The organism is Achromobacter sp. MYb9, from assembly GCF_002975275.1.
Lineage (GTDB): Bacteria > Pseudomonadota > Gammaproteobacteria > Burkholderiales > Burkholderiaceae_B > Achromobacter.
This window is the reverse complement of the sequence record NZ_PCOQ01000007.1, coordinates 57,018-114,688: the sequence shown is the minus strand read 5'-3', so window position 1 is coordinate 114,688 and position 57,671 is coordinate 57,018. Positions and strand designations below refer to the sequence as shown.

The following is a 57,671-nucleotide window of genomic DNA, read 5'->3' as shown; positions in this document are numbered from 1 at the left end:
CCGGCCAGATGGCCGAAGAACAGCCCAAGGATGCCGACGTGGAACAGGATGTTCCCCAGCCGCAACTGGCCGCGGTGCAGCAGTTGCGAGCTATCTGTCTTCCAGGTGTATTGCTCGCGCTCGAAGCGCGCCAGGCTGCCCAGCAGGAAGACCGTCAGCGCAATATAGGGATAGATGCCAAAGAGAAACTGATTCAGGGAATTCATGATGCGTCGTCCTGAGCGTTAATGGGCGGCCGGCGCCCGGGGGTAGAAGCGCAGGGTCTGCGCGCCATCGCCCGAGAACGGCCGCAGCAGCGGTTCCACGCCGTCCTGGCTGACGCCGAAGGTCTCCATGGCGTCGTCCATGTCGCGCACGGGCGGCGCCGTCTGTTCGCGCGGGGTCACGGTGGACTGGGCGCGCAGCACCGCGAAGATCCCTGCGTAGGGGCTGTCGCCTTTGGCCAGCCGCGCGCCGATGGCGGCCAGCACGTGGATCGCCTCATCCAGCAGTTCCTGCGCCTCGTTCGGTTCGATCACGCCCAGGAACTCCAGGAACAACGGGACATGGTCGGGCAGCTCGGACACGATGGGTTCGAAGCCGTGGCCGCGGTACGTCTCCAGCAGGTCGACCATGGCCTGGCCGCGGTCGCGGCTTTCGCCGTGCACGTGTTCAAACAAGTGCAGCGAATGCGAGCGGTTGCGGTCGAACGTGGCCACATAGTTTTCCTGCACGGCGATCAGGCCGTTGGTGGCCAGGTAGGCGATCAACGGCTGCAGGGCTTCCTCGGCGTCGGGATCGGCGGCAAGCGCCGTTTCCACTTCGCCCAGGGCGTCCAGCAGGTCGGGCTCGGGATAGCTGAGCAAAGCGGAAAGCAAACGGTACAGGTTCATGAAGTTCTCCTTTCCTAGCGCGCCACGGCGGCTTTCTTGCGGGATTTCGGCATCTCGATGAAGATCTCGCTGCCTTCAGGCTTGCGTCCGAACAAGGTGCCTTCGGACACGCCGCCCGAGCAGCCATTGCCGAATGTGAACCCGCAACTGCCCTTCTCGTTGAAGCTGTCTTCCACCACTTCCTTATGGCTGCTAGGCACGACGAAACGGTCCTCGTAGTCGGCAATGGCCATGATCTTGTACATGTCCTGCACGGTGGCTTCGGTCAGGCCCACCTGCTCCAGCAAGGCGGTGTCGCGTTCGCCGTGCACGGTTTCCGAGCGCTTGTAGGCGCGCATGGCGAGCATGCGCTCCAGGGCTTGCAGCACCGGCGCTTCCTTGCCCGCCGTCAGCAGGTTGGCCAGGTAACGCACGGGAATGCGCAGGCTGGACACGTCCGGGATCATGGCGCTCTTGCCCACGGTGCGCTGAGGCATCTTGCCGGCCTCCGCCGCCGTCTGGATGGGCGACAACGGGGGGATGTACCAGACCATCGGCAACGTGCGGTATTCCGGGTGCAGCGGGAAGGCAACGCGCCATTGCACCGCCATCTTGTAGACGGGCGATTGGCGCGCGGCTTCCAGCCACGATTCGGGAATGCCCTGTTCGCGGGCAGCGGCGATCACTTCCGGTGAATGCGGGTCCAGGAACAGGTCCAGCTGCGATTCGTACAGGTCTTGCTCGTCGGCGGTGGCCGCCGCGCGCTCGATCTGGTCGGCGTCGTACAACATGACGCCCAGGTAGCGGATGCGGCCCACGCAGGTTTCCGAGCAGACGGTCGGCTGGCCGGCTTCGATGCGTGGGTAGCAGAAGGTGCACTTCTCCGCCTTGCCGCTGCTCCAGTTGTAGTAGATCTTCTTGTACGGGCAGCCCGAGATGCACATGCGCCACCCGCGGCATTTGTCCTGGTCCACCAGCACGATGCCGTCGTCTTCGCGCTTGTAGATCGAGCCGGACGGGCAACTGGCGACACAGGCCGGATTCAGGCAGTGTTCGCACAGGCGCGGCAAGTACATCATGAAGGTGTTCTCGAACGTCGAGTACATCTCTTTCTGCACGCCTTCGAAAAGCGCGTCCCGGCTGCGCGAACTGAACTCGCCGCCCAGATCGTCTTCCCAGTTCGGGCCCCATTGGATTTTCTCCATCTTCTTGCCCGTCAGTACCGAAATCGGGCGCGCGGTGGGCGGGGTCTGCAGCAAAGGGGCGTTCTGCAGATGCTCGTAGTCGAACGTGAAGGGTTCGTAGTAGTCGTCGATGGCCGGCAGGTTCGGGTTGGCGAACAGGTTGGCCAGAATGCGCAGCTTGCCGCCCTGGCGCGGCTCCAGCTTGCCGGCGGCGGTGCGCTTCCAGCCGCCCTTCCACTTGTCCTGGTTCTCCCATTCCTTGGGATAGCCGATGCCGGGCTTGGTCTCGACGTTGTTGAACCAGGCGTATTCGACGCCATCGCGGCTGGTCCACACGTTCTTGCAGGTCACCGAGCAAGTGTGGCAGCCGATGCACTTGTCCAGGTTCAGCACCATGCCGATTTGAGCGCGTATCCTCATGATTGCTTCTCTTTTTGTTGCGTTGCTTCCGTGGCAGGGGCTTCAACGAGCGGGCCATCCAGCCAGTCCACTTTCTTCATCTTGCGCAGCACCACGAATTCGTCGCGATTGGCGCCGACCGTGCCGTAATAGTTGAAACCGTAGGCCTGCTGCGCGTAGCCGCCGATCATGTGCGTGGGCTTGAGCACCGTGCGCGTGACCGAGTTATGGATGCCGCCGCGCTTGCCGCTGGTTTCGGCGCCGGGCACGTTCACGATCTTTTCCTGCGCGTGATACATCAGGCACATGCCCACCGGCACGCGCTGGCTTACCACCACCCGCGCGGTCAAGGTACCGTTGACGTTGAAGACTTCCACCCAATCGTTGTCGACCAGCCCGGCCTGCTTGGCTTCCGTTTCGGACACCCACACGTGGGGGCCGCCGCGGCTGAGCGTCAACATCCGGAGGTTGTCCGAGTACGTGCTGTGGATGCCCCACTTCTGGTGCGGCGTCAGCCAGTTCAGGACCAGTTCCTTTTCGCCGTTCGGGTAGCGGCCCAGCATGGGCGCGACCGTCTTGGTGTCGATGGCTGGCTTGTACACGCAGGAACCTTCACCAAAATCCAGCATCCAGCGATGGTCCTGGTAGAACTGCTGGCGGCCGGTCAGCGTGCGCCACGGAATCAGTTCGTGCACGTTGGTATAGCCGGCGTTGTAGCTGACCTCTTCGCTTTCCAGGCCCGACCACGTTGGCGCGGAAATGATCTTGCGGGGCTGTGCCTGGACATCGCGAAAGCGGATCTTGTCGTGCTCGCGGCCGGCGGCCAGATGCGTGTGTTCGCGTCCGGTGATCTTGCCCAGCGCTTCCCAGGCCTTGACCGACACGTGACCGTTGGTCTCGGGCGCGAAGGTCAGGATCATTTCGGCGGCGTCGATGGCGGTGTCCAGGCGCGGACGGCCCTGGCTGACGCCGGCCTCGGCCACGCTTTCATTGATGCCGGCCAACTCGCGCACTTCGTGCTCGGTGTTCCAGTTGATGCCCTTGCCGCCGTTGCCCAGCTTGTCCAGCAAGGGGCCGACGGACGTGAACTTGCGGTAGATGTCGTTGTAGTCGCGTTCGACCACGGTCATGGACGGCGCGGTCTTGCCCGGCACCAGGTCGCATTCGCCCAGTTTCCAGTCCTTGGGCTCGAAGGCCTGGCCCAGTTCCCCCGGCGTGTCGTGCATCAGCGGCGTCAGCACCAGGTCGCGGCGCTTGCCCAGGTAGGGCCCGCCGATCTCGCTGAACTTCTTGGCCAGCAGTTTGTAGATCTCCCAGTCGGTCTTGCTTTCCCACAGCGGTTGCACCGCTTCACTCAAGGGGTGGATGAACGGGTGCATGTCGGACGTGTTCAGATCGTCCTTTTCATACCAGGTGGCCGTCGGCAGCACGATGTCGCCATACAGGCAGGTGGTGCTCATGCGGAAGTCCAGCACGGTCAGCAGGTCCAGCTTGCCTTCGGCGGCATCGTCCTGGAACGTCACTTCCGTAGGCTTGATCGCGTCGCCCTCGTCGCCGAACACCGCGTTCTGCGTGCCCAGGAGGTACTTCAGGAAGTACTCGTGGCCCTTGCCGCTGGAACCCAGGATGTTGGAACGCCAGACGAACATGTTGCGCGGGAAGTTGGCCGGATCGTCCGGGTCTTCGCACGACATGCGCAGCGCCCCGGATTTCAGTTGCTCGACGGCATGCGCCACGGGGTCGACGCCGGCGGCTTCGGCCTGGGCCACCACGTCCAGCGGATTGGTACGCAGTTGCGGCGCCGACGGCAGCCAGCCCATGCGCTCGGCGCGGGCGTTCAGGTCGATCATGCTGAGGTCGCCATACTTGGCGCGGTCGGCGGTCGGCCCCAGGATTTCCTGCACATTCAGCTTTTCATGACGCCACTGGCTGGTGTGCGCATAGAAGAAGGACGTGCCGTTCATCTGGCGCGGCGGGCGCACCCAGTCCGACCCGAACGCCAGCGGCGCCCAACCGAACTGCGGACGTAGCTTTTCCTGGCCCACATAGTGGGCCCAGCCGCCCCCGCTCTTGCCGACGCAGCCGCACATCATCAGCATGTTGATGATGCCGCGGTAGATCATGTCCATGTGGTACCAGTGATTCAGGCCGGCGCCCACGATCACCATCGACTTGCCTTCGGTATCGTGCGCGTTCTGTGCGAATTCACGCGCCACCTGGATCACCTGCGCGCGCGGCACGCCGGTGTGCTTTTCCTGCCACGCGGGCGTATAGGGCACGTCGTCGTCGAAGGACGACGCGACATTGCCGCCGCCCAGGCCGCGGTCCAGCCCGTAGTTCGCCATTTGCAGGTCGTACACGGTGGCAACCAGCGCGTCCGTGCCGTCGGCCAGGCGGATGCGGCGGGCCGGCACGTTGCGCACCAGCAGTTCGTCGTGTTCGCTGCCAAAGTACGGGAAGCCCACGCCGACCACGTCGCTGCCGGCGCCGACCAAGCTCAAGGCCGGCTCGATCTCGCGCCCATTGCCGCCGTCCTTGGATTCCAGGTTCCAGCGTCCGACCTTTTCACCGCCGTTGACGGCGCCTTCGCCCCAGCGAAAGCCGATGCTGCCATTGGGCGCCACCAGGTCGCCGCTGCGCGCGTCCAGCACCAGCGTCTTCCAATCGGGGTTGTTCTGCTCGCCCAGCGCGCCATCCAGGTGCGAGGCACGCAGGAAATGGTCGGGCGCATAGAAGCCATCGCGCTCCTTCAGCAGGACCAGCATCGGCATGTCGGTATAGCGGCGCACGTAATCCTGGAAGTACGGCGACGGGTTCGCCGACAGGTGGAATTCCTTCAGGATCACGTGGCCCATGGCCATCGCCAGCGCCGCATCGGTGCCCTGCTTGGGCGCCAGCCAGATATCGCCGAACTTGACCATTTCGCCGAAGTCGCTGGATACGGCCACCGTCTTGGTGCCCTTGTAGCGAACCTCGGTGTAGAAGTGGGCGTCGGGCGTGCGGGTCTGGGGCACGTTCGAGCCCCACACCATCAGATAGGTCGAGTTGTACCAGTCGGCCGATTCCGGCACGTCGGTCTGTTCGCCCCAGACCTGCGGGCTGGCAGGCGGCAGGTCGCAGTACCAGTCGTAGAAGCTCAGACACGCGCCGCCCAGCAGGCTCAGGTAGCGCGCGCCGGCGGCGTAGCTGACCATGGACATGGCCGGGATGGGCGAAAAGCCGATCACGCGGTCCGGGCCGTATTTCTTGATGGTCAGCGCGTTGGCGGCGGCAATGATCTCGGTGGCCGTATCCCAATCGGCGCGCACAAAGCCGCCCAGGCCGCGAATGGCCTTGTAGCGCTTGGCGCGAACGGGGTCCTGGCTGATCCATTCCCAGGCGGCGATGGGGTCCATGGTCTTGCGCGCCTCGCGCCACATTTCCATCAGGCGGCCCCGGATCATCGGGTACTTCACCCGCTGCGCCGAATACACGTACCAGCTGTAAGAGGCGCCACGGGGACAGCCGCGAGGTTCGTGATTAGGCAGGTCGGGACGCGTGCGCGGATAGTCCGTCTGCTGGGTTTCCCAGGTGATCAGACCATTCTTGACGTAGACCTTCCACGAACACGACCCCGTGCAGTTCACGCCGTGAGTCGAACGCACGACCTTGTCGTGCTGCCAACGGGAGCGATAGGCGTTTTCCCACTTGCGGTCTTCGTTGACCGTTTCGCCGTGGCCGTTCGCGAAGGTGGACTTCACCCGCGACATGAACTTCAGCCGGTCCAGAAAATGACTCATTGTGTTTCTCCAAGAACGCCGGCCTGGCCGGCGCGTACTGCGATCAATGCCGTTGAAACCACTTTAGGCGCGGCTCCGTCCCCCGACTATTCGCCAGTGGCACAGGCCGGGCGCGGCAAAGTGACTAGTCACCCTGGCCGCGCGCGCGGCACGCGCTCAGCAAGGCACCGGCGCGTTGCGGCGCGCGTAGAACCACCAGGTGATCAGCATGCAAGTGGCGTAGAAACCGATGAAGCAATACAGCGCCGCCTGCACACCGCCCGTCATTTCCAGAGAAGTGCCGAAGCTGCGCGGGATGAAAAAGCCGCCGTAGGCGCCGATGGCCCCGGAAAAGCCCAGCACGGCGGCGGATTCCTTGGCCGCTTCGCTCATGGCCTGCTTCTGGCCCGCCGCGCCCTTGCCTTCTGCCGCCTGCGTGCGTTCGCGCAGGAAGATCACGGGGATCATGCGGAACGTGGATCCGTTGCCCAGGCCGGTCAGCGCGAACAGCACGATGAACATGGCCAGAAAGCCGTTGAAATCGCCGCCCTGCCCGCCCACGGGCAGGAACATCACCACGCCCAGCACCGCGGCGATCATGCCGGCGAAGGTGAACAGCGTGACGCGCGCGCCGCCCAGCTTGTCGGACACCCAGCCGCCCACGGGACGCGTCAGCGAACCCACCAGCGGGCCGAGAAACGCGTAGGTCATGGGATTGACCTGCGGGAACAGCGTCTTGGTCAGCATGGCGAAACCCGCCGAGAAGCCGATGAACGAACCGAAGGTGCCCACGTACAGCCAGCACATCAACCAGTTGTGCTTGCGTTTGAAAATCACGGCCTGGTCGGCGAAGGACGCGCGCGCGTCGGCGATGTCGTTCATGCCGAACCACGCGGCGATGGCCGCGATGGCGATGGGGATCACCCAGATGAAGCCGGCGTTCTGCAGCCACAGGTTCTGCTGCGCGCCGTTGACGGTGATTTCCTGCGGCGCGCCGCCAGCAACACCGAAGACGCCCACCGAGATCACCACCGGCACCACGAACTGCACCAGCGATACGCCCAGATTGCCGATGCCGGCGTTCAGCCCCGTGGCCAAGCCCTTTTTTTCCTTGGGAAAGAAGAAGCTGATGTTGGCCATGCTGGAACTGAAGTTGCCGCCGCCCAGGCCGCACAGCAGCGCCAGGATCAGCAGCGTGGGAAACGAGGTGGTCGGGTCGCGCAGCGCGAACCCCATGCCCAATGCCGGAATCAGCAACGAGGCCGTGGAGATGGCCGTCCATTTACGGCCGCCAAAAACAGGCACCAGGAAGGAATAGAAAATGCGCAGGGTGGCGCCAGACAGCGCGGGCAGCGCGGTCAGCCAGAACAGCTGGTTCTTGGACAGCATGAAGCCGGCGCGGTCCAGGTTGACCACCACCACGCTCCACAGCATCCAGATGCTGAACGCCAGCATCAGCGCCGGAATGGAGATCCAGAGGTTGCGGTTGGCGACGCGCGCGCCGGTCTGCTTCCAGAAGCCGGGATTATCCGGCTCCCAACGCGATAGGACTTGAGTGGACATGATGAAGGCTCTCTTTGGGTGGAAGGGGTCGAGCGCGGGCTCAAGCGGTTTGCTTGCGAACGGCCGCCGAGGCGCTGGCCGCGCTTTCCGGCCGGAAACTGAAGTGCATGAAGACCAGCGATACGCAGACCGTGCCGTACAGCAGCATGAAAGCGCTGGAACGCACGCCGGTCAGGTCCAGCAGCACGCCGAACAGGATGGGCAAGACGAAGCCGCCCAGGCCGCCCGCCAGGCCGACAATGCCGGACACGGCGCCGATGTTTTCGCCGAACTCATCCGAGATGAACTTGAAGACCGACGCCTTGCCGATCGCCATGGCGATGCCGACGATGAACAGCAGCACCGTGAACGAGACGGGTCCCAGCGCGATGCCGAAGCTACGCGGGCCATTGGCCGTCATGATGGTGAATTCGGTTTGCGGATAGCTCAGCAGGAAGAACGCTACCCAGCACACCCACATCACCCACCACGTGGTCTTGTAGGCGCCGTGGCGGTCCGAGATCCAGCCGCCCAACGCGCGCAGCACGCCGCCGGGCAACGAAAAGCAGGCGGCCAATAACGCGGCCAGCTTCATATCAAAGCCGTATTCGCCGATGTAGTACTTGGTCATCCACAGCGCCAGCGCGACATACCCGCCGAACACCACCGAGTAGTACTGGCAGTAGCGCCAGACGCGCGGGTCCTTCAGCATGGCGAACTGCGCGGACAGGGTCGCGCCGCGCGTGACGCGGTGGGCGGGGTCCGACGCGGAGAACATCCAGAACAGCACGGCGGTGACCAGCAACGCCACGGCATACACCTGGGGCACGATGACCCAGGCGCCGCCAGCGGCCGCGATCAGCGCCGGCGCCACGAACTTGGTGATGGCCGACCCGGAGTTGCCCGCGCCGAACACGCCCATCGCCAAGCCTTGCTTGCTGCGCGGGAACCAGCGCGCCACGTAAGGCGTGCCGACCGAGAACGAGCCGCCCGTCAGGCCGACGAACAAGGCCAGCACCAGGAACTGCCAGTACTCGGTTGCATAGGACAGCAGCCAGATCGGCACGACCGCCAGCAGCATCAGGATGAAGAACACCGGGCGGCCGCCATAGCGGTCGGTCCAGATGCCCAACGGCACCCGCACCAGCGACCCCGTCAGGACCGGCATGGCGGCCAACAGGCCGAACTGGGTTTCGGACAGGCCCAACTGGGCCTTGATGGGAATGCCCAGCACCGCGAAGATCATCCAGACCGCGAAACAGATGGTGAAGGCGAATGTGCTGGAAATCAGGACCCGCATCGGCCTGCCGGACGGGGAAGTTGCTGCTGTCATGGTTATTCTCGCTTGGCTCACTGATACAGGCCCTAGCCTAGGGACCGGCCGCCCTCGCCGCCATTCGCCGGCTGACCATCCGGCCCCTGCCAATGTGCCTAGTCACCGCTGGGTTCCCGGGCGGGTTTGCGTTGCGTCAAACAATCACGCTGGCGAGGGCGCGGCCTCGGCATTAATATGTATTTTCAATACACCTTAAACACCGCAGACCGCCATGCCTCCGCTGATGACCATCGACGAACCCGCTCCGGCCGCCCGGCCGCCCCGCCCCCAATGGCGCGCCTTCACCGAAATGGGGTTTCGCCCGCTGTACCTGGCGGGCTGCTTCTGGGCGCTGGCGTCCGTGTGGTTGTGGGTACACGCCCCGGCGCGCATCACCGGCGTCATGGGCGGCCTGTACTGGCATGCGCACGAGATGCTGTGGGGCTTTGTCGCCACCATCGGCGTGGGCTTTCTGCTGACGGCGGGCGCCAACTGGACGGGCAAGAACCCGTTGCGCGGCAATGCGTTGGCTGCACTGTGCCTACTGTGGATCGTGGCGCGCGCGGGCTACCTGATGCCGGGCCGGCCGGCGTTCCTGGTGGCCGCCGCCGCCGATCTGGGGTTCTTCCTGTGGGGCGCCGCCGCCTTGGGCCGCGCCGTCTGGGTCACGCGCAATCAGCGCAACGCGGGCGTGCCTTTCCTGCTGCTGGGGCTGGCGGCCGCCAACGCGATGTACCTGTGGGCCGTCGTGCAGGGCGACTATCTGGCCGTGATGCGTTATTTCAACGCGGGGCTGCTGTGCATGGCGGTACTGACGCTGCTGATCGCGCGCCGCGTCCTGCCGTTTTTCGCCAAGCGCGCAGTGGCCGGGCTGGACATTCCGCCGCACACGCGCAGCGGCCACTGGCAACTGGCCCTGGGCGTGGCCGCCATCGTCTGCCTCGTCGTCGGCGCGCCGCGCGCGGCCTCGTTGGCGCTGGCGGCAACGGGGCTGATCGCGCTGGCGCAATGGGTATCGTGGAAACCCTGGGCCGTGCGCCGCGTGCCGCTGCTATGGATTCTGTACGCAGGGTATCTGGGGGTGGGGATCGGCCTGCTGGTGGGCGCCGCGCACCTGGCCGGCTATGTCGTGCGCGCCGCCTGGCCCGCCCATGTGGTCGGCGTGGCCGGCTTTGCGGTGCTGATCCTGGGCATGGTCACCCGTACCGCCCTGGGCCATCTGGGCCGGCCGCTGCAAACCGACCGCAGCATGGTGACCAGCTACGCGCTGATGATCCTGGCGGCGCTGCTGCGCCTGGCCGCCCTGCTGCCCACCGCCGCTTCCGTCGGCTTCCTGCACGCGTCGACCACGGCTTGGGTGCTGGCCCTGGGGCTATACCTGTGGCGCTTCTTCCCGATGATGATCCGGCCACGCGCCGACGCCGCCAAGCCGGCGGCGCCCGTCATGCGCGTGGTGCCGGTGGCTCGGCGCACGTAGCACCCGCGGCGCGGGCGCCGGCAGTGCCGCGCGTCTGGCGCGCAGCCCACCCCGCCCGGCAACGGCCTCAGTCGCGGCCCGCCCGGCCTTCCCGGCGCTCGATGGCCTCGACTTCGCGCTTCATCGCCTTGAGCCAGGACTTGAGCGCCCCCTGGTCCGAAAACTGCATGACCTCGTGTTCGAGTTCGCTGATGTATTCCTTGATGTCGACGATATCGGCGTCCAGGTCCTCTATCACCGTTTCCGGATCGAACGAGGCGAAGGGATCCAGGTCGTAGCGCAGCTTGAAACCCGCTTCCGCATACGTGGACTGGTGCAGCACTTCGTCCAGCTGGGCCTGCAGGATGGCGTTGATCTGCGGCAGGCGCGCATCGTCGATGTCGCCGGCGGTGTCCACATCGGCCTGAAGGTCCGGATTCCGCGCGGCCTGGCTGGCGCGCTCGCGCTCGGCGTCTTGCAGCGCTTGCCATGCCACCGCGTTCGGCGTGGTGGTCCGGGTGGCCAGGCGCGCCAACGCCAGGAGTTCCTCGGCCTCGTCGTCTTCGTATTGGTCCTGGATGCGCAGCAGCAGTCGCGCCGGCGACCAGGCGGCCGGATCGGCGTCCGGATCCAGGCCTAGCGCATCGGCCAGCTCAACCTTGGCATCTTCGGTCTCTTCGGCCACGTCCGCGTCGTAGTCGGAGCCGCCATGTTTTTTATAAAGCGTCTTGAGCCGGCCGGTGTCGCAGCCCGCCGGCAGCGCGCCCTTGGCGGCCAATTGCAGCAGTTCTTCCGAAAACTCCACCACCAGTTCAGACACGAATTCGCGTTCCGACTTGGACAGCCCCATGTTCTTGTACGCGTGATCGAAACACAGCACCAGCTTCATGCGCAGCTCATGCAGTTGTTGTTCCAGCGGCAACAGCCCTTCGGCGTACTTCTGCCGGTAATCCGCCTCAACGGCCTGCCATTGCCCCAAGCGGGCGCGTTCGGTCTCCAGCCTTGCCTGAAGGCGGTCGAACAACTGCCGCGGACTTTCGAGGGGATGCTCGCCCATGAACCTGCTCCTTGCTGATCGGGTATTGAAAATAGCCGCCACTATAACGACACGGGGGTCAGGCGGCGGCGGAACTTGCCGGCAAGCATGCCAATTCGACGCGGTCGCCGCCCAGCGCCTTGGCGTGGTACAGCGCCCGGTCGGCCTGGGCCAGCCCCGCAGCCAACGCGGGTGCGTCGCCGTCGAACTGGGCCAGGCCGACGCTGACCGTGGCCCGCACGCCGACGCCCAAGGCCGGATCAGCCACGGTTTCGGCGAAGCGCCTGACGATTGTCTCGGCCAACAGATGCGCGCGGCGTGCATCGTCGCCCGACAACAGGCACGCGAACTCTTCCCCGCCGATCCGGGCCAGCACGGCGCCGGGCCCGACAGCGCCCTGGGCGACGCCCGCGAACGAGGTCAGCACCTTGTCGCCCGTTTCATGGCCATGCAGGTCGTTGATGGCTTTGAAGTGGTCAAGGTCGAACGCCAAAATGGAAACGCAGCCATGCCCGGCGGTGCCGATGACGCGCGCGCCCTGCTCGAAAAACCACCTGCGGTTGCCCAGCCGGGTCAGATAATCCGTCTGGGACTCCTGCAGGAGCTGGCCGTGGGCTTCTTCGCGGATCAGTTTCAGCAGCGTCATCGGCAAAATGACCGAATACAACACACCTTCGTACATCGTGATGTTGCTGGCGGCCATCAGCACCGCCTGGCCGTACTGCGCCACCATCCAGGGCAGCACGAAGGCCCTGCCCGCATACAACAGCGCATGAATGCCCGTTACCACGACGATGATCCGCCGCGGCTGTAGCGGCTGCAGCGCCCGGCACCGCAACATCTCCAACGACGTCATGCCACTGATCAGCGCGATCGGCACCGCGCTGGCATAGGCCCACACCACGTCCGGCCATCGCGCCCCGGCGCCTGCCCACACCAGCGCCATCACGGCCAGCAAGCCCAAGGAGGCCGCGCGGTACTGACGCCCGCGCAGCGACGACACCCCGTTCAGCACCAGCAGATAGCCCGCCAGCACGACCAGATTGCTGAGGGCCGCGCCGTAAGCGCCGGGCAGGTCGCGGCGGAACAGGATCAGGACGCATCCTGCTGCCAACGTCGCGAAACCGGTGCCCAGCAGACGCAGCGTCTTGCTGCGCCGTGGATGGGCCCGAAGCTCCCAGAAGATCATCCCAGCGCTGGCCAGCAGCGTTCCGATGATAAGGAGATAAAGGGTATGGAGATCGACGTACATGCCGTGAGGAAAGGCGTATTGCGCCGGTATTTCGTGGCGTCGGCCGAATTTTACGTTGAATTCCCTACCGGGACATGGCGAAAACCCCTGTTGAAATTCACCGTTAATAACGCTAATCATTATTATTAATATAGAATCTCGGCTGTCCGCAACATCCTGCCTGGCAGCCCAGATGTCACTGCCCTATTCTGCGGGCCGCCCTTCCCGAACCCAGCGCCTGATCCTGATTGCCGCCGCCCTGTCGCTGGCCGTGTTGATCGGGGTTGCGTACTGGCTGATGGGAAAGGGCCCCGCCGCCCCGCGTCCGCCCGAATACGGGCAGATTCCCGTCGCCGTCAGCGTTGCGGCCGCCCGCGTGGGCCCGCTGCAGCGCGACCTCCACGCATTGGGCACCATCACGCCACTGGCCCAGGTGACGTTGCGCAGCCAGGTCGACGGCGAATTGATCCGGCTGCACTACACCGAAGGCCAGGCCGTCACCCGGGGCCAATTACTGGCCGAGATCGACGCCCGTCCGTATCTGGCCGCACTGGCGGCCGCCGAAGGCGCGCTGGCGACCACCCAGGCGTTGCTGGACAACGCCCAGGCCGACTTGCAACGCTACCGCCGGCTGGCGCGCCAGGAATCCGTCGCGGGCCAGCAACTGGACACCGCGGAAGCCCAGGTGCGCGCGTACACGGCGCAGCGGCAGTTGAACCACGCCCAGGTCGCCGATGCCGAGCGCCTGCTGTCCCACACCCGGATTGTGGCGCCGCAGGACGGCCGCATCGGGCTGCGCCGCGTCGACGCCGGCAATCAGGTGCGCGCCGACGACGCCAACGGCCTGACGACGTTGGTGCAGACCATGCCGATTTCCGCGATTTTCAGCATTTCCGAAACCCGGCTGGACATCCTGCGCCGCGCCCAGGCCAAGACGGCAATCCTTCGCGTGCAGGCCTGGGACGCGGATGACCGCCGCGTCCTGGCCGAAGGCACGCTGGAAGCGCTGGACAACCGTATCCAGGCGGCCAGCGGCACCGTCCGGCTGCGCGCCCGCTTCGACAACACCGACGAATCGCTGTTTCCCAACCAGTTCGTGAACATCCGGCTGGCCGTCGTGCAGCAGGACAACGTCGTCACCATCCCCTCTGCCGCCGTGCAGTACGGCACCGAGGGCGCTTTCGTCTTTGTCATCGACGACGCCCAGCGCGCCGCGCGCCGGGTCCTTCAACTGGGGTCCGCCAACGCCGGCCGCGTGGTCGTGGAAAGCGGCCTGGCCGCTTCCGAGCGCGTCGTGGTCGAAGGCGTGGACCGCCTGCACGACGGACGCGAAGTCCAGGTCGTCGAGTCCCTTACCTGAATCGCGCATGAGCCTGTCACGCCCCTTCATCCTGCGCCCGGTCGCAACGTCCTTCCTGATGATCGCCCTGCTGCTGTCTGGCATTCTGGCGTGGCGCATGCTGCCGGTGGCGGCGCTGCCGCAGGTGGATTACCCGATCATCCAGGTCACCACCCAATATCCCGGCGCCAGTCCCACCGTGACGGCGCGCGCGGTCACGGCGCCGCTTGAAAGGCGTTTCGGGCAGATACCGGGCGTCAAGCAGATGTCGTCCACCAGCGGCAGCGGCATTTCGGTGATCACGCTGCAATTCTCGCTGGACGTGTCCCTGGGCGTGGCCGAACAGGAAGTGCAGGCGGCGATCAGCGCCAGCGGCTCGCTGCTGCCCCCGGACTTGCCGACGCCGCCCGTTTATCGGAAGGTCAACCCCGCCGACGTGCCCATCCTGACGCTGGCCGTCACCTCGGACTCCCTGCCGTTGCCTAAGGTTTACGACCTGGTGGACACGCGCATGACGCAGCGGCTGTCGCAACTATCCGGCGTGGGCATGGTCAGCCTGGCCGGCGGCCAGCGGCCAGCCGTGCGGGTGCAGGTCAATCCGATGGCGCTGGCGGCCCGCGGCCTGCAACTGTCGGACGTGCAGGAAGCCATCGCCAAGGCCAACTCGAACCAGCCCAAAGGCAGCTTCGACGGCCCGGTACGGTCCGTCATCATGGACGCCAACGACCAATTGCAAAGCGCCGAGGAATACCGCGAGCTGATCGTCGCCTGGAAGAACGGCGCGCCGGTGCGGCTGGGCCAGGTCGCCATGATCGAAGACGGCGCGGAAGACCGCTACCTGGCCGCCTGGGTCGACAAGCAGCCCGCCGTGCTGGTCAACATCCAGCGCCAGCCGGGCGCCAACGTGATCGCCGTGGCCGATCAGGTCAAGGCCCTGCTGCCGCAGTTGACCGCCAGCCTGCCCGCCGCGGCGCAAGTGCGCATTCTGACCGACCGCACCGAGAGCATCCGCGCATCGGTGCGCGGCGTGCAGTGGGAACTCGTGTTCGCCGTGGGCCTGGTGGTGCTGGTGACGTTTCTGTTCCTGCGCAACCTGCCGGCCACCCTGATCCCCAGCCTGGCGGTGCCGTTGTCCTTGATCGGCACCTTCGGTTTCATGCACCTGGCCGGCTTTTCCACCAACAACCTGACGCTGATGGCCCTGACCATCGGCGCGGGCTTCGTGGTGGACGACGCCATCGTCATGCTGGAGAACATCGCGCGCTACCGCGAACAGGGGCACAGCCCCATGTCGGCCGCGCTGAAAGGCGCGGGGCAGATCGGCTTCACGCTGGTCTCGCTGACGCTGTCGTTGATCGCGGTGCTGATCCCGCTGTTGTTCATGGAAGACGTGGTGGGCCGCCTGTTCCGCGAGTTCGCCATCACGCTGGCCGTGGCCATTCTGATATCGCTGGCGGTGTCGTTGACCCTGACGCCCATGATGTGCGCCCGCCTGCTGCCCGCCCACGTGGAATCGCGGGCCGGCCTGCTGGACCGCGTGCAGGCGCGCTACGCCGGCTGGCTGGACGTGACCCTGCGCCACCAACGCCTGACGCTATTGGCCATGCTGGCCACCGTGGTGCTGACCGGCCTGCTGTACCTGGCGGTGCCCAAGGGCTTCTTCCCGGTGCAGGACGGCGGTGTGCTGCAGGGCGTGACCCAGTCGTCGCAGAACACCTCATTCGACGCCATGTCGCGGCGCCAGCAGGCGGTGGCGCACACCCTGCTGGCCGACCCCGACGTGCAGAGCCTGTCGTCCTTCATCGGGATCGATGGCATGAACACCACGCTGAACACCGGCCGCCTGCTGATCAACCTGAAGCCCTGGGCCGAGCGCAGCGCGCCGCTGGCCGACATCCTGGCCCGGCTGGATGCGCGCGCCCGAGACGTCCAGGGCATCTCGCTCTTCCTGCAACCGGTGCAGGAACTGAACATCGAAGACCGCGTCAGCCGGGGCCAATACCAGTTCACCCTGACATCCCCGGACAGCGCACTGCTGGCGCAATGGAGCCACGCGCTGACGCAGCGCCTGGCGCAATCGCCTGCGCTGGCCGAGGTGTCGTCAGACCTGCAAGGCGACGGCCGTCAGGCGTTCCTGCAAGTGTCGCGCGATACCGCCGCGCGCTTGGGCGTGACGATGGACGACGTGGTGCAAACCTTGTACAACGCGTTCGGCCAGCGCCAGGTTGCCACCCTGTTCACGCAATCCAACCAATACCGCGTGGTGCTGGAAGTCGACCGCCGGCTGGCCTTGAGCCCCGACGCGCTGGAACGCATCCATCTACAGACCGAAGCCGGCCAGGCGATCCCGCTATCGGCGCTGGCCACCGTCAGCGAACGCGCCGTGCCGCTGGCCGTGAACCACCTGTCGCAGTTCCCGGCGGTCAATCTGTCGTTCAACCTGCCCCCGGGCGGCTCGCTGGGCGAGGCCATCGCCGCCATCGAAGCCGCGCAACGCGACATCGGCATGCCGCCCAGCGTGGAGCTGCGCCTGCAGGGCGCCGCATCGGCGTTCCAGGCCTCGTTGTCGAACACGCTGTGGCTGATGCTGGCCGCCGTGGTCACGATGTACCTGGTGCTGGGCATGCTGTATGAAAGCGCGATCCACCCCGTCACCATCCTGTCGACGCTGCCGTCGGCCACGGTGGGCGCGCTGCTGGCGCTGCTGATCACGGGCCGGCCACTGGACCTGATCGCCGTCATCGGCATCATCCTGCTAATCGGGCTGGTGAAGAAGAACGGCATCATGATGGTGGACTTCGCGCTAGAGGCCGAGCGATCGCGCGGATTGCCGCCGGAAGCCGCCATCCGCGAAGCCGCGCTGCTGCGCCTGCGGCCCATCCTGATGACGACGCTGGCCGCCTTGTTCGGCGCATTGCCGTTGATGCTGGCCACCGGTTCCGGCGCGGAACTGCGCCAGCCGCTGGGCTGGGTCATGGTCGGCGGGCTGCTGGTCAGCCAGGTCCTGACGCTGTTCACCACGCCCGCCGTCTACCTGTTCTTCCACCGCCTGGGCCAGCGGCGCGGCGTTCCCGCCAAGCCCGCAAGGACTGACGGGCCCGCGGCATGATCCGGGCTCTGCTGCACCGGCCGGTCGCCTGCATATTTCTGGCGCTGGCATTGACGCTGCTAGGCGCGGTGGCCTGGCGGCTGCTGCCCGTGGCCCCCCTGCCCCAGGTGGATTTCCCCACCATCGAAGTGCGCGCCGAGCTGCCGGGCGCCAGCCCCGAGAGCATGGCCAGCACCGTGGCCGCCCCGCTGGAGCGTGCCTTGGGCGGCATCGCGGGCGTCAGCTCCATGACGTCGTCCAGCAATCAGGGCGCCACGCGCGTGCAGTTGCAGTTCGACCTGGACCGCGACGTCAATGAAGCGGCCCGCGACGTGCAGGCGGCCATCAACGCGGCCCGCGCCGAACTCCCCGCGGGCATGCCGGGCAATCCCAGCTATCGAAAGATCAACCCCTCGCAAGCGCCCATCATGGCGCTGGCGCTCAGTTCCCCGACGCGTCCCGCTGGCCAGTTGTACGACCTGGGCACGACCGTGCTGGCGCAGAAAATCTCGCAGATCAACGGAGTGGGCGAAGTGACGATGGGCGGCAGTTCATTGCCCGCCGTGCGAGTGCAGGTCAATCCGAACGCGCTGGCTCACTACGGCGTGGCGCTGGACGACGTGCGCGAGGCCGTCTCCGACGCGGCGCCGATGCGCCCGCAAGGCCAGCTGGATTCGGCGGGCCAGCGTTGGGAGGTCGGCACGCCCGCGCAGCCGCGCACCGCGCAAGAGTACGACAGCCTGATCGTGCGCCACCGGAATGGCGCCGTCATCCGGCTGGCGCAGGTGGCGAAAGTCAGCGATTCGGTGGAAAACCGCTACAGCAGCGGCTTCCACAACCGCAACCCTGCGGTCGTGCTGACCATCAGCCGCCAGCCGGGGTCAAACATCATCGAAACCATCACGGCCATCAACGAGGCCCTGCCCGGGTTGCGGGCGCTGATGCCGGCCGACGTGGACCTGACCGTGGCGCTGGACCGCTCGCCCGGCATCAACGCCACCCTGCGCGAAGCCCACGTCACGCTGGGGCTGGCCACGGCGCTGGTGATCCTGGTGGTGTGGCTGTTCCTGGGCAACGCGCGGGCGGCTGCCATCCCCAGCGTGGCGATTCCGGTGTGCCTGATCGCCACCTTCGCGGTCATGTATGTGTGGGGCTTTTCGCTGAACAACCTGTCGCTGATGGCGCTGATCGTGGCCGCCGGGCTGGTGGCGGACGACGCGATCGTGGTGCTGGAGAACATCTCGCGGCACATCGAACGCGGTCTGTCGCCGCGCAAGGCGGCACTGCGCGGGGTGCGCGAAGTGGGTTTCACGCTGGTCGCCATGACCGTCGCCCTGAGCGTGGTGTTCGTCTCCATCCTGTTTATGGGCGGGCTCGTCGAACGGCTGTTCCGAGAATTCTCGATCACGCTGGTGGCCGCCACGGTGATCTCGCTGGGGGTGTCGGTCGCCATCATCCCCGCCCTGTGCGCGCGCTGGCTCAAGCCCGGAGCAACGCCGCACGCCGTCCCCGCCCGGCCCTCGCGCATGCAGGCCGCCTTCGCGCGCCTGCACGACGGGTACGGCGCATCGCTTGCGCGGGTGCTTGACCATGCGCGCCTGACGCTATTGGTACTGGCCGGCGTCATCGGGCTGAACGTCTACCTGTACGTGGACGCGCCCAAGGGCTTCCTGCCGGTGCAGGACACGGGCCAGCTGGTCGGATTCGTGCGGGGCGACGACGGCTTTTCGTTCCAGGTGATGCAGCCCAAGATCGACCAGTATCGCCAGCTGGTGCTCAAGCACCCGGCCGTGCAAGACGTCATCGGCTATAACGGCGGCGGGCTCGGCATCAGCAATTCGCTCTTCCTGATCCGCCTGAAGCCCGTGGCCCAGCGCACCGAATCCTCAACCGAAGTCATCAATTGGCTACGCCTGAACGCACCGCCGGTGCCGGGCGGCATGTTCTTCCTTAACGTGGACCAAGACCTGCGCATGCCGGGCGGCTTCGGCAATTCGGGCGACCACGAACTGGCCATCATGGCCAGCGACGTGCCCGCGCTGCGGGAATGGTCGCGCAAGATCTCGAAGGCCATGCAAGCCATTCCGGAACTGCGCGACGTGGACGCCGTGGGCGACGGCGCCACCCAGCAGGTGGTGATCAATATCGACCGCAGCGCCGCCCAGCGCCTGGGCGTGGACATGGACACGATCAGCAGCGTGCTAAGCAATTCCTTCAGCCAGCGCCAGGTCGCCACCCTGTACGACGCCATGAACCAGTACCGCGTGGTGCTGGAACTGGACCCGCGCTACACCGAAGACCCCGAGGTCCTGGAGCAGGTGCAGGTCGTGGCGGCCGATGGCACCCGCATCCCGCTGACGGCGTTCGCCACGTATGAGAACGGCCTGGTCAACGACCGCGTCTTCCACGACGGCCTGTTCGCGGCCGTGGGCGTCGGCTTTTCGCTGGCCGAAGGCGTGTCGCTGGAACAGGGGCTTGCCGCCATCGATGCCACGATGGCGAAGCTGATGGTGCCCTCCACGATCCAGACGCGCCTGGGCGGCGACGCCCGCAACTTCCAGCAAAGCGTGCAGGACCAGCCCTGGCTGATCCTGGCAGTGCTGGTCGCCATTTATCTGGTGCTAGGCATCCTGTACGAAAGTCCCCTGCATCCGCTTACCATCCTGTCCACGCTGCCGTCGGCGGGCGTGGGGGCCTTGCTGGCATTGCGGCTGGCGAACATCGAATTCACCCTGATTGCGCTGTTGGGGCTGTTCCTGCTTGTCGGCATCGTCATGAAGAATGCCATTTTGATGATCGACTTCGCGCTTAGCCTGGAACGGCGCGAAGGGTTGACGGCGGAACAAGCCATCCACCGCGCCGCGATGTTGCGCCTGCGGCCTATCGTCATGACCAATCTGGCCGGCCTGCTGGGTGCGCTGCCCCTGGTGCTGGGCGTGGGAGAAGGATCCGAACTGCGGCGCCCGCTGGGCGTCGCGATCGTCGGCGGCCTGATGATCAGCCAGTTCCTGACGCTGTACACGACGCCGATTGTCTATCTGGCGCTGGAACGGCTGCGGCTGAAGGTACGCAGCGCACGCGTCCGTGCGGGCTAGTTCTTCGCATATCAATCCCCGGGCGTCCATGGTAATGTCGCTGCGTGTATCCGATAACAGCGCGTTAACCATGGCGTTTTGGCGCCGACGCAGAAAAAGGGGACTATGCACGCACCCGCGCCACCTCCCGTATTTCCGCATTAGGTGGCGCGTCATCCCCCGGTTTCTGATTCGTCGACGCTTCATACGCTGTTTACCTGCTTGATCAGGCCGAAGAGACCATGACTGTGCGAACGGATTTTCCAATTGTGGGTATCGGCGCCTCCGCCGGCGGCGTCGAGGCGCTGGAAAGATTTTTTCGCGGCGTGCCCCCAAAGCCGGGGCTGGCGTTCGTCGTACTTACCCATCTGAGCCCCGTGCGCGAAAGCCACTTGCCAGAGGTGATCCAACACTACACCGACCTCAAGGTCCAGACTGCCACGCAGGACGCGGAGGTCCTGGCCGACAACGTCTACGTGCTTCCCGCCGATGCAGTCATGTCGATCCATGAGGGGCGGCTGCGGCTGCGCCAACGAGTGGCAGAGCAGCGCGGGCCGCGCCCAATCGACCTGTTCTTCACGTCGCTGGCCCTGGATTACGGCGAATTCTCGGCGGGCGTGGTGTTGTCCGGCGGCGACTCGGACGGCACATTGGGCATCAAGGCGATCAAGGAGCAAGGCGGCCTGACCCTTGCGCAGGCGGTCGACGGCTTCGGCCCGAGCAGCCCGGAGATGCCCGGTAGCGCCATCGCCACGGGCCTGGTCGACTTCATCGTGCCGGCCGATCAGATGGGCGTGAAACTGGTCGACTTCGCGTCGGGGCTGCGCCACCTGGACGATCTGGACGAGGGCGCCGCCCAAGGCCCGGAGCGCGCCCGGCTGGAAGCCGCCAAGCACGAAATCTACGCGCTCCTTCGCGCCCGCGTCGGCCACGATTTCAGCGGATACAAGAGCAAGACCTTCATGCGCCGCGTCCAGCGCCGCATGCACGTAAACCAGATGCTCGCCCTCGACGCCTACGTTGAATTCCTGAAGCAGCATTCCCAGGAAGCGGGCGCCCTGTTCCGCGATCTGCTGATCAGCGTCACGAATTTCTTCCGCGACGCCGAGGCCTTCGAGTCCCTGCAGAAGCGGGTGATCCCGCAGTTGCTGAAAGACCGCGACGCCACCGAAACCGTACGCCTGTGGGTGCCTGGTTGCGCTACGGGCGAAGAGGTCTATTCGCTGGCGATCCTGCTGCGCGAGCACATGGATACCCTACCGGCCGCGCCCCGGGTGCAGGTTTTCGCCACCGATATCGACGACCGCGCATTGGCCGTCGCCCGCGCGGCGCGCTACCCTGGCGCGTTGCTTGACGGCCTATCGCCCGAGCGGCGCGAACGCTATTTCGTGGCCGATGGCGACAGTTACGTGGTCAGCAAGTCGGTGCGGGACTTATGCATCTTTTCACCCCATAACGTGTTACGCGACCCGCCTTTTTCCCGGATCGACCTGGTGTCATGCCGCAATCTGCTGATCTATTTCGGCGGCGCCATTCAGAAGCAGGTCATCCCGACATTCCACTACGCGCTGCGTCCCGGCGGCTATCTGTTCCTGGGTATGTCGGAGAACGTCACCCAGTTCAGCGACCTGTTCAGCCCGATCGACAAAAAACACCGGATCTTCCAGCGCCGAGCGGATATCGGCGCGCAGCCACGTCCACCCATCACCTTGCCCTCCATGCATAAACTGGACCCGCCACATTCCGCCCACCGCCGCTCACAAACCGGCGCCTCGGCGCTGCGCCAATCGGTCGATAGCCAGGTGCTGGCGCAACACGCCCCGCCCCACGTGCTGGTCAATCGCGACGGCGACATCGTCTATTACTCTGGCCGCACAGGCAAGTACCTGGAGGCCGCGGCCGGCCTGCCGACCCGCCAAGTGTTGACACTGGCGCGCAAGGGCCTGCGCCTGGACCTGCGCACCCTCTTGCACGAGGCCGCCGAGACCGGCCTGTCCGCGGTGCGCGAAAACGTGCCCGTGGATGCTGAGGATGGCCGCGTCCAACTGGTGACCTTGACCGTGGAGCCCTTGGCCGACCATAAGGAAAACGAGTCCCTATATCTGATCCTGTTCGCTGATCAGCGCCCCATCCTCAATCGCGAGGATGCCCATGTGCGAGGCAGCGTCACGCAGCAAGGCGCGGCCCAGCAGGTCGAGCTGGAATTGCGCGACACGCGTGAACGCCTGCAATCGATGATCGAAGAATACGAAACCGCACTGGAGGAACTGAAGTCCTCCAACGAAGAGCTGGTGTCGGTCAACGAGGAATTCCAGTCCACCAACGAAGAATTGGAGGCATCCAAGGAAGAGCTGGTGTCGCTGAACGAAGAACTTCACACGGTCAACGCCGAACTGCACGGCAAAGTCGACGAACTGGACCGCAGCAACAGCGACCTGCACAACCTGTTTGAAAGTACCGCGATCGCCACGCTATTCCTGGATCGCAACCTGATCATCCGCAGCTTCACGCCAGCCATGGGCGATGTCTTCAACATCCTGCCCAGCGACTGCGGCCGCCCCATCACCGATCTGGCCAGCCGTTTCGACCTGCCCTCCTTCGCCAACGATATCGCCCAGGTCTATACCCACTATCAGCCGGTAGAACGCCGTATCGCCGGCACCTTGGACGGCAAGCACTACCTGCTGCGCCTGGTGCCTTACCGCAGCAGCGACAGCCAGGTCGACGGCGTCGTCGTGACGTTCATCGACATCACGCTCATCACCCGCGCCGAACGGCGCCACCGCGTGCTGATCTCCGAACTGCAGCACCGGACCCGCAACCTGCTGGCGCTGGTGCAAAGCGTGGCGCGGCGGACCTTGGGTGATGGCGAATCGTTCCAGCGCTTCGAGACCCGCCTGGCCGCCCTGGGGCGTGTGCAGGGTCTGCTGAGCGAATCCAATGGCGACAGGATCGCATTCAGCGGCGTCGTTCGTCGTGAACTCGACGCCGTCGGCAACGAACGGCAGGTAACGATCAGCGGGCCCGAGGTCAGCATCAGCCCCGAACGCATCCAGCCCCTGGCGCTGGCCGTCCACGAACTGGCGACCAACGCCTTCAAGTACGGCGCGCTACGCTACGAATCGGGCCGGCTGGATATCAAATGGCGCATCGAACGCCGCGATGGCAATCGAGAGCATCTGGTCCTGGATTGGGCTGAATCCGGCCTGCCCTCCCCCCCCGACGCGACGCGGCGGGGCTCTGGCCGCGATCTGATCGAGCATACGCTGGCGCACACGTTGCGCGCCAAGACCGCAATGGAGTTCAGATCGGACGGCATTGCGTGTCATATCGACATGCCGCTTGAAGCCGGCAACGAGAGCGACGACACCCCGCGCGAGTAACACCCGGCATGCGCGAACGCTTGGCGGGGGCCGACGCCCTGGCGGCGCTACTCCGGCAAGCGCGTCGCCACGGTCAGGCGATCTGCCATGAACGCCAGGAACTCCCGGGCCAGCAGCGGCAGGGTCCTTCCCTGCAAGGTCAGCACCTGGATGGTCCGCTGCCGCATTTCCGGATTCGTGAATGGCACGCCGGCAAGCCCTTCGCTACCCGCCTGGCCCATCAGGGTCAGATACCCGGTCAACGCCACAATGCGGCTGCCCGGCAGCATCGGCAGGAACGCCGCTGAATGATTCGACACATAGGCCGGTTCGACATGCAGCCCGGCATTCGCGCACGCGGCGTCGAACAGTTGCCGGACCGTCGTGCCTGAATCGCCCAGCGATAACGGATAGTCCAGCAGATCCCGCATGCCCACGCTACGACGGCTGGCCAGCGGATGGCTGCGGCACATCACCGCATACACCGGCGCGCGCGTCAGCAATTCGGTCTTCAGACGTTCGTCCTGCGCCGTGGAATAGCGCAGCGCGATCTGCGACAGACCCTCCAGGACCTGCCGGCTGACCTCGTCCGGGCGCTCGACATGCAAGTGAAACCGCGCCTCCGGCCGCACGCGTTTGAACTCCGCCATGCTGAGCGGCAGGAAGCGGTGCGCGAAGCCTTCGGTACAGGCCAGCCGGATGGTCACGTCGCCCACGTGGCCGCGCTGGCGGATCTGGGTCGTGACGCGCTCGGCCTCCAGCGCGGCGGCATTGGCGTAGGCGGCAAGCTGCCGGCCGGCTTCGCTCAGCGCCATGCCGCGCGCCTGGCGCTCGAATAGCACGATGCCAAGATCGTCTTCCAGCTTGGCGATCTGGCGGCTGACGGCAGAAGCCGCCACGTGTTGCGCTGCGGCGGCCCCGGCGATGGAACCACAGCGGGCAACCTCCAGGAAATACCTCAAGGCCAGTGAAATCATGGTCGGCTCCACAATCCATGCCTTAAAGGCATGTCAAAGATGCTAATTATCTAATTGTGGCACGGGGTGAAGCGTAATAACTTTGTGCTTCCTTTGCGCACCCCGAGAGCCGATGTGAATCGCGAACAAGCCGTCCTCCACGCCGTTGATGCCTACGACTCCGGCGCCCTGCTAACCACGTTGGCGCGTCGCGTCGCCTACGCCACGGAAAGCGAAGTGCCGGAACAAGCGGCCGCCCAGCACGCCTATCTGAATGAAGACCTGATCCCGCTGCTGACCGCGCTGGGCTTTTCCTGTGAAGTCCATGCGAACCCCGCCGGCGCGGACTTGCCTATCCTGGTGGCGCGCCGCCTCGAACAAGCGGGCCTGCCGACCGTGCTGATGTATGGCCACGGCGATGTCGTGCGGGGCAACGCCGCGAAATGGGAAGCGGGACGCGACCCGTGGCGGCTGCAGGTCGAAGGTGACCGCTGGTATGGCCGCGGCACGGCCGACAACAAGGGTCAGCACTCCATCAACCTGGAAGCCCTGCGGCATGTGATCGCCGCACGCGACGGCAAGCTGGGTTTCAACACGACGTGGCTGATCGAGACCGGCGAAGAGGCCGGTTCGCCCGGCCTGGCCGCCTTCTGCAACGCACAACGCGACGCGCTGGCGGCCGACGTGTTCATCGCCAGCGACGGCCCGCGCCTGAGCGCCGAGCGCCCCACGCTTTTCATGGGATCGCGCGGCGCGGTGAATTTCGAATTGAAGCTGCGCGCGCGGGAGCGCGGCTACCACTCCGGCAATTGGGGCGGCCTGCTGTCCAACCCCGCTATCGTGCTGATGCACGCCATCGGCACCCTGGTCGACGCCACCGGCCGCATCTGCGTCGACGGCCTGCGCCCTCCTCCCATTCCGGCCGCGGTCGCCGACGCCCTGGCCGACCTGCAGGTGGGCGGCGGCGAGGACGATCCCGAGATCAACGCGTGGTGGGGCGAACCCGGCCTGTCCGCCCCCGAGAAGGTATTTGGCTGGAACAGTCTGGACGTCCTGACGTTCGGCGCGGGCGACCCGTCCAAGCCGGTGAACGCGATCCCGCCCGAAGCCGTGGCCTGGTGCCAATTGCGCTTCGTGGTGGGCACCGACTGGCGCGCCCTGGAAACCCATGTGCGCGAGCATTTGCGCCAAGCCGGCTTTGAAGACGTGCAGGTGCGGATCGGCATGCAGGCCGGCGCTACCCGCTTGTCGCCGGACAACGCCTGGGTGCGCTGGGCCGCCGCGTCGCTGGAACGCACGACCGGCAAACGGCCTGCGCTGCTGCCCAACCTGGGCGGCTCGCTGCCCAACGACATTTTTGCCGATCAACTGGGCTTGCCCACGTTGTGGGTGCCACATTCCTACCCCGCCTGCGCCCAGCACGCGCCCAATGAACACCTGCTGGGCAGCGTCGCGCGCGAAGGCCTCGCCATCATGGCCGGCCTGTTCTGGGACCTTGGCGACCAGGGCGCCGCGCTGCGGGACGCCGCCGCTGCCCCGGATTTTCCCGCGGCCGCCTGACCCCCTACCCTTTCCCGCGTTTCCCCATGACCCTTCGAGAGCTTTGCCATGACCGCTAGATTTTGTGCCGCCGTGATGGCGTTCAACCTTGCCGTCGCCGCCTATGCGGGCGAGGTCCACGCCGCGTACCCCGAACAGCCGATCAAGATCGTCGTGCCGTTCACGCCAGGCGGCGCCACTGACACGGTGGCCCGGTTGCTGGCCAACCGCCTGTCGGGCAACCTGGGGCAATCCGTGATCGTGGAAAACCGCCCCGGGGCGTCCACCGTGATCGGCGCCGATGCGGTGGCGCGCGCGCAACCCGATGGCTACACGCTGCTGCTATCGGGCAGCACGACCTATACGGTATTGCCGGCCTTGAAATCCACGTTGCCCTACGACCCGATCAACAGCTACGAACCGATCGCCATCGTTGCCATGGCCCCGGTCGTGCTGCTGGCCCAGAACGGGCTTGCGGTCAACACGGTGCAGGAAGCGGCCGCGTTGGCCAAACGCCAAAGCGACAAGGGCGGCTTGATGTACGGCACCTTCGGACCTGGCTCCGCGCCGCACCTGGCCGGCGAAATGTTCGCCGAAGCCGCGGGCGCCAAGATGCTGCCCGTGCCCTATAAGGGCAGCGCGCAATTGATCACCGCGATGATCGGCGGCGAGGTCGCGCTGGGCGTGGACACGGTTTCGTCGGCCGCGCCGCAGGTGCGCGCGGGCAAGGTCCGCGCGCTGGCCGTCACGGGCGAGCACCGCGTGCCGCAGTTGCCGGACGTCCCCACCTTCACCGAAGCGGGCATTCCCGAGGTGTCCTTCGTCGGCTGGTACGCGTTGGCCGCCCCGGCCCGCACGCCCGCGCCGGTTCTCGACACGCTTAACCGCGCGGTCGCCAAGATCATGGAAGATCCGCAGATGCGCAAGGCCGTGTCGGACCTGGCCCTGGAACCCGTGTACCTGCCGGGCCAGGCGTTTCACGAACAGATCGCCCGTGAACTGCGCACGTTCGGCGCGGTGGCCGAACGCGCGAACATCACGCTGGACTGAACGCAACCGGCCGCGGCGCATGGGCATGCGACGCGGCCGGTTCCGCGGGGCGGCCGGTTCCGCGGGGCGGATCAATACTTGTAGTTCACGCCCAGCATGGCGCTGAACGGCGCGCCATAGTAGTTGCTGTAGACGTTGGTGCTGGCGTAGTACTTCTTGTCGAAAATGTTGTTCAGATTCAACGTCGCCGACCACTGACGGCTGAACTGGTAGCGCGCCATCAAATCGACCAGCGCGTACCCGCTTTGCGACGACTGGAACGGCTGCCCGCCCGGGCCTCGGCTGGAATACTCGGTGCCGCTCTCCCAGCGCACTCCACCGCCCACGGTCAGGGCGCTTAGATCCCCCGGCAGGCGGTACGTCGTGTACAGCTTGGCAATGTGGCGCGGCAGCCCGACTTGCGTGATGAAGCCCTGCGGCAAGCGGCGGTCCACGTAGGCATAGGACAGCTGCATCTGCCAGCCTGGCGTCAGTTCGCCGGTGATCTCGGCTTCCACGCCGCGCATCACCGCACCATCGGCGGCAACGTAAGCGCTATCGCCGTTCGGCGCCAGCCGGTCGCCATCCACCATCGCGTAGTTGTCCTGGCGCGTCCGGAACAACGCCACGGACCCGTTCAAGCGGCCGTCCAGAAACGCCGACTTCAGACCGATCTCGTAGGTATTGCCCTTGATGGGTTCAAGCACGCTGCCGGTGACGCTTTGCGCCTGCTGCGGCTGGAAGATGCTGGTGTAGCTGGCGTAGGCGGACACCGTGCTGGTCAGGTCGTAGACCACGCCGGCATACGGCGTGTAGACGCCCTGTTCGCGCATATTGTCCGGGTAGGACGACCCATCGTTGTAGTTGTAGGACGCCTGCTGGTCCCACCACGTCACGCGTGAGCCCAACACCAACGACAGCGCGTCGGTGGGACGCAGGCGCAACGCGCCATAGATCGACGCCTGTTTTTCGGTGTAGTAACGCTTGCCGGTCGACTGCCAGTCCGGCTCGGGCATGTCTCCATTCCACTGGCGGATATCGGGAATCTTCGCGTTATAGCCCGGGGCCGTCCAAAGCGGATACATGTCGTAGTCGCCCCGGGTGCGCGACGCATTCGCGCCCACCACCAGGTCGTGCTGGCGGCCAAAGGCATCGAACGCGCCCGTCAGGCTGGCGTCGACGGCATTCTGGGTTTTCGGAATAGGCCATTTCGCCACCCACACCGACGCGCCCGCGCCCGTCGATGGGTCCGCCCAGCCGTTGCTGCTGAACCAGCCGTAGGTGCGGTCGTTGTCGTCACCGGTACGGGACACAGTCACCGAGCCCTTCCACAACGGGGCGAATTCGTGGTCCAGCGTCGCGAACACGTTGTAGCGCGTGCGGTCCTGGCGGCTCCAGTCGGTGGCCGAATTGAAGCGCTGCGGGAAATCCGTCTTCGTGCCGTCGGCATACGCGGCGGGAAAGCCGAAGTACGAGCAGGCCGTGCACTTTTTGCGTTGATACTCCGCGCCCAACGTCAGCAACGTGCGTTCGGCCAGGTCCGCCTCGACCACGCCGTACAGCAATTGCGAATCCTGCTTGACGCGGTCGATGAACGAACCGCCCTCTTGCCACGCGCCGACCAGCCGGCCGCGCAGCTTGCCCGCTTCATCCAGCGGACTGCCCAGGTCGAATTCCGTGCGCTTGTAGTCCCACGAACCGACGGCCGCCCCCACGCTGGCCTCGAACTCCTGGGTGGGCCGCTTGCGTACCAAGTTGATCGAGGCCGCGGGGTTGCCGGCGCCGTTCAGCAGCCCGGTAGAACCGCGCACCACTTCGATCCGGTCATACAGCGCGGTATCCAGACCCAGCGCATTGAAATCCTTGTGCGTGGGCACGCCATCCACCTGCATGTTGGTGATTTCCATGCCCCGGGCGTACAAGCCCTTCTCGTTGTCGTCCGCCGACCCCTTCTTCTTGAACGTCAGGCCAGGCGTATTGGCGATGGCGTCCTCCAGCGTGTTGAGCCCCTGGTCGGATAAACGCTGGCGCGTCATCACGGACACCGATTGCGGTGTTTCGCGCAGCGTCATCGGCAGCTTGGTGGCCGTCGTCGACAGACCCACGGTGTAAGAATCCGTCCCCTCGCTGGGCCCGGGCTCGCGCGAGCCCAGCACTTCCACTGGCGCAAGGGTCTGCGCGCCGGCGACACGCAATCCGTAATTGTTGCCGCCTTGGCTGACCGCCTCCAGCCCGGTCCCCGACAGCATGGCCGCCAGCCCCGACGCGATGCCGTAATCGCCTTGCAAACCGGCGCTTTGCTTGCCTTGCGTCAGTTGGGCATCAAATGACAGCACCACCCCCGCCTGCGCGGCAAAGCGGCTCAACGCCAGGCCCAGCGGGCCGGCGGGGACATCGTAGCGGCGGGCAGCCTCGGTGGACGGCGCGGTCTGCGCCAGCACGGGCGGCGCAGACGCAAGCGCCATCAAGGCAACAAAGACGGCGCGCGCGATCGGCGCCTGCGGCCCCGGATGGCGATGGAAGGACATGTTGAAAGGCATAAGCTCAGGTTTTCCGTGAATCAAATCCGACGTGATCCCTGCTAAGTCGGACGAGCGCGGAAAAAGGACAATGCCAATTGAAAATAAATCAGCCGCGGGCGATCACCCGGGTGTAGTAACGGGTAAAGCGCGACACGCGCACGGGCAGCGCCCGCTCCACGGCCGCCAACGCGCGGTCTGTGTCGTCGATGGGAAATGCGCCCGACACGCGCAGGGCCGCCACCGCGTCTTCACAGCTGAGGCGGCCAGGACGGTAGCGGTCCAGTTGGGCGATGAAATCCCCCAGGCGCATGCCGTCCACGATCAGCAAGCCGCGGGTCCAGGCGTCGGGCTCACCCTGAATGACGCCTTCATGGCGGACGCCCGACGCTTCCAGCACGCCTTGCTCGCCCGCGTTCAGCACCAGTGGCGACGCCCCGCTGGCCGACAGCAGCTCGACCGCATGCCGCAACACCGCGACGCGCGTGCGCGCCGCCTGCCGGTTGACGGTAAAGCGCGTGCCCAACGGCCGAACCGTGCCGTGCAGCGTCGTCACGCGCAGGGGCGGCAGGCCCGGGGCGGCATGCTCGGTATCGATCAGGATCTCGCCCGCGTGGACGGTCACATGACGCCCCTGCGCATCCATGGCAACGTCTACCGCGCTTGCGCTGTCCAGCCACAACAAGGTGCCGTCCGCCAGCAACAGTTCGCGCCGTTCGCCCGCGCCCATGCGATAGTCGGCCAGATAGCCGGCCGCCAGCCGTTCAACAGGCAAGGTCCGCCACGCCAGCACGCCACCGGCCCCGAGCAGAGCTACCGCCCCCAGACCGTTGCGCAACACGGCGCGCCGGCGCGCGAAGTGCTGGTCCGCGCGGATGAGCGTATCGGCGGCCAGCCGCGCGGGCGCAGCGCCCAATGTGCCGCGCAGCCGCTCAACCTGCCGCCAGATGCGAGCATGTTCGGGGTCGGCGGCCAGCCAGCGGCGATGCGCCGCTACATCGGCCGCATCCACGTCGTCGGCGCATAGGCGCGCGTACCATTGCGCCGCCGCGGTGATTGTCTGGTTCGCCATCACCGGCTATTGCCTTTCCAACGCGTGGACCAAGCAGTGCTCGGTCGCGCGCGCCATGTACTTCTTGACCGAACTGACCGTCACGCCCAGCGCGGCCGCGATGTCCGCATAACTGGCGCCTTCCAGCTGTGACATCAGGAAAGCCCGCCGCACTTTGTCGCCCAGGCCGTGCAGCATGGCGTCGATCTCGCGGATGGTTTCCAGCAGAATAGCTTGCGTTTCGGGCGAGATCGCGTGGGCCTCCGGCTGCTGCGCCAGGGTCTCCAGCCAGGCGCGCTCCAATACCTGGCGGCGGATGTGGTCAACCAGTGTGCGTTGCGCCACCGTGGCCAGGAAGCTGCGCGGCTGTCGCACGCCCTGCAACTGCGCCATGGACGCAGGCGAAGCCAACAGGCGTAAAAAGGTGTCTTGCGCCAGGTCGGCCGCTTCGGCGGGCACGGCCAGCCGCCGCAGCAGCCAACCGCGCAGCCAGCCATGATGATCGCGATAGAGCAAGCCCAGCTCGCGGTGCTCCAGAGATTCCAAGGACGACATGGCCGTAGCGCGACCGCTTCCTGATTTTTTAAGAATGGGAATTGTAATCATTATTGATGATGGCGGGCAATCGCCCGCCATCCCCATCCCGGCCGCCCCTTTTCCCTCCGCCCTACACCACGGGCGGCGCGGTCTCCCGCTCGGGATGCCGGTGCTTGGCCAGCGCCTGAATGAATGCGGCCGCGCTGTTCGCGGGCGTCCCGCTGCCCGTCAACAGCCCGCCGTCCGATGCATCTGGCGCAATGCCCGCCGCCTCGAACAACGTCGCGCCCGCCCCCAGCGCCATCAGCGTCTTGCCGTGTCGAAACGCGTCGCGCAGGAATTCCAGCGCTCGCCCGTCTGCCTGCAGCCGCCCGACGGCATCCACGCCGCCCGGGACGACCGCGCCGTCGAACAGCCCGGAAGGATGGTTGTCCAGCGAGGCATCCGCATCCCACGTGCTGCCGTCCTCGGCCTGCAATGGGCCAATCCGCTGCCCCACCAGCCGCACCACGACGCCCGCCCGGATCAGCATATCCGCCACGGCCGCCACCGCCGCGCCGTCCACGCCTTCCGCGGCCAGGATGGCGACCTTGCGCGTGGCGACGCCGCCGTCGCCTGGCCTGGCGGTCAGCGACAGGGCTGCCGACACCTCGACCTCGGGCGCCGGGGGCTGGGCGGCGGCGCGCGGCAGGGGTTCGGGCAAGACCATGCCCAACTGGTCCGCCACGCCCTGGGCGAGTTCATCCGACACGTTGCGCAGCGACGCCACCATGCGCTGCCGGATAGCCGGCACGGTGACCTTGCTGAGTTCAAAGGCGAAAGCGTTGATGATGTGCCGCTGCTCCCAATCCGTCTGGCTATTGAAAAACAGCGCAGCCTGGTTGTAGTGTTCGGCGAACTTCTCGGGATGGCCGCGCAATTCGTCGCCCGCCACCGGTTCCGGGAACGGCACGTAGCCGTCCATGCCGGCCTGGAACGGACAACCGCCCGCCAGCGAATTCGGCTCATACGACACGCGGCCCCGATGGATGGTTTGACGGTGCATGCCGTCGCGCTGATTGTTGTGCACCGGCGCCAGCGGCGCATTGATGGGGAGCTCGTGGAAATTCGGGCCGCCCAGCCGCGAGATCTGCGTATCCACATACGAATGGATGCGCCCGGCAAGCAACGGATCATTGGTGAAGTCCACCCCCGGCACGACGTGCGCCGCACAGAAGGCGACCTGCTCGGTCTCGGCGAAGAAGTTGTCCGGGTTGCGGTCCAGCACCATCCGCCCGATGGGCGTGATCGGCACCAGTTCTTCGGGCACGATCTTGGTGGGGTCCAGCACGTCGAAGCTGAAGCGCTCCGCCTCTTCTTCCGTGAAGATCTGCACGCCCAGCTCCCATTCGGGGCCGTTACCGGCGTCGATGGCTTCCCACAGATCGCGACGATGGAAGTCGGGGTCGGCGCCCGACACCTTGACCGCTTCATCCCACACCTGGGAATGCGTGCCCAGAACCGGGCTCCAGTGGAACTTCACCAGCCGGGACTCGCCCTGGGCGTTGACGAAGCGAAACGTATGCACGCCAAAGCCCTGCATCATGCGGTAGCTGCGCGGAATGGCGCGGTCAGACATCAGCCACATCAACATGTGCGTGGATTCCGGCATCAGCGACACGAAGTCCCAGAATGTGTCGTGCGCGGACGCGGCCTGCGGCATGCCATGGTGCGGCTCGGTTTTCACCGCATGCACCAGGTCCGGGAATTTCATGGCGTCCTGGATGAAAAAGACCGGCATGTTGTTGCCCACCAGGTCCCAGTTGCCTTCATCGGTGTAGAACTTCACCGCGAAGCCGCGCACGTCGCGCGCCGTATCCTTGGAGCCGCGTTCGCCCGCCACGGTCGAAAACCGCACGAACACCGGCGTGCGCTTGCCTTGCTCGGCAAACAACGAGGCGGCCGTCAGGTCGGTCAGCGGCTTGTAGCATTCAAAGTAGCCATGCGCAGCCGAACCGCGCGCGTGCACGATACGCTCGGGGATGCGCTCGTGATCGAAATGCGTGATCTTCTCGCGCAGGATGAAGTCTTTCAGCAAGGCCGGGCCGCGCAATCCGGCTTTGAGCGAATGCTGGTTGTCGGCAACGCGCACGCCCTGGTTCGTCGTCAGCATCTGGGCACTGGCGTCGGCGCGCACGCGCGCCAGCTCGCCGCCCACCGCGTTGACGCCCGCCGCGGCGGCATCCACGGTCTTGCCCGAGACTTCGGTTTCCGACAAGGTGCTGGCGCCCACCGACGGGTCCGCCGTTGCAACATGCGCGCCCGTGAAGGGGCAACGCGCCGCATCGGCGCCGTACTCGGCGGCCTTGCCGGCGTTGTGGGGCATGGCCGCCGCGGTGTCGCCCACCGCGGCAGCCCGCTTCAGCGCGGGATGGCCGGGCTTGCCGGCAGGGCCGGCGGCCGGGCCGCTATCGGTATTCATATAGGCGGTATCCAGCGCGCCGCCTTTGCCGGCGGCGGTCTTGCGCGCCGGCGGCGATCCTGCTGGCGTCTTGCCTGCGGATTTCCTTGTTGCCATGGCCGGTCTCCTAGTGTTTCAGCATTTTGTCGCGCGCCTGCTCGGCCCGCGATGCGCCGATGGCGGACTCCACCTGCTTGACCTCCTCGGGCGGCGGCAGCACGGCAGGGAAACCCAGGGACTCCACCCACAGTTCCCGCGACCAGCCCTGCGTGTGATACAGGTGGTGGTCTTCGTCGGTCGCCACGGCGTCATAGGCTTGCTTCAGGATCTTGCCCTCGCGCCCGGTGTCCTGATCGGCGATCAGACCGATCAACGACCAATTCGCGTGATCCTTGGTTTCGGCCAGCACCACGCATTCGGTCGCCACCAACTGCGCGGCGGCGGCATCCCCTTCGCTGATCGCCATCTTCATGGCCTTCACCAGCGACTCGCCCAGGTGGCGAACCACGGCCCGGCCCGGCGATTGCGTCTCGGGATCGAGTCCCAGTTGTTCAAACACGGTCAAAAGGACACGCTGGTGAGTGCGCGTTTCCTCCAGGTATTCCTTCCATTCTTTCTTCAAGTCTTCGTTGATGGCACAGGACACGGCGGTTTCGTACACCGACAGACCGCCGATCTCCGTCTCCAGCGCCTGATACAGCAGTTCGTTGATCTGTTTGGTGTTTCCGGCATTGCGTTTCATCGCGGGCTCCTCTTTCATTGGCATCAACCGCCTCCGGCCTGGGCGGACGGTCGAACGGGATGAAGCGCCCCTTCAGCAAGCGCCATGCCCAACCGCCCGGCGCTTGCCTTGAAGTCGGCACGCCCGGAATGCTTAGCATCGCAACTCCGGCCCCAGTTCGCATAGAATTGGAACCATTCTCAATAAAACCAAAATCCGCCGGGCTCGCGGCGGCAACGACGATAAAAGAGGCTCGATCTGAAATCCGGTTTCCGCCTATCCATGGCCTGGTTGCACACCTGGGTCGGCCTGTGGTTCTCCTGGCTGCTGTTCGCCGTGTTCCTGACGGGGTCGCTGGCCGTATTTTCCGAGCCGATCACGCACTGGATGACGCCCGAACACCACGCGGCCGAAGCCCTGGCCGCGCAGCAGGAAAGCGCCCCCGTGGACCGCGCCCGCCGCTTTGATCTGGCGGTCGACTACATGCGGCAAAAACACCCGGGCGCGGAAATGTGGGAAATCTGGCCCGTCAACCGCTTGCATGAGAACAGCCTGTCCGTCTACTGGTTCAATCAGAACGGGCAGTACGCCGAGGCCGAACTGAACCCGGCCACCGGCGCCGAGATGGACGACCATCACGACGAAGAAGGCCGCGCCACGATGGGCGGCACCCACTTCGTGGACTTCCACTACATGCTGCATGAAAGCCGCTTCGGCCTATGGATCGTGGCGTTCGCCACCATGGCGATGCTGGTCGCGCTGATTTCAGGCGTCGTCACGCATAAGCGCATCTTCAAGGACTTCTTCACGTTCCGCGCGAAGAAGGGTCAGCGTTCATGGCTGGACGCGCACAACGCGGTCGCGGTGCTGACCTTGCCCTTCCAGTTCATGATCGCCTACACCGGCATCGTGATTTCCAGCGCCGCCCTGATGCCGGCGCCCGTCGCCGCCCACTACGGCGCCGGGATGGAAGGCACCCGCCTGTACCTGGCCGAGATGCAGGGCGAAGTCAAAGCGCAGCGCACCGGCCTGCCGCTTGCGGTGCCCAAGCTGGAGCCCATCGTGGCGCAGGCGGAAGCGCTGATCGGCCAAACCGCGCGCGCCATCGTCATCAACAATCCCGAAGACAGTTCCATGCGGATCGCCGTGTACGGCTGGAACGAAGACCGCGACACTTTCCACAATATCAGCGCCACGACGGGCATGGCCGAGTTCTTGGGCGCCACGGGCGAACTGCTGCGCAGCCGGCCTGCGGGCGGCGTCAACGGCGGCGCGCCGGCCCAGGCGCGCCAAGTGATGGGCGACCTGCACATGGCCCACTTCGGCGGCTTGGCCCTCCAGTGGCTGTACTTCATCTGCGGCCTGGCGGGCGCTGCCATGATGGCCACGGGCGCCGTGCTCTTCATGGTGAAGCGGCGCGCCAAGGCGGGCGGTGAATTCGGCGCCGCAACGGCGCGCATGTATCGGCTCTTCGAAGGCCTGAACGTGGCCGCGCTGGCCGGCCTGGCGGTGGCCTGCGTGGGCTACTTCTGGGCCAACCGGCTGCTGCCCGTCGCGCTGGAAAACCGGGTGCTTTGGGAACTGCGCGGCTTCTTCGGTATCTGGGCGCTGATGCTGGCGCTGGCCTGGCTGTGCCGCCCGCGTCAGGCGTGGATCACGCAGTTGGGCCTGCTGGCCGCGCTTTGCCTGCTGCTGCCGTTGATGTCGTTCATGACGCTGGGCGATCACGTCTTCGCGCAGATCGGGCGTGGGGACTGGGAAAGCGCCGGCGTGGAACTGACGGCCCTGGCCTTTGGCGTACTATCCGCCTGGGCGGCCATCCGTTTGTGGAAAAAGCCACTGCCCGCGCCCGCCCAGCGCATTCCCCGCGCGAACCCAGAGATTGCGGCATGAACATGAACGACGTATTCGCCATTGTGATGGCATTGCTGCTGACCTACTCCGGCATGGCCTGCCTGAGCCTGGCCATGCCGCGCCATTACGACCAGGTCTGGGGCCGCGATCCGTCGGCCGGCCACACGCGCGTGCTGCGCGGCGCCGGCGTGCTGCTGCTGGCGCTGGCCCTGCTTCCCTGCGTCGGGCTGTGGGGCAATACCGTGGGTGTCGTCGCCTGGCTGGGCTGGCTTTCGGCCGGCGCGCTGCTGTGGGTCGGCATGCTGTCCTGGGCGCCGCGTCCGGCCGCCAGCACGGCCGCCCTTGCCGTGGCCATTTCGTTGGCCGGCATCGGCATCGGCTTCTGACGCCCGCCGCGCATTGCGCATTTCAGGGGCCGTTCCCCCCTGTTTGACCCGTATCAAATCAGGCTGATATCGCACGCATCTTGCGCGCCGGCAGCACCATATGTGGTGGTAGAGTTTTCACACCCCACTACATATGGTGTCAACAATGCCTATCCAACACATCCTCAAGCGCGACGGCCGGGTCGCGGCCTTTGATCGCGACAAAATCGCGCATGCCATGGCGGCCGCCGGAATCAGCACCGGGGAGTTGGACCTGGCGGGCGCGCAAATCCTCACGGATAACGTCATCGGTGCGCTGGCGGACCAACCCTGCCCCGGCGTCGAAACCATCCAGAACCGGGTCGAGGAAGCCCTGGTCCAGGCGGGCCACTGGCGCACCGCCCGCGCCTACATCGTGCACCGCGAACAACATGCCCGGCTGCGCGCGCTGCGCCACACGATAGTCGACGTGGAAAGCGCCATGGAGGAATACCTGGACCAGCGAGACTGGCGCGTCAACGCCAACGCCAACCAAGGCTACAGCCTGGGCGGCCTGATCCTGAACGTGGCCGGAAAGGTCACCGCCAACTACTGGCTGTCCAACGTCTTCGCCCCCGAAGCGGGCCAGGCGCACCGCGACGGCGACATCCACATCCATGACCTCGACATGCTTAGCGGCTATTGCGCCGGCTGGTCGCTGCGCCAATTGCTGACCGAAGGCTTCAACGGCATCCCGGGCAAGGTGGAATCCACGCCGCCCAAACACATGTCTGCCGCCATCGGCCAGATCGTCAACTTCCTGGGCACGCTTCAAAACGAATGGGCAGGCGCGCAGGCGTTCAGCTCCTTCGACACCTACATGGCGCCCTTCATCCGCCGCGACGCCATGACGTACGCCGAGGTGAAGCAGTCGATGCAGGAACTGATCTTCAACCTGAACGTGCCCAGCCGCTGGGGCACGCAAACGCCATTCACCAACCTGACGTTCGACTGGACCTGCCCGGCCGACCTGAAGGAACAGGTGCCTTACGTGGGCGGCCAGGAAATGCCGTTCCACTACGGCGACCTGCAAGCCGAAATGGACATGATCAACCGGGCCTACATCGAAGTGATGATGGCGGGCGACGCCAAAGGGCGCGTGTTCACCTTCCCCATTCCCACCTACAACATCACGCCCGACTTCGACTGGGACCACCCCAACGCCGACCGCCTGTTCGAAATGACGGCGCGCTACGGGCTGCCCTACTTCCAGAACTTCTTGAATTCCGACCTGGAACCCCACATGGTGCGGTCCATGTGCTGCCGCCTGCAGCTGGACTTGCGCGAACTGCTCAAGCGCGGCAACGGGCTGTTCGGATCGGCGGAACAGACGGGATCAGTAGGCGTGGTGACCGTGAACTGCGCACGCCTGGGCTACACCTGCCAAGGCGACGAAGCGCGGTTGATGGCACGGCTGGACGCGCTGCTGGGCCTGGGGCGCGACGTGCTGGAAACCAAGCGCAAGGTGGTGCAGCGCTACATCGACCAGGGCCTCTATCCCTATACCCGGCGCTACCTGGGCACGCTGCGCAACCACTTCAGCACGCTGGGTGTGAACGGCATCAACGAGATGATCCGCAACTTCTCGAACGGCGCGGACGATGTCACCACGGCCGCGGGCCACGCGTTGGCCGTGCGCCTGCTGGACCGTGTGCGCGACCGCATGACGGAATTCCAGGAACAGACCGGCCACCTCTACAACCTGGAGGCCACGCCGGCCGAAGGCACGACCTACCGCTTCGCCCGCGAAGACAGGAAGCGCTACCCCGGCATTCTGCAAGCGGGCACGGATGCCCAGCCGTACTACACCAATTCCAGCCAGTTGCCCGTGGGCTACACCGACGACCCCTTCCATGCGCTGGAGCTTCAGGAAACCCTGCAGGGCAAGTACACCGGCGGCACGGTGCTGCACCTGTACATGAACGAAGCGGTGTCGTCCGCCGACGCCTGCAAGCAGTTGGTGCGCCGCGCCCTGTCGAATTTCCGGCTGCCCTACATCACGGTCACGCCCACGTTCTCGATCTGCCCCAACCATGGCTACCTGGCCGGGCATCACGAGTTCTGCCCCAAATGCGACGCCGAACTGCTGGCCAAGCAATCCGCGTGCTGCGCACCCGCCTAGCGCGCGACACCCCGCCGGCCCCAAGCCGGCATTCACCCCAAGGAGTCCTTCATGCAAACCTTGACCGTCCCCGCCACCGCCGCTGCGCCCGTTCTGCAACTGGACGATAGCCAGCGCGTGCGCTGCGAAGTCTGGACCCGAGTCATGGGCTACCACCGTCCCGTCTCTTCCTTCAACACCGGCAAACAAGGCGAATTCAATGAACGCCGCTTCTTCGTCGAGCAACGCGCCTGAAGGCGCGCCTCAACACGCTGAAACCGGTACCCGCAGGCTGGCCGCAAGGCCAGCCTACGCGGCGCCGCCCCAACCCGTCGCCCAACCGTTGCCGCGGCATTCGCCCGCGATCGGCGGGCTGGTGCCCTTTTCAACGGTGGATTGGCCGGGCCAGTTGGCCGCCGTCGTCTTCATCTCGGGCTGCCCCTGGCGCTGCCACTACTGCCACAACACCGAACTGCAAACCCGCGCCGCCCGGTACGACTGGCGCGAAACGCGGGCCTTCCTGGCAACGCGCACCGGCTTGCTGGATGCCGTAGTGTTCTCGGGCGGCGAACCCCTTAGCGAACCCCGCCTCCCATCCTTGATCCGCGACGTGCGGCGCATGGGATACCGCGTGGGTCTGCACACGGCAGGCATCTATCCCCTGCGTTTGGCCGACGTGCTGCGCCATCTGGACTGGGTGGGGCTGGACATCAAGGCCGACGCGCAGGGCTACGACGACATCACCGGCCGCCGCGATTCCCAGCGCCCCGCGTTGGCCTGCCTGACGCAGTTGCTATCGGCCGGCACGGAATTCGAATGCCGCATCACCTGGCACCCCGACTGGCTGGACGAAACGCGGCTGCTGACCCTGGCCCGCGAGCTGGCCCGCCGCGGCGTGCGGCGCTTCGCCGTCCAAGGGGCGCGCAGTTCGCCGGGCGCGCCCCCCGGGCGCGCGTTAAGTGCGCAGGCGCAAACCATGCTGGTGCAGTGGTTTGAGGAATTCGCCTACCGCTGAGCCAGCGCCGCCGCCAGCGTGGGGTAAAAGCGCGGCGATCCGATCGCCCCGACGTTGCACCGCGACCACGGTGATGTGGCGGTCGGGTCCACGCTGAATACGCGCCCCGGGGCCATGATGACTTTCTCTGGCATCAGGTCCGTGGCGAGCTTCAACGAATCGGACACGCCAGGAAACGACGACCATAGATAAAGCGAACTCGTGGGCCGCGCAAACACCTCTGCCCCCAGTGAATCCAACACCTGCAGGGCGTGGCCGGTGGCAACCTCCAGGCGCTGCCGCAGCCGTACCAGGTGCCGCTCGTAATGCCCGTCGCGCAGCATCACGTCCACCATGCGCTCGCAATATTCCGAACTGCTGACATGCACCAGGGCTTTCAGGTCGGCCAGGTCGCTCGCCAACGCCGCATTGCAGGCGATGAAGCCCACCCGGAGCGCCGCCGAAAACGATTTCGAGAAACTGCCGATGTAGATGGTGCGTTCCAACTGGTCCAGCGCCGACAGCCGGACCGCGGAGGTGGGCTTGAAGTCGGCCAGCGAGTCGTTTTCGACGACCATCAGGTTATAGCGTTCGGACAGCTGCAGAACCTTATAAGCCTTGGCCAGCGAGATATCCGAACCCGTTGGGTTGTGCGCCAGCGACTGCGTGAAGAACAGCCGGGGCTTCTCGCGTTGCAACAAGGCCTCCAGCGCAACCACGTCGGGCCCGTCGGACAGGCGCGGCACGCCCAGCATGCGCACGCCCGCCAGCTTCAGCTTGCCGAACAACGGGTAGTACCCGGGGTTGTCCACCAGCACGGTCGCGCCCGGCGGCACGAAATAGCGGATCACCAGGTCCATGGCCTCGTTCGCGCCATGCGTCAGCACCAATTGCGGCGGCGCCACATTCACGCCCACATCGCCCAACTTGCGCACCAGGCTTTCGCGCAGCGGCGCGTAGCCAAAGCGGCTGCCATAGCGGAACAACGCCCCAAGCCCCGTGCGCACCACTTTCTGGTGATAGCGGTCCATGCGCATGTCGGCCAGCCACTCCACGGGCGGGAAGCCGTCCCCGGCCTGCACCGCGTCAGGCTGCGTCTTGAGCTGTTCGCGCATCAACCAGACGATGTCCATCGCCCGGCTCAATTGCCCGGCTTCTTCGTCGGCGGCCTTGCGCGCGAAATCGCCGTCCAGCACGTAGAAGCCGGCGCCCCGGCGCGGTTCCACCAGCCCCTGGGCCACCAGCATTTCAAACGCCACGACCACGGTGTTCTTGGCGTACCGGTGCAGTTGCGACAACTCGCGCAGAGACGGTAGCTTGTCGCCCGGGCGGTACACGCCATCGGCGATCTGCTGGCCGATGAGCTTGGCCAGGCTTTCGGCGATAGGCGCCCCGCGCGGCCGCTTGCCCAGTTTGATTGCGTGTTCCATGCGTTGTCTTCCGCGTGAATCGTGGCCAGAATTGGTGCAGTGCAATGGTACTGTTTGCCAAAACTGTACCTCTCAATAGCGGTACAGTTTACCTAGAATCAGGCCACTCGATACCTATACGGAGACTGCCATCGTGGCCGATTCACGCTTGCCCAACTTCCGCGCGCTGACGCCCGCGCAACGCCTGGCCGCCATCGCGGACGCCGCCTCGCTGACCCCCGAAGAACAGCAGTTGCTGGCCCGCCCCGGCGCGCTCGGCCTGGACCGTGCCGACGGCATGATCGAAAACGTCATTGGCGCGTTCGAACTGCCGCTGGGGGTCGCCGGCAACTTCCAGGTCAACGGGCGCGACGTGCTGGTGCCGATGGCCGTGGAAGAACCTTCCGTCGTCGCGGCGGCCTCTTACATGGCCAAGCTCGCGCGCGAATGCGGCGGTTTCGAAACGTCCAGCAGCCGCCCGTTGATGCGCGCGCAGGTACAGGTGCTGGGCCTGACCGACCCGCATGGCGCGCGGCTGGCGCTGCTACGCGAACGCGAGCGCATCGTGACGCTGGCCAACAGCCGCGACAAGGTGCTGATCGGGCTGGGCGGCGGCTGCCAGGACCTGGAAGTCCATGTCTTTGCCGACACGCCGCGCGGCCCGATGATCGTGCTGCACCTGATCGTGGACGTGCGCGACGCGATGGGCGCCAACACCGTCAATACCATGGCCGAGGCCGTGGCGCCGCTGGTCGAAACCATCACGGGCGGCTCGGTGCGCCTGCGCATTCTGTCCAACCTGGCCGACCTGCGCTTGTCGCGCGCCCGCGTGCGCCTGACGCCGCAGGTGCTGGACACCAAGGACCGCAGCGGCGCCGACATCATCGAGGGCGTGCTCGACGCCTACACGTTCGCCGCCGTCGACCCGTACCGCGCGGCCACGCACAACAAGGGCATCATGAACGGCATCGATCCCGTGATCGTGGCCACCGGCAACGACTGGCGCGCGGTCGAGGCCGGCGCGCACGCCTATGCGGCCCGTTCGGGCCGCTACACGTCGCTGACGCAATGGGAGAAAGACACGTCGGGCGCGCTGGTGGGCACGATTGAAATGCCCATGCCCGTGGGCTTGGTGGGGGGCGCGACCAAAACGCATCCGCTTGCCCGCCTGGCCCTGAAGATCATGGACGTGCGCTCGGCGCAGGAACTGGGCGAAGTGGCCGTCGCCGTGGGCCTGGCGCAGAATCTGGGCGCGTTGCGCGCGCTGGCAACCGAAGGCATCCAGCGCGGCCACATGGCGCTGCATGCCCGCAACATCGCCCTGGTGGCCGGCGCATCGGGCGCCGAAATCGATACCATCGCCAAGCGCATGGCGGCGGAGCAAGACGTCCGCACCGACCGCGCGCTGGCCTTGCTGGAGGAACTGCGGCAGTCACGATAAGCCCGGCCGGCCCAGGCCATATAAGAACAGAGGCGGCGCACGGCAACGCCGGCGCTGCCCAAACACAACGGAGAGAGACATGGAAGCAAAATCCCCTGCGCCGTCCTGGCGCCTGGCCGAGGTATGGAGCGACACGGTCGACCTGCGCCAACTGGCGTGGGCCATCGGCATCGGCATCACGATCAGCGTGGCCGGCTTCTACGCGGCCAGCCGCTGGTTGCGCGGCATGGTCGCCTCGCCGGAACTGGCGCACGCCTACGCCATGCTGGCCGGGTTGGCCGGCTGCGTGATCGCGGGCGTCATCTGCGCGCGCCTGTTCCCGCCCAAACGCGAAGTCATTGAACACAGCTCCACGCATGATCCCGCCTGGCGCGCAGAGGTGCTGGCCGAACTGGCCGAGCAGCCCGGCGGCCTGGGCACGCTGGCCGACCTGCCCGAGTCGGTCGTGCGCGAACTGAAGGAACTGGACCTGTACGACCTGTTCACCGAACCGCCAGCCACCGCGTCCACCGCGGCGCAGGCGTCGTCCCCCCGCCCCCAAGGCGCATCCAAGGAGGCCTTGGCATGAGCGATCCCGCCCTGCTTGAACAAATCATGGTGGCCGCCGCGATGGGGCTGCTGGGCGCGGTGGTGTTCGCCGCGATCGGCCTGGTGTCGGGAACGGATGAAACCACGACGCTGGCCCCGCTGACGCTGCTGGTAGTGCTGCTGGGCGTGCCGCCCGCAGGCGTCTTCACCTTTTTCCTGGCCGGCGCGGTGGCCAAGCACATGACGCACGCGGTGCCCACGGCATTGCTGGGCATACCAGGCGACACGCTGGCCACGCCACTGCTGCAGGGCGCGAACATGCTGCGCAAGCTGGGCGTGCCGCACATCGCACTGCGCAAAATGGTGTCCGGCGCCATCGTCGCCGCCTTCGTCGCGGTGCCGCTGGCGGTGCTGTTCGCCGTGTTGCTGGCGCCGTTCGGCGCGGCCATCACCAAATCCGCGCCGTGGATCTTCCTGGCGGCAGCCGTGCTGATCGCCTATTTCTCGGCCGGGCGTTGGGCCGCCGTGGCGCTGCTGGTGCCTTTCGTGGTGGTCATCATCGCGTTGCAAAGCCTGACGGCCAAGTACGGCGTCAAGCTCAGCATCAGCTACTTCCTGGGCATTGCCATCGGGCCGCTGATCGCGGATCTGTTCACGGTCATCTCGCCCATGGGCCGCGCGCAGATGATGCGCGACAAAGTGCGCACGTTTTCGCTGGCGCCGGACGTCAAGAGCTGGTCGGGCTACTTCCCGAACCCGCTGAAGGTGATGGACCGCACGCAGACGCGATGGACACTGGCCACGGCGGCGATTTCCAGCGCGACCTTCGTGTTCAGCCCCGTCGCCATGACCGTGGTGCTGGGCGAACTGGTCGGTTCGCGCATCAAGCACGCCTACCATCGCCTGACGACGGTGCTGTCGGCGCGCAACGGCGTCACCGAAGCGACCTATATCGCTGAAGCGCTGATCCCGCTGATCGCGTTCGGCCTGCCGCTGAGCCCGGTGGCTGCGGGCCCCGCGGCGCCGCTGTTCAACGCACCGCCGCGCTTCACGGTGGATGCCGCCACGGGCCAGACGCACAACCTGCACAACCTGCTGAACCACTGGGAGTTCCTGGGCTACGGCATGCTGGCCGTGCTGCTGGCCGCGCTGGTGTCCTACCCCTTCGCGATGAACTTCGCGCGCCGCGCCGCGCTGTTCGTATCGCGCAAGGTCAGCCACGAAGCCATCATCGCCACCTTCGTGGGCCTGATCATCGTCATCAGCATCTGGGAAGGCCAATTCCTGGGCTTGCTGGTGATCCTGACGATGGGCCTGTTCGGCGGCTTGCTGTCCCGCCGCTTCGGCTTCAACACCGGCGTGCAGTTCATGGGCTACTACACCGCCGTGCTGTCGGTACCGGCCATCGTCAAGCTGATGGCGTAGGCGTCTGACCCTGGGGCCGGCCAATTCTGGCCGGCCGCTTCAAGAGGCGGTCTGGATATTGGCCTCGCGGATCAGGCGGGCCCACTTCTTCTGTTCCTGAAGAATGTACTGCTGCGCCGCCTCGGGCGTGCCACCCATCGCCGTGCTGCCTTCGGCGGTGAAAAGCGCCACCGTGGCCGGATCGGCCAGCACCTTTTCCACGACGCCGTTGACCGCCTGCACCACGTCCCGGGGCGTACCGGCGGGCGCGACCAGCGCCTTCCAGTCCAGCGCCTCGAACCCCTCGAAGCCAGACTCGGCCACCGTGGGCACATCGGGCAGGATAGGCAACCGCGTCCGCGCCGTGACAGCCAAGGGGCGCAACACTTTGCCCTTCAACATTTCCTGCGCGGCCTGCGGCGTGGCGAACATATAGTCGGTGCTCTCGCCAAGCAAATCGTTCAAGGCTGGCGCCGCGCCGCGATAGGGCACGTTCAGCACTTCGAACTTTGCCTGGTAGGCCAGCAGTTCACCCGCCAGATGGCCCACGGTGCCCGACCCCGCCAGCGCCTGCTTGATCGATCCGGGCGCGGCACGGGCGTCGCGAACCAGATCCGCCAAGGTGTTCCAGCGCGCGTTGGCCTTCACCACCAGCACCACCGGCAGCGACGCGATCAGCGCAACGGCGGAAAAGTCCTTTTCGGCGTCGAAGGGCATCTTCGGCATCAACGCCGGATTGATGGCCAGGTTGGCGGTTTGCCCCAGACCCAGCATGAAGCCATCAGGCTTGGTCTTGGCGACATAGTCCAGGCCGATGTTGCCGCCCGCGCCGGGACGGTTCTCGACCACGACGGACCAGCCGGCCGCGCCCGTGATCTTGGCCGCGATGGCGCGCGCCACGGAATCCGTGCCGCCGCCTGGCGTATACGGGACGATCAGGCGGATCGGACGGCCATTGGGATAGCCGGCGTCGGTCTGCGCCCGTAACGGCAATGCGGCCGCGCAGAGGGCTGCGCCCAGGAACGAGCGTCGAGATAGAGCGATCATGAGGGTTTGTCTCCTTGTGTAATGTGCCTTGCCTTCAAGGCCGCGATTTCGTCGTCGCGATAGCCAACGGCTCGCAAGAGCTCGTCGGTGTGTTCACCCACGGCCGGCGGCTGCAGGCGGATGGGGGGCTGGACGCCGTCCAGCGTCAGCGGGGCCAGCGGCACCCGGGTTTCGCGTCCGTCAGGCAGCGTGACCGGCGCAAGCCCGCCCGTTGCCTTCAGATGCGGATCGTCGAAAAGCTGTTCCGGCCGCGTGATCGGTGCGAACGGCAAGCCTTCCCGCTCAAACATGGCGGCCAGTTCAGACGCGCGGTAGCCAGCCAGGTGCGCACGCAACTGCGGCAATAGCCAATCGCGGGCCTGCACGCGGTCGTTGTTCGTCTTCAGGCGCGGATCGGCCAGCCAGTCCGCCAGGCCAAATGCACGGCAGAAAATGTCCCATTGCTTATCGCTGACGACGGCCAGAAACACTTGCTCGCCGTCTTTCACGGTGAAGACGTCGTACACGGCCCATGCGGAAATGCGGGTGGGCATCGGCGCCGGCGCGCGCCCGGTCATCGCGTGCTGCATCATGTGCTGGCCCACCAGGAAGACATTGTTCTCGAACAGCGACGCCTGCACCTCCATGCCGGCGCCAGTGTGTTCGCGCTGCGCCAGCGCCGCCATCGCGCCCAGCGCGCCGAACATGCCGCCCATGATGTCGTTGACACTGGCGCCCGCGCGCAGCGGATCGCCGGGACGGCCCGTCATGTAGGCCAGCCCGCCCATCATCTGCACGACTTCATCCAGCGCGGTCCGGTTTTCGTACGGACCCGGCAAAAAGCCCTTATGGCTGACATAGACAAGCCGGGGGTTGCGCGCCTTCAGCGCGGCATACCCCAGGCCCAGCTTCTCCATCACGCCGGACTTGAAGTTCTCGCTGACCACGTCGGCGGAATCGATCAGGCGCCGCGCAGCCTCAATGCCCTCGGGCTGCTTCAGATCCAGCACGATGCTCTTTTTGTTGCGGTTGAACATGGGAAAGAACCCCGCGCCGGACCCCAACAGGCGACGCGTGGAATCGCCGCCCACCGGTTCCACCTTGATGACTTCGGCGCCCAGATCCGCCAGCAGCATGCCGCACGTAGGCCCCATCACCATGTGGGTGAATTCGACGACGCGAATGCCTTCGTACGGAAGACGGGACGGGGGACGGCTGGACATGTCAGGCACCTTCATGGGGAAACGGGTCGGGAAGACGAAAAGCCTTTGGGCAGCCCGGCATCGGGCGTCATGCCGTACAGCGGCTCGCCGGGCAAGCCGGCGGCAAGCGGCGAGCGCGCCGCGATGATTTTTTCCAGCGAGATCCCGGTGCGCACGCCCATCGCCTCGAACATGAAGACCAGGTCTTCGGTGACGACGTTGCCCGATGCGCCCGGCGCGTAGGGGCATCCGCCCAATCCGCCCAGCGAACTGTCGAACGTGCGCACGCCCTCTTCCCAGGCGGCCAGGCAATTGGCCAGCCCCAGGCCCCGGGTGTTGTGCATATGGGCCGCGCCGGCGCGGGCCCCGATTTCGCTGCGCAAGCGACGGAACAGGCGGCGCACCTGCGCGGGGTTGGCGTAGCCCACGGTGTCGGACAGGCCCGATTCGTCCGCGCCCGCCTCGACGCACATCGCCGCCAGCCGGATTACGTCGTCTTCCGGCACAAGCCCCTGCAAGGTGCAGCCGAAGGCCGTTGAAATTCCAGCCTCGAGCGTGACGCCGGGTGCGATGCCGTCGCGCAGCGCCACGATGGCGCGAACCTCTTCCACCATGTCTTCCGGCGTCTTGCGCACATTGGCCAACGAATGGGCGCGGCTGGCGGACACCGGCAGCGTCAACTTGTGGACGCCTGCGCGCAATGCCGCCTCGGCCCCGCGCAGATTGGGCACCAGCGCCATCACGGTCACGCCCGGATGGCGGATCGCATGGGCCACGACCTGCGCCGCATCCGCCATCTGCGGCAGAAGCCGCGCGGGCACGAACGACGCCACTTCGATCTCGCGCACGCCCGCGGCGACCAGCGCATCGATCCACCGGCACTTGTCGGCGGTCGGCATGGTGGCCTTGACCGATTGCAGCCCGTCGCGCGGCCCGACTTCGCTGATCAAGACATCCGTTTCGGCCGTAATGTCGCTCGCCATCTTCCTGCCTCCGATTTAATTCTATCTAATAGAACAATGTTCTTTCTAATAGAATTAGAGACGAATGCAAAATCACTGTCAAGCGGGGACACGGCCCGAATTGCCCGCCGGGCTGTGCCTACAATGGCCCCAATCGTTCTAAAGGATGGAATATGCACATTGAAGTCCGCTGTCCGACCGGGGCGCGCCGTGCCCCGTAAAGCCGCCACTGAATCCGTCGCGGATGCCGATGCCGCTGAAGGCGGCGTGGCCGCCGTCGACCGGGCGATGAGCCTGATGGCTGTGTTCACCGCTGCCGACCGGACGCTATCGCTGGGCGATCTGGCGGAACGCACGCGGCTATACAAGAGCACCGTGCTGCGCCTGCTGGCGTCGCTGGAACACGCGCAGTGGATTCGCCGCCTGGACGACGGCCGCTATGCGCTGGGGCCCGAAGTGGCCCGCCTGCACAGCATCTATTCGGCGTCGTTCTCGCTGGAGCACGTGGTCATGCCCGTGCTGCGGGAACTGGTGGCCGCCACCGGCGAAAGCGCGGCTTACCATGTGCGCCAAGGCGATGCCCGGCTGTGCCTGTACCGCGTGGATTCCCCGCACCCGGTGCGCGACCACATCCGGGCCGGCGACCTGCTGCCACTGGAACGCGGTAGCGGCGGACGCGTGCTGACGGCCTATGACGACATCCTGGGGCACGCCCCCGGCCCGGACCAGGCGCTGTACGCGCGGATTCGCCAAGACGGCTATTTCGCCGCGCTAGGCGACCGCCTGAGTGAAGTCGCCGGCATCTCGGCGCCCGTCTTCCTGCTGTCCGGCGGCATCGCGGCGGCGGTCACGCTGACGGCGCCCGCGCACCGTTACAACCCGGATCACCTGGCGTCCGTGCTGCAAGCCGCCAATCGGCTGACGGGCAGCGTCGGCTAAGCGCGGCGGCGGGCGACCCCGCCCGCGCCATTGCCCCCCGGCTTGATCCCGCGCAAGGCGACCCGTCATCCCTTGCTCTAGCCTCTGTCCACTTGACCAGAGGAAAGACTCAACATGACGTGGTTCAAATCACTCAAACTCGCCGGACGCGAATTGCTGCCCATCGTTCAGGGCGGCATGGGCGTAGGCGTGTCCGCTCACCGCCTGGCTGGCGCGGTTGCCAGCCTGAACGCGGTAGGCACCATCGCCAGCATCGATTTGCGCCATCACCACCCCGATCTGCTTGAAACAACCGACAAATGCAATGACCGCGACGTCATCGACAGCGCCAACCTGGTCGCGCTGGACCGCGAAGTGCGTGCCGCGCTCGACGCGGCGCAAGGGCGCGGCCTGATCGCGGTCAACGTCATGAAGGCCGTACGCGGCCACCCCGCGCTGGTGCGCCAGGCCTGCGAAAGCGGCGCGCAAGCCATCGTGATGGGCGCCGGCCTGCCGATGGACCTGCCTGAAATGACGGCCGATTTCCCGAAGGTCGCGCTGGTGCCGATCCTGTCGGAAGCGCGCGGCGTGGCGGTCGTGCTGAAGAAATGGATGAAGAAAGGCAAGCTTGCCGACGCCGTGGTCATTGAACATCCGGGCCATGCGGGCGGGCACCTGGGCGCGGCGCGCCTGGACGACCTCCACCACGAACGCTTCGATTTCCAGCGCGTCCTGACCGAATGCCATGCGCTTTTCGACGAACTGCAACTGGGCCAGGATGCGCCGCGCCTGATTGTCGCGGGCGGCGTCGGCAGCCACGAACAGGTGCGCCACTGGCTTGCCAACGGCGCTGACGGCGTACAGGTGGGCACGGCATTCGCCGTCACCCATGAGGGCGACGCGCACGAGAACTTCAAACGGGTGCTGATGGATGCGGACCCTGCCGAACTTGCCGAATTCACCAGCGTCGCCGGTCTGCCGGCACGCGCGGTGGCAACGCCCTGGCTGACCCGCTATCTGCGCCAGGAAAAGACGCTGCAAGCCGGCACCCGCGCCGATCCCCGGCGTTGCAGCCAGCGCATGGATTGCCTTACGCAATGCGGCCTGCGCGACGGTCTGTCGCGCTTCGGCCAGTTCTGCATCGACCTGAAGCTGGCCGCCGCCCTGCGCGGCGAGGTCAGCCGCGGCCTGTTCTTCCGCGGCGCGTCAAAGCTGCCGTTCGGCGACGCCATGCGCTCGGTGCGCGAACTGATGGACTACCTGCTGCACGGCAAGATGCCCGCCGCCGCCTGACACCTTGGCGATGGGCCGGTGAACGTCAACGCGCTGCCGACAAGTCAAACTGGAACACCGCGCCACGCTCGGCGCGTTCCACCAGCCGGATCTCGCTTTGATGCAGCTGCAGGATGCGCTGCACGATCACCAGCCCCAACCCGCCGCCATCGCGCGGCCCGCGGCTCAACGCGGAAGCCCGGGTGAACAATCCCGCGCGAAGCTCGGGCGGAATCCCCTGCCCCGAATCGCTGACCTGCACCTGCACCCGGCTCTGCGTCGCCCCCAGCTGAAGTTCGATCCGGCCACCCGGCGGGCTGTGCCGGATCGCGTTGTCCAGCAAGTTCGTCAGGACGCGTTCGATCAGCCCCAGGTCGGCGCGCACCAACGGCAAGGCCTGCGGGATATCCGTCGTCAATTGTTGCTGGCGCGCCTCGGCGGCCAGTTCAAACTTCTGCAGCACGTCCTGCACCAATTCCGGCAGTGAAAACGTTTCAGGCTCCAGCCGCACCAAGCCGGATTCCAGCCGCGCCAGTTCGAACAGTTCCTGCGCCAGCCGGCCCACCTTGCGGCTTTGCGCCAGCGCGATGTCCAGATAGCGGCGGCGTTCGCTGGCGTCCAGCGTGTCGTCCTTCAGGCGCAACGTTTCCAGGTAGCCATGCAGGGACGTCAGCGGCGTGCGCAGATCGTGCGAGATATTGGCGACCAGGTCGCGCCGCTGCTGGTCTTGCCGGGTCAACTCGCGCCATTGATCCGAAATCCGGCGGCCCATCTGCACGAAGCTGCGCCGCAACACCGATATCTCGTCACCGCTTTTGTCCGAGGCGTCGCCCGGACGTTCCAGCGCGGCCAGCGCCTGGCCGTCGTCGCCGTCAAAGGCGCGCACCGCCCGGGTCAGGCCGCGCAGTGGCCGCGTGATCAAGGCAAAGGCGGTCAGGCCGGCCACCAGCCCCAGCAGTGCCACCAGCGCGATCGACCACAGCGTCGTGCGCAACACCGAACTGCGCGACACGGACATCGCCAATGCATCGTGCGCCTGGCCCTGCAGCACCACATACACATAGCCCTTGTCCTGCCCCGCCACCCGCACGGGCGCGGCGCTGAACACTTTCTGCGCGTCCAGACTGCGCGGGTCGTCGCCCGCGATAGGCAGCATCCCGCCGTCCAGCAGCCGCTTGACGGGCGCCAGATCCACGCGGTCCCGCTTGATCTGCCCCGCCGGCGCCGCATCGCCCACGATGCGACCGTCGTTCGACAGCAGGTAGACCTCGACTGCGGGGTTCACCGCCATCAGCATATCGAACAGCGAACGCACGGCGTCCGGCTTCCAGCCATTGGTGTCCATCAGTTCATTGGTGCCGGCGATATGCTGCGCCAGCCCGCTGGACAGACGCTGCACGACTTCCTGCTCGTAGCGCGAATTGGCGGCGATCTGCAACCAGGCCGATGCGCCACAACTGGCCAGCAGCAGCAACGCAAAAACACCGGACAGGCGTTGAGTCAGACTGAAACGTTTCATGATGCGCCTCCCGTGCCGCCCGGCGCCGCCGCGAACTTGTAGCCCCTGCCCCATACGGTCAGGATGCGCTGCGGGTTGGAAGAATCGGCTTCGATCTTGGTGCGCAGTCGGTTGATGTGCGTATTCACGGTGTGCTCGTAGCCTTCGTGCTGATATCCCCAGACATGGTTCAGCAGATCCATGCGCGAGAACACCTTGTCGGGGTGGCGCGCGAAGAAATGCAGCAGGTCGAACTCGCGCGGCGTCAGGTCCAGGCGGCGTTCGTCCACATCCACCGTGCGCGCGATCGGGTCGATGGACACCCCATGCACGGCCAGGCTACCGGCGTCGATGCGCGCATTGCGCTCCACCGCGTCGCTGCGGCGCAGCAGCGCCCGCACCCGCGCCACCAGTTCCAGCATGGAAAACGGCTTGGCCAGGTAGTCGTCCGCGCCCAATTCCAGGCCCAGGATGCGGTGCACTTCGCTGGACCGGGCGCTGGTGATGATGATGGGGGTGTAGCGGGCCATGGCGCGCGCCCGCTTGCAGATCTCAAGGCCGTCAATGCCGGGCAGCATCAAGTCCAGGACCAGCGCGTCCCAACTGCCCTCTTCCAGCCGCCGCATGCCTTCGTTGCCGTCCGCGGCATGTTCCACCGCATAGCCTTCGTCGCGCAGGTGCAAGCGCAGCAATTCGGCGATGTGGACGTCGTCTTCAACTATCAGCACGCGGCGAGGCGATTCCATGGGGGGCTCGGACCAATTCAGTAGTGCCATTGTCGCCAATCCGCAGGCAGGGAGTTATCACAAATATTTTAAGTTTGCGTGAGGACTCCGATATCGGCTCCGGGGAAGAATGGCTTCAACGACAGAACGCCCCGGAGACCCGCCATGATGGCAAGCCCCGCACGTCACGATACACCGGCCGCCCCCCGGCCGGGCGGCGCCATCCATCCCGGATGGCTGCGGACGATGCATTGGATTAATGCGCTGGCCGTGGTGATCATGGTGATGAGCGGATGGCGCGTCTATAACGCCGCGCCGTTCTTCGACTTCACCTTCCCCAACGGCATCACGCTGGGAGGCTGGCTGGGCGGCGCCCTGCAATGGCACTTTGCCGGCATGTGGCTGCTGTTCGCCAACGGCCTGCTCTATCTGGCGCTGAACGTGGCCACCGGCCGCCTGTGGCGCAAATTCTTCCCCGTCAGCCCTCGTGGCGTCGCCGCCGACCTTGGCGCCGCCCTGCGCGGCAAGCTCGCCCACGACGATCTGCGCCACTACAACCAGGTGCAAAAACTGGCGTACCTCTTCGTCATGGCCGACATCGTGGTGCTGGTGTTGTCCGGCCTGGTGCTGTGGAAGTCGGTGCAATTCGATCTGCTGCGTGAACTGCTGGGCGGTTACGAGTTCGCGCGGCGGGTTCATTTCTTCGCCATGGCGCTGCTGGTCGCATTCGTGGCGGTCCATCTGGTGATGGTGGCGCTGGTTCCGCGCAGCCTGCTCGCCATGATCCGCGGCAAATAAGGAGCCCTTCGTGAGCCAGAAAAGACGCTTATCGCTGCTGGGCCTGGATGGCCCCGCCATTCTGAAAGAGGCCAGGAACCTGTTGGCCAAACGGGTCGAACAGCCTTCCCGCCGCACGTTCCTGCGCAACAGCCTGACACTGGGCGGGTTGGCAATGTTATCGGGCTGCTCGCTATCCGACGACGAGAACGTGGAGAAGGCGCTGGCTTCCGTGTCCCGCTTCAACGACCACGTGCAAGGCTGGATTTTCGACCCGAACAAGCTGGCGCCGACCTACCCCGAATCGATGATCACGCGGCCGTTTCCGTTCAACGCCTATTACGGCATCGACGAGGTCCGTCATGTCGACGAAGCGTCGTTCCGGCTGGAAGTCACCGGCATGGTGGCCGACAAGCGCCAATGGCGCCTGGAAGAACTGCGCGCCATGGCCCAGGTAGACCAGGTCACGCGGCACATCTGCGTCGAAGGCTGGAGCGCCATCGGCAAATGGGGCGGCGTGCCGTTTTCCACGTTCTTGAAGCGCGTGGGCGCCGACCTGACCGCGAAATACGTGGGCTTCAAGTGCTCGGACGATTACTACACCAGCATCGATATGCCGACCGCGCTGCACCCGCAGACGATCCTGGCGCTGACCTATGACGGCAAGACCCTGCCGCCCGAATACGGCTTTCCCATGAAGCTGCGCATGCCCACCAAGCTTGGCTACAAGAACCCCAAGCACATCCGGGCGATTTTCGTCACCAACACCTACCCAGGCGGTTACTGGGAGGACCAGGGCTACAACTGGTTCGGCGGAAGCTAGGTGGAACGCTTGTCCATTCCCATGTTTTACCCCCTCCCATCAAAGGAACACATCATGAAGACACTCACGACCGCCGCTTTCTCCCTGTGCCTGGCCTTTGGCGCCGTGGCCGCCCATGCCGCCGACAATATGAGCAAGGACAATATGGCCAAGGACTCGATGTCGAAGGACAGCATGTCGAAAGACGGGATGGCCAAGGATGGCATGGCGAAAGACGGCATGGCCAAGGACGGGATGTCCAAAGGCGGCATGGCGAAAGACGGCATGGCGCACGACGGGATGAAGAAGGATGGCATGTCCAAGGATGGCATGTCGAAAGACGGCATGTCCAAGGGCGGCATGGCCAACGACAGCATGAAGAAATAATCCCCCTTGCGGCAGCCCGCCCCGCTTCGCCCGCCGGCAAGCGCGGGGGCTGCCCCTTACTCCTGCAAGGAGCCATCCCATGACATTGAATCGCAGACATTTCCTGAGCTTGGGCGGCGTTGCGGCACTGGCCGCCGGCCTGGCTCCCATGCTGGCCGCGCGCGGCGCGGCCCCCCCAGCCTCGTTTCCCTACACGCTGACCGACGCGCAATGGCGCGCCCGCCTGACGCCCGTGCAGTTCGACGTGCTGCGCCGCGAAGGCACCGAACGCCCATACACCAGCCCGCTGAACGACGAACACCGCAAAGGCACGTTCTCTTGCGCGGGCTGCGAACAGCGGCTGTTCTCGTCAAACACCAAATTCGACAGCGGTACCGGCTGGCCCAGCTTCTGGCAACCGCTGGACGCCGCCGTCGGCGAAACCCGCGACCGCAGCTTCGGCATGGTCCGCACCGCCGTCCACTGCGCCAACTGCGGCGGCCACCTGGGCCACGTCTTCGACGATGGCCCACGGCCGACCGGCTTGCGCTATTGCATGAACGGGGTAGCCATGACCTTCGCTCCCCAGGCCTGACCCCAGATTGCCCCTATCAGGACGCCACACCATGAACATCCCGTTCCGCAAACACTGCGCCGCCCTGGCCGCCGCCATCGGCCTGTTGGCCGCGGGCGCCGCTCAAGCCCGCGAATCCGCCTTCATCATTCCGCCCCCCGCCGTCGACCCGTCAAAGGACCCGGCCTTGCAGGAAAAGGCCGTCATTGCCGGCGGCTGCTTCTGGGGCGTGCAAGCCGTGTTCCAGCACGTGAAGGGCGTGACCAACGCCGTATCGGGTTATGCCGGCGGCAAAGCCGGCATGGCCAACTACGACGCCGTAAGCAGCGGACGAACCGGCCACGCCGAGGCCGTGGAAATCACCTACGACCCCAAGCAAATCAGCTACGGCCAACTGCTGCAAATCTACTTCTCGGTAGCGCATGATCCGACGCAACTGAACCGCCAGGGTCCGGATAGCGGCACGCAGTACCGCTCGACCGTTTTCCCGTCCGACGACAGCCAGCGCAAGGTCGCCGAAGCCTACATCGCGCAGCTGAACCAGACAGGCGTCTACCCCAAGACGCTAGCCACCACGGTCGAACCGTTGCAGGCCTTCTATCCGGCCGAGGGCTATCACCAGGACTATCTGGTGCGCCACCCGTACAGCATGTACATCATGGTGAACGACATCCCCAAGGTGGAGAACCTGGCGAAGACCTTCCCCGACCGATATCGCGAGAAGCCGGTACTGGTGAACTGAAGACAGGAAATAAAGTCGCTCGGGCGTCGAGGCCTATCAGCGTTGACGCGCCGGGCCCTTACAGCGCTACGATCCTGTCCCCAGGTCGGGACAGAGCGCCGTCTCGCACGGCGCACAGGCACTTTAGTATTGCTACCAATATGGTCGTTTACTTCTGCCATCCCGGCTGAAGCGCTGGACGCAGTGTTGCACTGACCGTCTGAATCCACAGCCGAAAGCGGTCTCACAACGGCGGCGCCAGGCCCTGCGACGGCTTCCTGTTCCACCCAGCATCAAGAGAGCAAGCCGTTCCGCCTGGCGTGAGCCACTTTGCCCAACTCGTCGGCAGAGGCGGGACGCCCAAAAAACCACCCCTGGCCGATGGCATGCGGCGCCCGTTCCCGGATGTAGTCGACCTGCCGTCGCGTTTCCAAGCCCTCCACGACCAGTTCGACGTTAAGCTGTTTTGCCATTTCGATCACTTGGTCCAGCACCGGGTTGGTGTTCGGTGCATCTCCGATTGACTGGATAAAAATCCGGTCCAGCTTGATTCCGCTGACGTCCCATTGCAGGACATTGCCCAAGTTGGAATAGCCCACGCCGAAGTCATCCAAAAAGACATTGAAACCTGCCACGCGAAAGCGGCTGATCAGCTCTGCCGGGGACGCGGACGAGAACTTTGCCGACTCCGTGACTTCGACCACGATCCGTTTAGGCGCGACGCCTCGTTCTTTGACGCAAGCAACGAGAAAATCAAGGAACGATTCATCTTCCAGGTCGGCCGGAAAGACGTTGACGCTAAGATAGAACGGTCTTGCGCCGGTCAGCCGATCCTTTACCCCGTCAATCGCGTTCCGAATGATGTATTGGGTGAAAGCTCGCCGAAGCCCCATCGATTCGACCCAAGGGATGAAGGTGTCCGGAGGAATAGGACCGACCTCGTCGTGCGTCCAACGGGCCAGCGCTTCGGCGCCGACCATTTCGCCGGTCTCGAGCGCGCAAAGCGGCTGATAGCGAACCTGTATTTTTTCTCGGCGTATCGCTTTGGCAAGACTTACCCGTAGGCCGTTTGCGCCTCGCCACGACAGGAACAGCGCCACGCCACACGCGACACCGACCAGCCCGCCCACCAGCCCGATAGCCAGGACCATGACGCGCGCGTCCACCAGCGCTGTGGAGGCCACGCAGATATCAGGCTGGCCGGGCGACAAACACGTCGATCCGCTTCGGACAATCAGGAACGCGCTGGTGATTTTCCCGAAAATGCTTGTGTCGGCCTCGGGAGACGGGGAAGCACCGAACTCCTGGATCACGCTGCCATCCCTTGAGTACGTGCGTCCCCACAAATGGCCGGTGTGGTCTTCTACATCAACGAACGCGTTGGGGCCATTAAAAACCGCCACGCGGTCGTTTGCGGCAACGTCCGCGATGAGCGCCGGATGGACCGGGTTCGCGAGTTTCCTCCATACGAAGATGTCCTGGTGCATCGGCGTTCGCTCGGCAGGCAAGACATAGGGCTCGCCCCATTCTCCCCACACCGCCGAACACTGTATTGCCCCATCCGAAATCCGTGCAATATCCCCCACGTACTTCGACTGAAAGACTTTCTCTCTCATCAGAGCCAGGTCCTCGGCCGAGCATGCCACGGCTGGGGCGCTCAGCTCGTCGATGATGGCGGCCTGCTCGTTCGCGATGGCAAGCGAACGCTGGAGCAGATGAACATTATGGTGATCAATGGCGTCGTCCAGGAGTGAAGCCTTGAGCGAATAAGCGATAGCTCCAAAAAACGTCGCAAGCGCCAAGGTCGGCACAAGAATCAAAAGCGCCCCGAACCGGCTTGAGAGATGTCCTGTTGTCATGATCCTCCCTGATCATCAGCCAGATTCTACGATCAGAATTAGCGATGACGAGCGGTCCAATAGCCCCCCTTTTTGGGCGCATTTTGACCAAAGACCATGCTGCAAGGCAGCAACTCACAACACGACGAGTACCTTGCCCACGACGGATGCCGACTCAAGCGCGACGTGCGCATCGGCGATCTTCTCCAGCGGCACCCTCATCCCGATATGGGGGGCATAGTTGCCACTGGCCAGGCAGGCATTGATGTCCCGGATCGCCTCGATTTTCGCCGCCACGGGCACCGAATAGATAAACACGAAGCGCAACACGCATCCATGCACCATCGCGCTTAACAGCGGCACCGTGAGCGCATCGGCGGCATGCGTCATCGCGTAGGAACTGATGACACCCCCTGGCGCCAGGCATG

At 65.7% G+C, this 57,671-nt stretch carries 44 protein-coding genes (2 of these 44 cut by a window edge); 22 read left to right on the top strand and 22 right to left on the bottom strand.

Translation table 11 applies throughout. The annotated features are described in order from the left end of the window. The 6 genes from narI to CQ050_RS12815 all read right to left on the bottom strand — a co-directional run. A protein-coding gene (gene narI / locus CQ050_RS12840; protein ID WP_105557214.1) for a respiratory nitrate reductase subunit gamma crosses the window boundary here: on the bottom strand, positions 1-206 show its 5' end (the start). The gene continues 478 nt to the left of window position 1, outside the view; 206 of the gene's 684 nt are visible here — the first part of the coding sequence; it begins with the start codon at positions 204-206; its stop codon lies off the left edge, out of view. Positions 207-224: 18 nt separating this feature from the next. Further along, positions 225-872, bottom strand: a complete 648-nt coding sequence (narJ, locus tag CQ050_RS12835) for a nitrate reductase molybdenum cofactor assembly chaperone (RefSeq protein ID WP_105557213.1) — start codon at positions 870-872, stop codon at positions 225-227. A gap of 14 nt (positions 873-886) precedes the next feature. After that, complete coding sequence (narH, locus tag CQ050_RS12830; RefSeq protein ID WP_105557212.1) at positions 887-2,455, bottom strand: nitrate reductase subunit beta; 1,569 nt, start codon at positions 2,453-2,455, stop codon at positions 887-889. Then, positions 2,452-6,213, bottom strand: a complete 3,762-nt coding sequence (locus CQ050_RS12825; RefSeq protein WP_105557211.1) for a nitrate reductase subunit alpha — start codon at positions 6,211-6,213, stop codon at positions 2,452-2,454. Before CQ050_RS12825 ends, narH begins: the two co-directional genes overlap by 4 nt. 156 nt (positions 6,214-6,369) lie before the next feature. Next, on the bottom strand, positions 6,370-7,755 hold the full coding sequence (locus CQ050_RS12820) for a NarK family nitrate/nitrite MFS transporter (RefSeq protein ID WP_105557210.1): 1,386 nt from the start codon (positions 7,753-7,755) through the stop codon (positions 6,370-6,372). A gap of 40 nt (positions 7,756-7,795) precedes the next feature. Then, positions 7,796-9,067 (bottom strand): nitrate/nitrite transporter, encoded by a 1,272-nt coding sequence (locus CQ050_RS12815; protein WP_233214005.1) that lies wholly within the window; start codon positions 9,065-9,067, stop codon positions 7,796-7,798. A gap of 214 nt (positions 9,068-9,281) precedes the next feature. Here CQ050_RS12815 and CQ050_RS12810 point away from each other — a divergent pair, with 214 nt between their 5' ends. Then, complete coding sequence (locus tag CQ050_RS12810; protein ID WP_105557208.1) at positions 9,282-10,526, top strand: NnrS family protein; 1,245 nt, start codon at positions 9,282-9,284, stop codon at positions 10,524-10,526. A gap of 67 nt (positions 10,527-10,593) precedes the next feature. Here the strand turns inward: CQ050_RS12810 and CQ050_RS12805 are convergent, their stop codons facing one another. Further along, positions 10,594-11,562 carry a molecular chaperone DnaJ gene (locus tag CQ050_RS12805; protein WP_105557207.1) on the bottom strand — a complete coding sequence of 323 codons (969 nt, stop codon included), beginning with the start codon at positions 11,560-11,562 and terminating at the stop codon, positions 10,594-10,596. A 58-nt stretch (positions 11,563-11,620) separates the two neighbouring features. Further along, positions 11,621-12,793: a diguanylate cyclase gene (locus tag CQ050_RS12800; RefSeq protein ID WP_105557206.1), complete on the bottom strand. Its 1,173-nt coding sequence runs from the start codon at positions 12,791-12,793 to the stop codon at positions 11,621-11,623. 172 nt (positions 12,794-12,965) lie between these two features. Here CQ050_RS12800 and CQ050_RS12795 point away from each other — a divergent pair, with 172 nt between their 5' ends. The 4 genes from CQ050_RS12795 to CQ050_RS12780 all read left to right on the top strand — a co-directional run bounded on the left by CQ050_RS12795 (position 12,966) and on the right by CQ050_RS12780 (position 23,656). After that, positions 12,966-14,132: an efflux RND transporter periplasmic adaptor subunit gene (locus tag CQ050_RS12795; protein ID WP_105557205.1), complete on the top strand. Its 1,167-nt coding sequence runs from the start codon at positions 12,966-12,968 to the stop codon at positions 14,130-14,132. A 7-nt stretch (positions 14,133-14,139) separates the two neighbouring features. Next, positions 14,140-17,220 carry a multidrug efflux RND transporter permease subunit gene (locus tag CQ050_RS12790; protein WP_105557204.1) on the top strand — a complete coding sequence of 1,027 codons (3,081 nt, stop codon included), beginning with the start codon at positions 14,140-14,142 and terminating at the stop codon, positions 17,218-17,220. After that, positions 17,217-20,294, top strand: a complete 3,078-nt coding sequence (locus tag CQ050_RS12785) for an efflux RND transporter permease subunit (RefSeq protein WP_105557203.1) — start codon at positions 17,217-17,219, stop codon at positions 20,292-20,294. Before CQ050_RS12790 ends, CQ050_RS12785 begins: the two co-directional genes overlap by 4 nt. A 221-nt stretch (positions 20,295-20,515) precedes the next feature. After that, entirely contained in the window at positions 20,516-23,656 is a 3,141-nt protein-coding gene (locus CQ050_RS12780) for a CheR family methyltransferase (protein WP_105557202.1), read from the top strand. 47 nt (positions 23,657-23,703) lie between these two features. Here the strand turns inward: CQ050_RS12780 and CQ050_RS12775 are convergent, their stop codons facing one another. Further along, complete coding sequence (locus CQ050_RS12775; protein ID WP_105557201.1) at positions 23,704-24,612, bottom strand: LysR family transcriptional regulator; 909 nt, start codon at positions 24,610-24,612, stop codon at positions 23,704-23,706. Between the two features lie 114 nt (positions 24,613-24,726). Between CQ050_RS12775 and CQ050_RS12770 the strand changes: the two genes are divergently transcribed. Together CQ050_RS12770 and CQ050_RS12765 are read left to right on the top strand one after the other, a co-directional pair. Then, on the top strand, positions 24,727-26,151 hold the full coding sequence (locus tag CQ050_RS12770; RefSeq protein ID WP_105557200.1) for a M20 family metallopeptidase: 1,425 nt from the start codon (positions 24,727-24,729) through the stop codon (positions 26,149-26,151). Positions 26,152-26,199: 48 nt separating this feature from the next. After that, the gene (locus CQ050_RS12765; RefSeq protein ID WP_105557199.1) at positions 26,200-27,180 is read left to right on the top strand and encodes a tripartite tricarboxylate transporter substrate binding protein; all 981 of its coding nucleotides are present in this window, start codon (positions 26,200-26,202) and stop codon (positions 27,178-27,180) included. 71 nt (positions 27,181-27,251) lie between these two features. Here the strand turns inward: CQ050_RS12765 and CQ050_RS12760 are convergent, their stop codons facing one another. From CQ050_RS12760 to CQ050_RS12740, 5 genes are all read right to left on the bottom strand, one after another. Continuing rightward, positions 27,252-29,699 (bottom strand): TonB-dependent receptor, encoded by a 2,448-nt coding sequence (locus CQ050_RS12760; RefSeq protein ID WP_105557198.1) that lies wholly within the window; start codon positions 29,697-29,699, stop codon positions 27,252-27,254. An 88-nt stretch (positions 29,700-29,787) separates the two neighbouring features. Further along, positions 29,788-30,750 (bottom strand): FecR domain-containing protein, encoded by a 963-nt coding sequence (locus tag CQ050_RS12755; RefSeq protein ID WP_105557197.1) that lies wholly within the window; start codon positions 30,748-30,750, stop codon positions 29,788-29,790. Positions 30,751-30,756: 6 nt separating this feature from the next. Next, positions 30,757-31,284 (bottom strand): sigma-70 family RNA polymerase sigma factor, encoded by a 528-nt coding sequence (locus CQ050_RS12750; protein WP_105557196.1) that lies wholly within the window; start codon positions 31,282-31,284, stop codon positions 30,757-30,759. 112 nt (positions 31,285-31,396) lie between these two features. After that, positions 31,397-33,823: a catalase gene (locus tag CQ050_RS12745; protein ID WP_369868275.1), complete on the bottom strand. Its 2,427-nt coding sequence runs from the start codon at positions 33,821-33,823 to the stop codon at positions 31,397-31,399. A gap of 10 nt (positions 33,824-33,833) precedes the next feature. Next, the gene (locus CQ050_RS12740; protein WP_105557195.1) at positions 33,834-34,448 is read right to left on the bottom strand and encodes a hypothetical protein; all 615 of its coding nucleotides are present in this window, start codon (positions 34,446-34,448) and stop codon (positions 33,834-33,836) included. 261 nt (positions 34,449-34,709) lie between these two features. Here CQ050_RS12740 and CQ050_RS12735 point away from each other — a divergent pair, with 261 nt between their 5' ends. From CQ050_RS12735 to CQ050_RS12715, 5 genes are all read left to right on the top strand, one after another. Then, a complete protein-coding gene (locus CQ050_RS12735) occupies positions 34,710-36,320 on the top strand; it encodes a PepSY domain-containing protein (RefSeq protein WP_105557194.1) in 1,611 nt (536 codons plus the stop codon). Further along, complete coding sequence (locus tag CQ050_RS12730) at positions 36,317-36,667, top strand: DUF3325 domain-containing protein (RefSeq protein ID WP_006223268.1); 351 nt, start codon at positions 36,317-36,319, stop codon at positions 36,665-36,667. The genes CQ050_RS12735 and CQ050_RS12730 overlap by 4 nt, the downstream gene beginning before the upstream one ends. 145 nt (positions 36,668-36,812) lie before the next feature. Continuing rightward, positions 36,813-38,807 (top strand): ribonucleoside triphosphate reductase, encoded by a 1,995-nt coding sequence (locus CQ050_RS12725; RefSeq protein WP_105557193.1) that lies wholly within the window; start codon positions 36,813-36,815, stop codon positions 38,805-38,807. A gap of 51 nt (positions 38,808-38,858) precedes the next feature. Continuing rightward, positions 38,859-39,041 (top strand): anaerobic ribonucleoside-triphosphate reductase, encoded by a 183-nt coding sequence (gene nrdD / locus CQ050_RS12720; protein WP_105557192.1) that lies wholly within the window; start codon positions 38,859-38,861, stop codon positions 39,039-39,041. Beyond that, the gene (locus CQ050_RS12715; protein WP_199196801.1) at positions 39,007-39,801 is read left to right on the top strand and encodes an anaerobic ribonucleoside-triphosphate reductase activating protein; all 795 of its coding nucleotides are present in this window, start codon (positions 39,007-39,009) and stop codon (positions 39,799-39,801) included. Before nrdD ends, CQ050_RS12715 begins: the two co-directional genes overlap by 35 nt. Here CQ050_RS12715 and CQ050_RS12710 read toward each other — a convergent pair. After that, positions 39,792-41,210: a PLP-dependent aminotransferase family protein gene (locus tag CQ050_RS12710; RefSeq protein WP_105557191.1), complete on the bottom strand. Its 1,419-nt coding sequence runs from the start codon at positions 41,208-41,210 to the stop codon at positions 39,792-39,794. The two genes, CQ050_RS12715 and CQ050_RS12710, sit on opposite strands and share 10 nt — an antisense overlap. A 130-nt stretch (positions 41,211-41,340) precedes the next feature. Between CQ050_RS12710 and CQ050_RS12705 the strand changes: the two genes are divergently transcribed. From CQ050_RS12705 to CQ050_RS12695, 3 genes are all read left to right on the top strand, one after another. Next, positions 41,341-42,630, top strand: a complete 1,290-nt coding sequence (locus tag CQ050_RS12705; RefSeq protein WP_105557190.1) for a hydroxymethylglutaryl-CoA reductase, degradative — start codon at positions 41,341-41,343, stop codon at positions 42,628-42,630. 79 nt (positions 42,631-42,709) lie between these two features. Continuing rightward, positions 42,710-43,198: a hypothetical protein gene (locus CQ050_RS12700; RefSeq protein ID WP_105557189.1), complete on the top strand. Its 489-nt coding sequence runs from the start codon at positions 42,710-42,712 to the stop codon at positions 43,196-43,198. Further along, positions 43,195-44,583 (top strand): tripartite tricarboxylate transporter permease, encoded by a 1,389-nt coding sequence (locus CQ050_RS12695; protein ID WP_105557188.1) that lies wholly within the window; start codon positions 43,195-43,197, stop codon positions 44,581-44,583. The genes CQ050_RS12700 and CQ050_RS12695 overlap by 4 nt, the downstream gene beginning before the upstream one ends. A gap of 39 nt (positions 44,584-44,622) precedes the next feature. Here CQ050_RS12695 and CQ050_RS12690 read toward each other — a convergent pair whose 3' ends face one another. From CQ050_RS12690 to CQ050_RS12680, 3 genes are read right to left on the bottom strand one after another with little or no spacing between them, the layout of a single operon-like run. Next, complete coding sequence (locus CQ050_RS12690; RefSeq protein ID WP_105557187.1) at positions 44,623-45,609, bottom strand: tripartite tricarboxylate transporter substrate binding protein; 987 nt, start codon at positions 45,607-45,609, stop codon at positions 44,623-44,625. Continuing rightward, the gene (locus CQ050_RS12685) at positions 45,606-46,811 is read right to left on the bottom strand and encodes a CaiB/BaiF CoA-transferase family protein (RefSeq protein ID WP_105557341.1); all 1,206 of its coding nucleotides are present in this window, start codon (positions 46,809-46,811) and stop codon (positions 45,606-45,608) included. Before CQ050_RS12685 ends, CQ050_RS12690 begins: the two co-directional genes overlap by 4 nt. An 11-nt stretch (positions 46,812-46,822) precedes the next feature. Continuing rightward, positions 46,823-47,773 (bottom strand): hydroxymethylglutaryl-CoA lyase, encoded by a 951-nt coding sequence (locus CQ050_RS12680; protein ID WP_105557186.1) that lies wholly within the window; start codon positions 47,771-47,773, stop codon positions 46,823-46,825. A 189-nt stretch (positions 47,774-47,962) separates the two neighbouring features. On the opposite strand from CQ050_RS12680, the gene CQ050_RS12675 reads away from it, so the two are divergent. Further along, positions 47,963-48,691 carry an IclR family transcriptional regulator gene (locus tag CQ050_RS12675; RefSeq protein ID WP_105557340.1) on the top strand — a complete coding sequence of 243 codons (729 nt, stop codon included), beginning with the start codon at positions 47,963-47,965 and terminating at the stop codon, positions 48,689-48,691. Between the two features lie 114 nt (positions 48,692-48,805). After that, positions 48,806-49,963 carry a nitronate monooxygenase family protein gene (locus CQ050_RS12670; protein ID WP_105557185.1) on the top strand — a complete coding sequence of 386 codons (1,158 nt, stop codon included), beginning with the start codon at positions 48,806-48,808 and terminating at the stop codon, positions 49,961-49,963. A 25-nt stretch (positions 49,964-49,988) separates the two neighbouring features. Here CQ050_RS12670 and CQ050_RS12665 read toward each other — a convergent pair whose 3' ends face one another. Then, positions 49,989-51,461 (bottom strand): HAMP domain-containing sensor histidine kinase, encoded by a 1,473-nt coding sequence (locus CQ050_RS12665; RefSeq protein WP_105557184.1) that lies wholly within the window; start codon positions 51,459-51,461, stop codon positions 49,989-49,991. Then, a complete protein-coding gene (locus CQ050_RS12660; protein ID WP_105557183.1) occupies positions 51,458-52,186 on the bottom strand; it encodes a response regulator transcription factor in 729 nt (242 codons plus the stop codon). Before CQ050_RS12660 ends, CQ050_RS12665 begins: the two co-directional genes overlap by 4 nt. Positions 52,187-52,330: 144 nt before the next feature. Here CQ050_RS12660 and CQ050_RS12655 point away from each other — a divergent pair, with 144 nt between their 5' ends. From CQ050_RS12655 to msrA, 5 genes are all read left to right on the top strand, one after another. After that, positions 52,331-52,963, top strand: a complete 633-nt coding sequence (locus CQ050_RS12655; RefSeq protein ID WP_105557182.1) for a cytochrome b/b6 domain-containing protein — start codon at positions 52,331-52,333, stop codon at positions 52,961-52,963. 10 nt (positions 52,964-52,973) lie between these two features. Next, a complete protein-coding gene (locus CQ050_RS12650; protein WP_105557181.1) occupies positions 52,974-53,765 on the top strand; it encodes a molybdopterin-dependent oxidoreductase in 792 nt (263 codons plus the stop codon). A gap of 54 nt (positions 53,766-53,819) precedes the next feature. Beyond that, the gene (locus CQ050_RS12645) at positions 53,820-54,131 is read left to right on the top strand and encodes a pentapeptide MXKDX repeat protein (RefSeq protein ID WP_105557180.1); all 312 of its coding nucleotides are present in this window, start codon (positions 53,820-53,822) and stop codon (positions 54,129-54,131) included. A 79-nt stretch (positions 54,132-54,210) separates the two neighbouring features. Further along, positions 54,211-54,705, top strand: coding sequence for a peptide-methionine (R)-S-oxide reductase MsrB (gene msrB, locus CQ050_RS12640; RefSeq protein ID WP_105557179.1), 495 nt, complete (start codon positions 54,211-54,213; stop codon positions 54,703-54,705). 31 nt (positions 54,706-54,736) lie between these two features. Further along, positions 54,737-55,426: a peptide-methionine (S)-S-oxide reductase MsrA gene (gene msrA, locus CQ050_RS12635; protein WP_105557178.1), complete on the top strand. Its 690-nt coding sequence runs from the start codon at positions 54,737-54,739 to the stop codon at positions 55,424-55,426. A gap of 272 nt (positions 55,427-55,698) precedes the next feature. On the opposite strand, the gene CQ050_RS12630 is transcribed toward msrA, so the two are convergent. Both CQ050_RS12630 and CQ050_RS12625 read right to left on the bottom strand, forming a co-directional pair. After that, positions 55,699-57,264, bottom strand: coding sequence for an EAL domain-containing protein (locus CQ050_RS12630; protein ID WP_105557177.1), 1,566 nt, complete (start codon positions 57,262-57,264; stop codon positions 55,699-55,701). Positions 57,265-57,378: 114 nt separating this feature from the next. After that, positions 57,379-57,671, bottom strand: the end of a protein-coding gene (locus CQ050_RS12625) for an NADPH:quinone reductase (protein WP_105557176.1). The gene runs 691 nt beyond the window's last position; the window shows 293 of its 984 coding nt (coding positions 692-984); its start codon lies off the right edge, out of view; it ends in the stop codon at positions 57,379-57,381.

What these genes read in the sequence shown, in the direction of transcription:
- CQ050_RS12630 (WP_105557177.1), bottom strand. Translation starts at nt 57,264, where the DNA reads ATGACAACAGGACATCTCTCAAGCCGGTTCGGGGCGCTTTTGATTCTT.
- CQ050_RS12710 (WP_105557191.1), bottom strand. Translation starts at nt 41,210, where the DNA reads ATGGAACACGCAATCAAACTGGGCAAGCGGCCGCGCGGGGCGCCTATC.
- narJ (WP_105557213.1), bottom strand. Translation starts at nt 872, where the DNA reads ATGAACCTGTACCGTTTGCTTTCCGCTTTGCTCAGCTATCCCGAGCCC.
- CQ050_RS12790 (WP_105557204.1), top strand. Translation starts at nt 14,140, where the DNA reads ATGAGCCTGTCACGCCCCTTCATCCTGCGCCCGGTCGCAACGTCCTTC.
- CQ050_RS12700 (WP_105557189.1), top strand. Translation starts at nt 42,710, where the DNA reads ATGGAAGCAAAATCCCCTGCGCCGTCCTGGCGCCTGGCCGAGGTATGG.
- CQ050_RS12690 (WP_105557187.1), bottom strand. Translation starts at nt 45,609, where the DNA reads ATGATCGCTCTATCTCGACGCTCGTTCCTGGGCGCAGCCCTCTGCGCG.
- CQ050_RS12815 (WP_233214005.1), bottom strand. Translation starts at nt 9,067, where the DNA reads ATGACAGCAGCAACTTCCCCGTCCGGCAGGCCGATGCGGGTCCTGATT.
- CQ050_RS12785 (WP_105557203.1), top strand. Translation starts at nt 17,217, where the DNA reads ATGATCCGGGCTCTGCTGCACCGGCCGGTCGCCTGCATATTTCTGGCG.
- CQ050_RS12745 (WP_369868275.1), bottom strand. Translation starts at nt 33,823, where the DNA reads ATGGCAACAAGGAAATCCGCAGGCAAGACGCCAGCAGGATCGCCGCCG.
- CQ050_RS12695 (WP_105557188.1), top strand. Translation starts at nt 43,195, where the DNA reads ATGAGCGATCCCGCCCTGCTTGAACAAATCATGGTGGCCGCCGCGATG.
- CQ050_RS12780 (WP_105557202.1), top strand. Translation starts at nt 20,516, where the DNA reads ATGACTGTGCGAACGGATTTTCCAATTGTGGGTATCGGCGCCTCCGCC.
- msrB (WP_105557179.1), top strand. Translation starts at nt 54,211, where the DNA reads ATGACATTGAATCGCAGACATTTCCTGAGCTTGGGCGGCGTTGCGGCA.
- CQ050_RS12645 (WP_105557180.1), top strand. Translation starts at nt 53,820, where the DNA reads ATGAAGACACTCACGACCGCCGCTTTCTCCCTGTGCCTGGCCTTTGGC.
- CQ050_RS12795 (WP_105557205.1), top strand. Translation starts at nt 12,966, where the DNA reads ATGTCACTGCCCTATTCTGCGGGCCGCCCTTCCCGAACCCAGCGCCTG.
- CQ050_RS12665 (WP_105557184.1), bottom strand. Translation starts at nt 51,461, where the DNA reads ATGAAACGTTTCAGTCTGACTCAACGCCTGTCCGGTGTTTTTGCGTTG.
- CQ050_RS12750 (WP_105557196.1), bottom strand. Translation starts at nt 31,284, where the DNA reads ATGTCGTCCTTGGAATCTCTGGAGCACCGCGAGCTGGGCTTGCTCTAT.
- CQ050_RS12740 (WP_105557195.1), bottom strand. Translation starts at nt 34,448, where the DNA reads ATGAAACGCAATGCCGGAAACACCAAACAGATCAACGAACTGCTGTAT.
- CQ050_RS12730 (WP_006223268.1), top strand. Translation starts at nt 36,317, where the DNA reads ATGAACATGAACGACGTATTCGCCATTGTGATGGCATTGCTGCTGACC.
- CQ050_RS12755 (WP_105557197.1), bottom strand. Translation starts at nt 30,750, where the DNA reads ATGGCGAACCAGACAATCACCGCGGCGGCGCAATGGTACGCGCGCCTA.
- CQ050_RS12800 (WP_105557206.1), bottom strand. Translation starts at nt 12,793, where the DNA reads ATGTACGTCGATCTCCATACCCTTTATCTCCTTATCATCGGAACGCTG.
- CQ050_RS12805 (WP_105557207.1), bottom strand. Translation starts at nt 11,562, where the DNA reads ATGGGCGAGCATCCCCTCGAAAGTCCGCGGCAGTTGTTCGACCGCCTT.
- CQ050_RS12660 (WP_105557183.1), bottom strand. Translation starts at nt 52,186, where the DNA reads ATGGAATCGCCTCGCCGCGTGCTGATAGTTGAAGACGACGTCCACATC.
- CQ050_RS12760 (WP_105557198.1), bottom strand. Translation starts at nt 29,699, where the DNA reads ATGCCTTTCAACATGTCCTTCCATCGCCATCCGGGGCCGCAGGCGCCG.
- narH (WP_105557212.1), bottom strand. Translation starts at nt 2,455, where the DNA reads ATGAGGATACGCGCTCAAATCGGCATGGTGCTGAACCTGGACAAGTGC.
- msrA (WP_105557178.1), top strand. Translation starts at nt 54,737, where the DNA reads ATGAACATCCCGTTCCGCAAACACTGCGCCGCCCTGGCCGCCGCCATC.
- nrdD (WP_105557192.1), top strand. Translation starts at nt 38,859, where the DNA reads ATGCAAACCTTGACCGTCCCCGCCACCGCCGCTGCGCCCGTTCTGCAA.
- CQ050_RS12775 (WP_105557201.1), bottom strand. Translation starts at nt 24,612, where the DNA reads ATGATTTCACTGGCCTTGAGGTATTTCCTGGAGGTTGCCCGCTGTGGT.
- CQ050_RS12725 (WP_105557193.1), top strand. Translation starts at nt 36,813, where the DNA reads ATGCCTATCCAACACATCCTCAAGCGCGACGGCCGGGTCGCGGCCTTT.
- CQ050_RS12820 (WP_105557210.1), bottom strand. Translation starts at nt 7,755, where the DNA reads ATGTCCACTCAAGTCCTATCGCGTTGGGAGCCGGATAATCCCGGCTTC.
- CQ050_RS12655 (WP_105557182.1), top strand. Translation starts at nt 52,331, where the DNA reads ATGATGGCAAGCCCCGCACGTCACGATACACCGGCCGCCCCCCGGCCG.
- CQ050_RS12765 (WP_105557199.1), top strand. Translation starts at nt 26,200, where the DNA reads ATGACCGCTAGATTTTGTGCCGCCGTGATGGCGTTCAACCTTGCCGTC.
- CQ050_RS12810 (WP_105557208.1), top strand. Translation starts at nt 9,282, where the DNA reads ATGCCTCCGCTGATGACCATCGACGAACCCGCTCCGGCCGCCCGGCCG.
- CQ050_RS12670 (WP_105557185.1), top strand. Translation starts at nt 48,806, where the DNA reads ATGACGTGGTTCAAATCACTCAAACTCGCCGGACGCGAATTGCTGCCC.
- CQ050_RS12680 (WP_105557186.1), bottom strand. Translation starts at nt 47,773, where the DNA reads ATGGCGAGCGACATTACGGCCGAAACGGATGTCTTGATCAGCGAAGTC.
- CQ050_RS12685 (WP_105557341.1), bottom strand. Translation starts at nt 46,811, where the DNA reads ATGTCCAGCCGTCCCCCGTCCCGTCTTCCGTACGAAGGCATTCGCGTC.
- CQ050_RS12715 (WP_199196801.1), top strand. Translation starts at nt 39,007, where the DNA reads ATGAACGCCGCTTCTTCGTCGAGCAACGCGCCTGAAGGCGCGCCTCAA.
- CQ050_RS12735 (WP_105557194.1), top strand. Translation starts at nt 34,710, where the DNA reads ATGGCCTGGTTGCACACCTGGGTCGGCCTGTGGTTCTCCTGGCTGCTG.
- CQ050_RS12825 (WP_105557211.1), bottom strand. Translation starts at nt 6,213, where the DNA reads ATGAGTCATTTTCTGGACCGGCTGAAGTTCATGTCGCGGGTGAAGTCC.